The 57671-nt window shown below is 40.4% G+C and carries 51 protein-coding genes and 2 tRNA genes (1 of these 53 only partly in view); 20 read left to right on the forward strand and 33 right to left on the reverse strand.

Going from position 1 to position 57671, the window contains the following annotated elements:
- Nucleotides 1-1152, reverse strand: the 5' portion of a protein-coding gene (locus FKV42_RS10175; protein ID WP_154810093.1) for an ABC transporter permease. It extends 84 nt beyond the left edge of the window; only the first 1152 of its 1236 coding nucleotides appear in the window; it begins with the start codon at nucleotides 1150-1152; its stop codon lies off the left edge, out of view.
- Between the two features lie 250 nt (nucleotides 1153-1402).
- Here FKV42_RS10175 and FKV42_RS10180 point away from each other — a divergent pair, with 250 nt between their 5' ends.
- A complete protein-coding gene (locus tag FKV42_RS10180) occupies nucleotides 1403-1612 on the forward strand; it encodes a hypothetical protein (RefSeq protein WP_154810094.1) in 210 nt (69 codons plus the stop codon).
- A 136-nt stretch (nucleotides 1613-1748) separates the two neighbouring features.
- Here the strand turns inward: FKV42_RS10180 and FKV42_RS10185 are convergent, their stop codons facing one another.
- From FKV42_RS10185 to FKV42_RS10200, 4 genes are all read right to left on the reverse strand, one after another.
- A complete protein-coding gene (locus FKV42_RS10185) occupies nucleotides 1749-2168 on the reverse strand; it encodes a DUF2111 domain-containing protein (protein WP_154810095.1) in 420 nt (139 codons plus the stop codon).
- A gap of 30 nt (nucleotides 2169-2198) precedes the next feature.
- Nucleotides 2199-3113, reverse strand: a complete 915-nt coding sequence (trxB, locus tag FKV42_RS10190) for a thioredoxin-disulfide reductase (protein ID WP_154810096.1) — start codon at nucleotides 3111-3113, stop codon at nucleotides 2199-2201.
- A 5-nt stretch (nucleotides 3114-3118) separates the two neighbouring features.
- Nucleotides 3119-3367, reverse strand: a complete 249-nt coding sequence (locus FKV42_RS10195; protein ID WP_154810097.1) for a glutaredoxin family protein — start codon at nucleotides 3365-3367, stop codon at nucleotides 3119-3121.
- 419 nt (nucleotides 3368-3786) lie between these two features.
- Nucleotides 3787-4152 (reverse strand): DUF4405 domain-containing protein, encoded by a 366-nt coding sequence (locus tag FKV42_RS10200; RefSeq protein WP_154810098.1) that lies wholly within the window; start codon nucleotides 4150-4152, stop codon nucleotides 3787-3789.
- Between the two features lie 337 nt (nucleotides 4153-4489).
- On the opposite strand from FKV42_RS10200, the gene FKV42_RS10205 reads away from it, so the two are divergent.
- Nucleotides 4490-6553, forward strand: coding sequence for a heavy metal translocating P-type ATPase (locus FKV42_RS10205; RefSeq protein ID WP_394348062.1), 2064 nt, complete (start codon nucleotides 4490-4492; stop codon nucleotides 6551-6553).
- Between the two features lie 86 nt (nucleotides 6554-6639).
- On the opposite strand, the gene FKV42_RS10210 is transcribed toward FKV42_RS10205, so the two are convergent.
- Nucleotides 6640-7269: a c-type cytochrome gene (locus FKV42_RS10210; protein ID WP_230375593.1), complete on the reverse strand. Its 630-nt coding sequence runs from the start codon at nucleotides 7267-7269 to the stop codon at nucleotides 6640-6642.
- 369 nt (nucleotides 7270-7638) lie between these two features.
- Between FKV42_RS10210 and FKV42_RS10215 the strand changes: the two genes are divergently transcribed.
- On the forward strand, nucleotides 7639-8334 hold the full coding sequence (locus FKV42_RS10215; protein WP_154810099.1) for an AIM24 family protein: 696 nt from the start codon (nucleotides 7639-7641) through the stop codon (nucleotides 8332-8334).
- A gap of 361 nt (nucleotides 8335-8695) precedes the next feature.
- A complete protein-coding gene (locus FKV42_RS10220; RefSeq protein ID WP_154810100.1) occupies nucleotides 8696-8941 on the forward strand; it encodes a hypothetical protein in 246 nt (81 codons plus the stop codon).
- A 22-nt stretch (nucleotides 8942-8963) separates the two neighbouring features.
- Here FKV42_RS10220 and FKV42_RS10225 read toward each other — a convergent pair whose 3' ends face one another.
- On the reverse strand, nucleotides 8964-9269 hold the full coding sequence (locus FKV42_RS10225) for a PLDc N-terminal domain-containing protein (RefSeq protein WP_230375595.1): 306 nt from the start codon (nucleotides 9267-9269) through the stop codon (nucleotides 8964-8966).
- Nucleotides 9270-9532: 263 nt separating this feature from the next.
- Between FKV42_RS10225 and FKV42_RS10230 the strand changes: the two genes are divergently transcribed.
- Both FKV42_RS10230 and FKV42_RS10235 read left to right on the forward strand, forming a co-directional pair.
- On the forward strand, nucleotides 9533-10471 hold the full coding sequence (locus FKV42_RS10230; protein ID WP_154810101.1) for a cupin domain-containing protein: 939 nt from the start codon (nucleotides 9533-9535) through the stop codon (nucleotides 10469-10471).
- 103 nt (nucleotides 10472-10574) lie between these two features.
- On the forward strand, nucleotides 10575-11066 hold the full coding sequence (locus FKV42_RS10235; protein WP_154810102.1) for a rubrerythrin family protein: 492 nt from the start codon (nucleotides 10575-10577) through the stop codon (nucleotides 11064-11066).
- A 75-nt stretch (nucleotides 11067-11141) separates the two neighbouring features.
- On the opposite strand, the gene FKV42_RS10240 is transcribed toward FKV42_RS10235, so the two are convergent.
- Nucleotides 11142-11360, reverse strand: a complete 219-nt coding sequence (locus tag FKV42_RS10240; protein WP_154810103.1) for a hypothetical protein — start codon at nucleotides 11358-11360, stop codon at nucleotides 11142-11144.
- A gap of 121 nt (nucleotides 11361-11481) precedes the next feature.
- Nucleotides 11482-19701 carry a PAS domain S-box protein gene (locus FKV42_RS10245; protein WP_154810104.1) on the reverse strand — a complete coding sequence of 2740 codons (8220 nt, stop codon included), beginning with the start codon at nucleotides 19699-19701 and terminating at the stop codon, nucleotides 11482-11484.
- Nucleotides 19702-20326: 625 nt separating this feature from the next.
- Between FKV42_RS10245 and FKV42_RS10250 the strand changes: the two genes are divergently transcribed.
- Both FKV42_RS10250 and FKV42_RS10255 read left to right on the forward strand, forming a co-directional pair.
- Nucleotides 20327-22735 carry a cache domain-containing protein gene (locus FKV42_RS10250; RefSeq protein WP_154810105.1) on the forward strand — a complete coding sequence of 803 codons (2409 nt, stop codon included), beginning with the start codon at nucleotides 20327-20329 and terminating at the stop codon, nucleotides 22733-22735.
- A 120-nt stretch (nucleotides 22736-22855) separates the two neighbouring features.
- A complete protein-coding gene (locus FKV42_RS10255; RefSeq protein ID WP_154810106.1) occupies nucleotides 22856-23275 on the forward strand; it encodes a potassium channel family protein in 420 nt (139 codons plus the stop codon).
- Between the two features lie 362 nt (nucleotides 23276-23637).
- Here FKV42_RS10255 and FKV42_RS10260 read toward each other — a convergent pair whose 3' ends face one another.
- The 6 genes from FKV42_RS10260 to FKV42_RS10285 form a co-directional block, all read right to left on the reverse strand.
- Complete coding sequence (locus FKV42_RS10260) at nucleotides 23638-25443, reverse strand: tetratricopeptide repeat protein (RefSeq protein WP_154810107.1); 1806 nt, start codon at nucleotides 25441-25443, stop codon at nucleotides 23638-23640.
- Between the two features lie 360 nt (nucleotides 25444-25803).
- Nucleotides 25804-25875 (reverse strand) — tRNA-Thr (locus FKV42_RS10265).
- A 64-nt stretch (nucleotides 25876-25939) separates the two neighbouring features.
- Entirely contained in the window at nucleotides 25940-26941 is a 1002-nt protein-coding gene (locus FKV42_RS10270; protein ID WP_154810108.1) for a class I SAM-dependent methyltransferase, read from the reverse strand.
- 2 nt (nucleotides 26942-26943) lie between these two features.
- On the reverse strand, nucleotides 26944-27555 hold the full coding sequence (locus tag FKV42_RS10275; protein WP_154810109.1) for a LysE family transporter: 612 nt from the start codon (nucleotides 27553-27555) through the stop codon (nucleotides 26944-26946).
- Between the two features lie 116 nt (nucleotides 27556-27671).
- Nucleotides 27672-28685, reverse strand: coding sequence for a transcription initiation factor IIB (locus tag FKV42_RS10280; protein ID WP_023846028.1), 1014 nt, complete (start codon nucleotides 28683-28685; stop codon nucleotides 27672-27674).
- A gap of 105 nt (nucleotides 28686-28790) precedes the next feature.
- Nucleotides 28791-29051: an H/ACA ribonucleoprotein complex subunit GAR1 gene (locus tag FKV42_RS10285; RefSeq protein ID WP_154810110.1), complete on the reverse strand. Its 261-nt coding sequence runs from the start codon at nucleotides 29049-29051 to the stop codon at nucleotides 28791-28793.
- A gap of 417 nt (nucleotides 29052-29468) precedes the next feature.
- Between FKV42_RS10285 and ppdK the strand changes: the two genes are divergently transcribed.
- Nucleotides 29469-32126, forward strand: a complete 2658-nt coding sequence (ppdK, locus tag FKV42_RS10290; protein WP_196214108.1) for a pyruvate, phosphate dikinase — start codon at nucleotides 29469-29471, stop codon at nucleotides 32124-32126.
- Between the two features lie 158 nt (nucleotides 32127-32284).
- Here the strand turns inward: ppdK and FKV42_RS10295 are convergent, their stop codons facing one another.
- From FKV42_RS10295 to serA, 16 genes are all read right to left on the reverse strand, one after another.
- Complete coding sequence (locus FKV42_RS10295; protein WP_154810112.1) at nucleotides 32285-33253, reverse strand: polyprenyl synthetase family protein; 969 nt, start codon at nucleotides 33251-33253, stop codon at nucleotides 32285-32287.
- Between the two features lie 19 nt (nucleotides 33254-33272).
- On the reverse strand, nucleotides 33273-34619 hold the full coding sequence (locus FKV42_RS10300; protein WP_154810113.1) for an RNase J family beta-CASP ribonuclease: 1347 nt from the start codon (nucleotides 34617-34619) through the stop codon (nucleotides 33273-33275).
- A 60-nt stretch (nucleotides 34620-34679) separates the two neighbouring features.
- Nucleotides 34680-35783, reverse strand: a complete 1104-nt coding sequence (gene fni, locus FKV42_RS10305) for a type 2 isopentenyl-diphosphate Delta-isomerase (RefSeq protein WP_154810114.1) — start codon at nucleotides 35781-35783, stop codon at nucleotides 34680-34682.
- A 47-nt stretch (nucleotides 35784-35830) separates the two neighbouring features.
- A complete protein-coding gene (locus FKV42_RS10310; RefSeq protein ID WP_154810115.1) occupies nucleotides 35831-36610 on the reverse strand; it encodes an isopentenyl phosphate kinase in 780 nt (259 codons plus the stop codon).
- Complete coding sequence (locus FKV42_RS10315; protein ID WP_154810116.1) at nucleotides 36603-37520, reverse strand: mevalonate kinase; 918 nt, start codon at nucleotides 37518-37520, stop codon at nucleotides 36603-36605. Before FKV42_RS10315 ends, FKV42_RS10310 begins: the two co-directional genes overlap by 8 nt.
- Before the next feature lie 60 nt (nucleotides 37521-37580).
- Nucleotides 37581-38378, reverse strand: coding sequence for an MEMO1 family protein (locus tag FKV42_RS10320; RefSeq protein WP_154810117.1), 798 nt, complete (start codon nucleotides 38376-38378; stop codon nucleotides 37581-37583).
- Nucleotides 38379-38450: 72 nt separating this feature from the next.
- Nucleotides 38451-39107, reverse strand: coding sequence for a 30S ribosomal protein S2 (rpsB, locus tag FKV42_RS10325; protein ID WP_154810118.1), 657 nt, complete (start codon nucleotides 39105-39107; stop codon nucleotides 38451-38453).
- A 25-nt stretch (nucleotides 39108-39132) separates the two neighbouring features.
- On the reverse strand, nucleotides 39133-39309 hold the full coding sequence (locus FKV42_RS10330) for a DNA-directed RNA polymerase subunit K (RefSeq protein ID WP_154810119.1): 177 nt from the start codon (nucleotides 39307-39309) through the stop codon (nucleotides 39133-39135).
- A 205-nt stretch (nucleotides 39310-39514) separates the two neighbouring features.
- Nucleotides 39515-39611 (reverse strand) — tRNA-Pro (locus FKV42_RS10335).
- Between the two features lies 1 nt (nucleotide 39612).
- Entirely contained in the window at nucleotides 39613-39801 is a 189-nt protein-coding gene (locus FKV42_RS10340; RefSeq protein ID WP_154810120.1) for a DNA-directed RNA polymerase subunit N, read from the reverse strand.
- Nucleotides 39802-39809: 8 nt separating this feature from the next.
- Nucleotides 39810-40214 carry a 30S ribosomal protein S9 gene (locus FKV42_RS10345; protein WP_154810121.1) on the reverse strand — a complete coding sequence of 135 codons (405 nt, stop codon included), beginning with the start codon at nucleotides 40212-40214 and terminating at the stop codon, nucleotides 39810-39812.
- Between the two features lie 17 nt (nucleotides 40215-40231).
- A complete protein-coding gene (locus tag FKV42_RS10350) occupies nucleotides 40232-40651 on the reverse strand; it encodes a 50S ribosomal protein L13 (protein WP_154810122.1) in 420 nt (139 codons plus the stop codon).
- 9 nt (nucleotides 40652-40660) lie between these two features.
- Nucleotides 40661-41041, reverse strand: coding sequence for a 50S ribosomal protein L18e (locus tag FKV42_RS10355; protein WP_154810123.1), 381 nt, complete (start codon nucleotides 41039-41041; stop codon nucleotides 40661-40663).
- A 133-nt stretch (nucleotides 41042-41174) separates the two neighbouring features.
- A complete protein-coding gene (locus FKV42_RS10360) occupies nucleotides 41175-41651 on the reverse strand; it encodes a DUF2240 family protein (RefSeq protein ID WP_196214109.1) in 477 nt (158 codons plus the stop codon).
- Nucleotides 41651-42133 (reverse strand): hypothetical protein, encoded by a 483-nt coding sequence (locus tag FKV42_RS10365; RefSeq protein ID WP_154810125.1) that lies wholly within the window; start codon nucleotides 42131-42133, stop codon nucleotides 41651-41653. The genes FKV42_RS10360 and FKV42_RS10365 overlap by 1 nt, the downstream gene beginning before the upstream one ends.
- 52 nt (nucleotides 42134-42185) lie before the next feature.
- A complete protein-coding gene (gene serA, locus FKV42_RS10370) occupies nucleotides 42186-43757 on the reverse strand; it encodes a phosphoglycerate dehydrogenase (protein ID WP_154810126.1) in 1572 nt (523 codons plus the stop codon).
- A 448-nt stretch (nucleotides 43758-44205) separates the two neighbouring features.
- On the opposite strand from serA, the gene FKV42_RS10375 reads away from it, so the two are divergent.
- Nucleotides 44206-46596, forward strand: a complete 2391-nt coding sequence (locus FKV42_RS10375; protein ID WP_154810127.1) for an ATP-binding protein — start codon at nucleotides 44206-44208, stop codon at nucleotides 46594-46596.
- Between the two features lie 46 nt (nucleotides 46597-46642).
- Here FKV42_RS10375 and alaXM read toward each other — a convergent pair whose 3' ends face one another.
- Nucleotides 46643-47359: an alanyl-tRNA editing protein AlaXM gene (gene alaXM / locus FKV42_RS10380; protein WP_154810128.1), complete on the reverse strand. Its 717-nt coding sequence runs from the start codon at nucleotides 47357-47359 to the stop codon at nucleotides 46643-46645.
- Nucleotides 47360-47455: 96 nt separating this feature from the next.
- On the opposite strand from alaXM, the gene FKV42_RS10385 reads away from it, so the two are divergent.
- Nucleotides 47456-48766 carry an MFS transporter gene (locus FKV42_RS10385; protein WP_154810129.1) on the forward strand — a complete coding sequence of 437 codons (1311 nt, stop codon included), beginning with the start codon at nucleotides 47456-47458 and terminating at the stop codon, nucleotides 48764-48766.
- On the opposite strand, the gene FKV42_RS14355 is transcribed toward FKV42_RS10385, so the two are convergent.
- Entirely contained in the window at nucleotides 48745-48879 is a 135-nt protein-coding gene (locus FKV42_RS14355; RefSeq protein WP_394348063.1) for a DUF6897 domain-containing protein, read from the reverse strand. The two genes, FKV42_RS10385 and FKV42_RS14355, sit on opposite strands and share 22 nt — an antisense overlap.
- A 143-nt stretch (nucleotides 48880-49022) precedes the next feature.
- Between FKV42_RS14355 and FKV42_RS10390 the strand changes: the two genes are divergently transcribed.
- From FKV42_RS10390 to FKV42_RS10430, 9 genes are all read left to right on the forward strand, one after another.
- Entirely contained in the window at nucleotides 49023-49565 is a 543-nt protein-coding gene (locus tag FKV42_RS10390) for an Hsp20/alpha crystallin family protein (protein WP_154810130.1), read from the forward strand.
- A 123-nt stretch (nucleotides 49566-49688) separates the two neighbouring features.
- Nucleotides 49689-51521 (forward strand): PAS domain S-box protein, encoded by a 1833-nt coding sequence (locus tag FKV42_RS10395; protein ID WP_154810131.1) that lies wholly within the window; start codon nucleotides 49689-49691, stop codon nucleotides 51519-51521.
- Nucleotides 51522-51713, forward strand: a complete 192-nt coding sequence (locus FKV42_RS10400; protein ID WP_154810132.1) for an ATP-binding protein — start codon at nucleotides 51522-51524, stop codon at nucleotides 51711-51713.
- A 141-nt stretch (nucleotides 51714-51854) separates the two neighbouring features.
- Nucleotides 51855-53357 carry a homocysteine biosynthesis protein gene (locus FKV42_RS10405; protein ID WP_154810133.1) on the forward strand — a complete coding sequence of 501 codons (1503 nt, stop codon included), beginning with the start codon at nucleotides 51855-51857 and terminating at the stop codon, nucleotides 53355-53357.
- Between the two features lie 2 nt (nucleotides 53358-53359).
- Nucleotides 53360-53752 carry a 4Fe-4S binding protein gene (locus tag FKV42_RS10410; RefSeq protein WP_154810134.1) on the forward strand — a complete coding sequence of 131 codons (393 nt, stop codon included), beginning with the start codon at nucleotides 53360-53362 and terminating at the stop codon, nucleotides 53750-53752.
- A 38-nt stretch (nucleotides 53753-53790) separates the two neighbouring features.
- Entirely contained in the window at nucleotides 53791-54504 is a 714-nt protein-coding gene (locus FKV42_RS10415) for a UPF0280 family protein (RefSeq protein WP_154810135.1), read from the forward strand.
- Between the two features lie 162 nt (nucleotides 54505-54666).
- Nucleotides 54667-55587, forward strand: a complete 921-nt coding sequence (locus FKV42_RS10420; RefSeq protein ID WP_154810136.1) for a mechanosensitive ion channel family protein — start codon at nucleotides 54667-54669, stop codon at nucleotides 55585-55587.
- A gap of 164 nt (nucleotides 55588-55751) precedes the next feature.
- Nucleotides 55752-56897, forward strand: a complete 1146-nt coding sequence (locus FKV42_RS10425) for a pyridoxal phosphate-dependent aminotransferase (protein ID WP_154810137.1) — start codon at nucleotides 55752-55754, stop codon at nucleotides 56895-56897.
- 181 nt (nucleotides 56898-57078) lie between these two features.
- The gene (locus FKV42_RS10430; RefSeq protein WP_154810138.1) at nucleotides 57079-57567 is read left to right on the forward strand and encodes a metal-dependent transcriptional regulator; all 489 of its coding nucleotides are present in this window, start codon (nucleotides 57079-57081) and stop codon (nucleotides 57565-57567) included.
- The last annotated feature ends 104 nt before the right edge of the window (nucleotides 57568-57671 follow it).

The following is a 57671-nucleotide window of genomic DNA, read 5'->3' on the forward strand; positions in this document are numbered from 1 at the left end:
TGCGATACCGATACCCAGCAGCATCAAATCAGGAGCAACTGCCAGTCCTGAGGATGAACGTGTCATGGGAAGTCCAAGGTAGGGGAACAGGGATGTCAACATCAGACTTAGCACGATACCAAGTACCCCGCCAACAAAACCCACAAGTGCTGAGTTGAAAAGGAATATCATGAGAATATCACTATTCTTTGCTCCAATGGCTTTCATAGTACCAATCTCCTTGGTCTTTTCCAATACAGAGGTGAACATTGTATTTGCAATGCCTACAGAACCTACAACAAGTGAGACACCTGCTATTGCACCCAAAAATATTGTAAAGGAAGCCATCATCTCACTGAAAGATTCTGCCATTGATAATGAATCTGAAACACTGAAATCGCGGTCATCATCATTCATTACATGCCTGGATATCATGAGTTTCTCTTCGATGTCATCAACAACCGTTTCTACGTTGTCCACATCATCTGCTTTTACGACTATACTGTCAAATACATCTGGCTCAGCGTCATCAATGATATTTACTGCCGAATCGATCGGCATGATGATAGCACTGTCACTTTCACCTTCTGCGAGTATGCCTACAACTCTATAGGATTTTCCTTCAATGGCAAGTATACGGTTAAGACCGATTTCCTGATCGTACATCTCATGAGCTATCCTGTAACCAATGACCACAACATTATTGTCAGTAGCTTCAAGAAATCTGCCGGATTCCAGTTCATAAGTCACTGTATACTGCCATACCTGAGGATCAACTCCGGTCACCGAAAGACCTGCAGTCTCACCCATAAAGTAGACATCCAGATTACGACCTGATATCTGACCATAGATGTAATCGATGTTATCTACCAGTTTTATTGCCATTATGTCCTTATCTGTCAATTCTGCATCAGAGGATGAGGTCTCGCTACCAAAGCCCCCTCCTCCCCTAAAGCCTGACATTGCCTGTGTGTAACCAGGAGTTACTGTGATGAGGGTAAGATCCAGATCAGCTAATCTTTCTTCCATATCTGCTTCCATGCTGTCACTTAATGCCATAATGGTAACAACCGATCCCACACCTATGACAATGCCTATAATGGTGAGCCAGCTTCTGATCTTACTATGAATCAGGATATTCATAGCAAGTTTAAAATAGGTACTTTTCCTCATCGCTTTTTCTTCCCTATTACATTCCTTTCTGCTTTTTTAATCTTCTGCAAATCCGGTAATGATCATGATGTTGAAATAATGACAATACAGACAAGCTAGTGAGTGACTGCTCACTCATTTATATTTTAATTGTATTATTGATATAAAAACCTTGTTTAAGAATGCCAATTTATTGAAAAGTATATGTTCCGGATATATTAAACTTGAAATGGATAGAAAACTATAATATGGATAAAAGGTTGTTCAAACTATGGAAGGGCCACTTGGTAAGTTATATAGTATGCCAGCTGCTGTGTTGCTGGTTATTGGTATGATTTTGAGTGTGTTCCTTTTCTACAGTCTGATGAAGGCAGCAGAAAACGGGAACGTACTGATGGTTGTGTTACTCGCAATAGCGATCTCTATCGTAGCTTTTGTAATAAGCAGGGCACTAAAAAACCAGACACTCAAAAAGTTTTGAATCGTTGCAGGCAATTGTAAAACCATTCCTGTCTATTTTTGGGTAGTACACATGCTGCTCTATATTCGGATAAAAAGAGTAATCTGTTTTTTAAAAAAGGTAAAAATGATTTGAGTGCTACACGGTTATGTATTACTCACTGAATTCTTTTTCTTGATTCTTCCACTTCATCAATTATACCTGGATATTCTCTGAACATTACAAGGATATCAAGGGCTGCAACAAGATCTACAACACCTATCGCTCCAATAGCTTCTCCGCTGAGCGTTCTTATAGGAGCGACCATGACTGACTTGCCCCTGTAAACACCTTCCTTTGGTACCGTCCTGATACTCTGGTTCGTCCTCATGACCTCTTCAAGGACCGGACCAGTGTAGTCCCTATCAATGATCATACCTCTTTCCATACGGATGCCCTTGCAATTGAGACTGCGAATAGTTGTTGGGATACCTATCAGGGCGTGTACAGCAGTTGCTATGGGCTCCAGATCATCGGCCGTGGAATCCGGGCATATGTTCAGGCAAATCGAACCATTTAATTCTTCATCGCATGTCATTTTAACTCACCTTCTATTTTGTGGAAAGGATTAATTTTCATATTTAGCAGATGTAATGTATTCATGAGCTGATATGGCTGCTACGGCCCCGTCTGAAACCGCTGTGACCACCTGCCACATGGAAGTCCTGCGACAGTCACCGGCTGCAAATATGCCGGGAACAGAGCACTTCATTTTGTCATCGGTCACAATGAAACCTGCACCCTGCTTTTCAACATCCACCATTGAAGTATTGGGGTTGATACCAACATAGATGAAAATGCCATCAATGTCCATCTCAGTCAGTTCATTGGTTTTTGTGTTCTTTAGGATTACTTTTTCAACAAGGTCGCTACCTTTTATTTCCTGGACAACTGTGTCCCAGATAAATGTGATATTCTCTTTATCAAAAGCTCTTTTCTGAAGTAATGAACAGGCTCTCAGTTCATCACGTCTGTGTACTACGTAGACCTTTTCGGCAATATCGGAAAGTATGAGTGCATCGGTAACTGCAGATTCTCCTCCGCCTACCACGATGACATTAAGTCCTGAGTAGAAAGGACCGTCACATGTGGCACAATAGGATACACCTTTTGTCAGGAATTCATCCTCGCCGGGAACACCAAGTCTTCTTGGATTTGCTCCTGTAGCTACGATCACTGCAAGAGCTTCAAAATCGCCGTTGTCAGTAACAACAACTTTTTTGTTACCTTCATCTTTGATGTTTTCAACATCAGCAGTCTGGGTTTTGACGCCGGTGTGTTCTGCATGCTCTTTGAACTTGTTCATGAGTTCCATTCCTGATATGGAAGGAAAACCGGGGTAATTCTCTACCCTGTCAGCAGTTGCTATCTGGCCGGGAACCACGTTCTTTTCAAGCACAAGAGTATCTAATCCGTAACGCACAGCATAGATGCCTGCTGTCATTCCTGCAGGTCCACCGCCAATAATTATCAGGTCATACATGTTTATCATTTTGCGTCGCAGACATTGCTTGCCTGGGCTTTGTCAGGAACTCCTACAAATGCAACCTTATCGTCAATGATAGTTGTAGGAATTGAGCGAATCTTGAACTTCTTTGCAAGTTCTTTTCCCTCAGGAGTGTCCAGTTCTACTTCCTCGTACTCAAAATCGCACTGTTCTTTCAGTTCGCGCCATATTTTCTTTGCAGTAGGACAAAAATGACACCATTCAGAATGGACTAAAGTAACCTTTACCATAATTTCCACACTCCTTGTATTGGTTATTAATCTATTAGTTAGGAGAGTAAATAAAAGTATCCTGTAAGTTACGTTATACTTAACAAATAATTTACTAATTATTGTTAGTGTACCTACATACAATAATAGTATGTTTTACCATAAAAAAGCACTTGTCTGCTGAAAATAGTACTACTGTTAGTACTTAATAATTGAAGGTAAAAATATGCCAGTAATATTTTTACTAAAGTTTTGTTTGCGATGGTCCTGATACTCTCTTCTACCTATTTGATGATTACGCAGAAGGTACTACATATCAAATAGGAATTGAAGGTTTTGTAGCTGGAACCATAACAGGAATCTATTTCATTCTATGTTTGTAGTGTGGCAAAACAATAACTACAACAAATATCCCTTGTCAGATGTTGGATCATGTTAGACTAGTGACCAACTGATTTAGCAACTATAAATAAAAAGAACGCTACCAAACAAATCAGTATATAAGTGACACCAACTATCTTTCTTTTTTGAGGATTAGTAATAAATTTGCTATACATAGACTGAATAGCACTAAAGTGAAGGTAAATATGAATTACAATAAGTATTACCAGCGTCAGACCTACATATAAATGAATTGTACCCCATACGCTATCACCGAACCCAAGTACGAGTTCTTCACCAGCAGAATGGGATTCAGTGCCATGTTCGCCAAAAGAGAATCTCATCAAAAGGCCAATTCCCGCAAGTATTGAGAGAAATAAGAACATTAAAGCTTCATTCAAAAATTTAATGTCAGACTTTTTCATGAAAACTCCCTGCTACTACCCAATAAACTTAAAACGGCAATGTATAAAAAGATTTTTCACTTTTGTATTCTGGATTAGCTCCTTTTTTATATTCATTAACAACTTCGCTATTTACCAATAGTTATAAATCAAATCTTCTCTCACATTAAATAGTGGAGTGAATTGTTTTTGCTATGCCGTGTTTGAAAGATGCTGGCAAAAATATTGTTATGGACGGGTTATGTAAGATATCTCCATAACTTCGAATATATTCACTGGTGTACATTGATAATTGTACTTGCAAATGGGATTGCTTAATCAAGCAGAAATAGGATTTTGAAAAGGGGGAGATCAAGGGATGGACGCATCTGGTCACAATCATGATAGCATGGAGCATGAGCATATGCATATGCATGAGGATCATACAGGAAAAACAACTCCAAATGAGCAAAAGGCTCCTATGAAGCATGCTAACCATAGGGGACATCATGAAATGATGATGGAAGATTTCAAAAAAAGGTTCGTCGTTTCATTGATACTTACCATTCCTGTCCTTATTCTGTCTCCTGCAATTCAGGGATTCCTAAGCTTTAAGTTTCAATTTAGCGGTTCAATCATTATTTTCTTTTTGTTGTCTTCTATCGTTTACTTTTATGGTGGTTATCCTTTCCTAAAAGGCATTGTCGATGAGTTGAAAGTAAAAACGCCAGGCATGATGACCTTGATCGCTGTTGCAATAAGTGTAGCATATTTTTACAGTGCTGCTGTGATCTTCGGGCTTCCAGGCAAAGTGTTCTTCTGGGAACTTGTAACTCTTATCGATATCATGCTGCTGGGTCACTGGCTTGAAATGCGCTCTGTCCTTGGTGCCTCAAGAGCTTTGGAGGAACTAGTCAAAATAATGCCATCAGAAGCTCACTTATTAAAAAACGGGGGAACTGTGGATGTGCGTGTAGATGAACTAAAGGTTGGGGATACCGTACTCGTCAAACCAGGGGAAAAAATTCCTATAGATGGTATTGTGGTAAAAGGGGAAACCAGTGTAAACGAATCGATGCTTACAGGAGAATCAAGACCTATCGGCAAAAAAACAGCTGATGAAATAATTGGTGGTTCTATCAATGGAGAAGGTTCTGTTCAGGTAGAGGTTAATAAAACTGGCAAAGATACCTATTTGAATCAGGTCATCGAACTCGTCCAAAATGCACAGGAAAGCAGGTCAAAAACACAGGACTTGGCAAATAGGGCCGCATTGATCCTGACAATAGTTGCCTTAACTGTCGGTACAATAACACTTGTTGCCTGGATGCTTTATGTACAGGATTTTAATTTTGCTCTTGAGAGAGCTGTTACTGTCATGGTAATTACCTGCCCACATGCACTTGGCCTGGCCATTCCTCTTGTAGTAGCGGTATCAACATCATTAGCTGCAAATTCTGGTCTGCTGATCAGAGACAGACAGGCTTTTGAAAGAGCCAGAGACATTCAGGCTATTGTTTTTGATAAGACAGGAACTCTTACCCAGGGTAAATTCGGGGTCACAGATATCATACCTCTTACAAATATGGATGAAAACGATATTCTTAGATTTGCCGCCAGTCTGGAATCAAACTCTGAGCATCCAATAGCCCTTGGTATTGTCAATAGTGCAAAGGAACGTGACCTTAAACTGGAAAGCCTGGAAGAATTCAATTCTATCCCTGGTAAAGGTGTCGAGGGTTTGGTCAATGGTAAGAAATTGAAAGTTGTTAGTCCAGGATATCTTAAAGAAAAAGGAATTGAAGTGACAAATGATCTGATAGAGAAAGCAGAACAGCAAGGTAAGACAGTTGTTTTCCTGCTCGAAGAAGATAGACCCTTGGCGGCTATGGGTCTTGCAGACATTATCAGAAAGGAGTCAAAGGAAGCTATTGAAAAACTCAAATCAATGGGCATCAAATGCATGATGCTTACAGGTGATAACAGGTTCGTTGCCAAGTGGGTGGCTGAAGAACTTGAATTGGATGACTATTTTGCCGAAGTATTACCTCATGAAAAAGCGGAAATCATCAAGGAAGTGCAGAAAGAATACATCGTGGCAATGGTTGGTGATGGAGTAAACGATGCACCTGCTCTTGTTCAGGCAAATGTTGGAATTGCTATCGGTGCAGGGACGGATGTTGCAGTTGAGAGTGCCGACATAGTACTTGTAAAGAACGATCCCAGAAATGTAGTTGATATCACAGTCCTTTCGAAGAAAACATATGCAAAAATGTTCCAGAACCTTATCTGGGCTACAGGTTACAATACTTTTGCCATTCCTTTAGCGGCAGGTGTTCTTTTCAGCTACGGTATTTTGCTATCACCAGCTGCTGGGGCAATTCTAATGAGCCTGAGTACAATAATTGTTTCTATTAATGCAAAAACGTTGAAAATGGCGTAATGTTGTTAATTCAACCGCTGAAATGAATAGCTTGATTGGCCTGTAAAAGCCTGAGTGAGATATTTCTCACTCAACAAAAAAGGCTATCAAAGCATTTTCAAATATTCTACCAGATCATCTATGTCTGCATCTGACATATCCCACCTTGGCATTACATAATCTAAATCTTCACCTGATGGTTCTTTTCCTTCTCTTATTGCAATCTTGATGGTTTCGTCTGTGTAAGGTGGATGTTCTTCATGTTCATCAGCATGCTCATCCCCAGATGTTAAAGCTTCATAGGTAATATCAGCTGGAATCGTATAGGCCATCATTATCGGGACACCACCTTTGCCATCCACTCCATGGCAATTAACGCAACTTCCACCATGAACGTACAGCCAGTTAGGACCGTAGGAAAAATCAATCTTCTTCCCGCTCTCATTGTATCCTGTATAATAAATCACTTCGCCATTCGATGAGAAATTAGTTTTTATATCCACTCCATAAGGATATACATAGCCCGAGTCCATCATACCATCCTCAGAATAGTAACCAGAACCCATCATTCCGCCTTCACCATAATATCCCTGTCCCATCATACCTCCTGGCTGATTGTAACCTGGCATATATGCATAATCTGATTGCTGATTATTCATCATGCTAATTACTACTACAAGAAGGACAATAATGATTAGCCCTATTAATGCAAAGAAGTATTTTTCTGCTTTTTCCATTTCTAAACCCCGTATATTAATGGAACTAAAAACAATATAATACTTAGCTTTATAGAACTCTCATTAAAATCAATATAATTGGCTGAAATATCTGTTGTTAAACGATAGATGTAGATGCATTTCTCGGAAATCTCAATTCGATTATTTCCTCGGAAAAAAAGGATTTCCACAGAGCTGTGAACCTTATTATTTAAATCTCGACAGAAACCAAAAAAGAACATTAGTTGTTATCCCGGAGAGTATATCAGATTAATGACTGTACAAAGTTAATTATCACTGTTAACTTTCTGTCAGCATTCAAATCTATGTATTTCCTTTTGAAAAAGTATATTACAAATAAACAATATTTTTAATGGTGGAGGGATTGATATTTCAAGATATTCTTTAGATGAGTTTGTACAAAATACAGGTCAGAAAGATCTTGGGCAGGGCAAGTTTGAACTTGAACGTGACAGGATGCTTGAAGTAAACCTGAATGGTCGTGTTTGGACCAAGAGAGGTTCAATGGTGGCATACCTTGGTGATGTAAAATTCACCAGAGAAGGTGTGCTGGAACATGGTCTTGGGAAAATGATGAAAAAAGCAGTTACCGGTGAAGGAGTTACTCTTACAAAGGCCGAGGGTACAGGGAAAGTTTACCTTGCAGACGGAGGTAAGAAGATTTCCATACTCAACCTCAAGGATGAGGCAATTTATGTAAATGGAAACGACCTTCTGGCTTTTGAGGAAAGCATCAGCTGGGATATCAAAATGATGAAAAAAGTAGCTGGCATGATGGCTGGCGGACTTTTCAATGTAAAACTTGAAGGCACTGGCATGGTTGCTATTACTACTCATTATGACCCGCTTACACTAATGGTGACTCCTGACAGGCCGGTATTCACTGATCCCAATGCAACGGTTGCATGGTCTGGAAACTTAGCACCTGATATTAAAACAGATATTTCCCTGAAGACATTGGTAGGAAGATCAAGCGGAGAAAGCATACAGATGGCTTTCAAGGGACAGGGATTCGTAGTAATCCAGCCTTATGAGGAAATCCCTTACGTAGTTTCCACTGCCTGAACGTAAGAATGCAGGTTAGAATATAGTTGCATCAAGCGCTAAGTTGCTTGATGTATCCATTTTTGCCTTATGGTGTCATGATTTATCAGATGTTGACAAGGCCTGCTATTAGGACCACTGCCATCAGCATAAGAGCATACAGAAAGAACATCATTCCTACTTTCTTGGCACTGATGATTGCATCGTTATCCATTGTTGACCTCCACTTATATAATTATAGGTGCCACAAGTATATAATGATTATTAGTTATGAAAAATCTATAATGAAATGAATAAATCTCGACTAATTAATGAATTAAGCCGTTAACTTCCTGATGCACTTGTAAAGAGTTATATCTTTTAAATACCATTACGAGGGCAGATGAATTTAAAAACGCCAATGTATATGGTAACAGCCGGACTTATTATTATCTTTCTTGTGGCAAGTGTTCTGTCAATATGCAACATAGCCGGAATTGACCTTACAGAAAGTGCATGTGATGCAGCAGGAAATCCGACTGGAAATCCTCATACACTGCCATCTATGTTTTTTAACGTGGGACTAACCGGGATATTCATGGTACTAATTGGAGTTATGTGGACGATCAAGTCCTATTTCTTCGCGTAATTTCATTCCTGTTTTTGCTGGCCTAAAGGTCAGTAACTTCATTATATTTTGTGAATACAAGCACAAAATAAAGAAATGCTCCCACTATGTTAAGAAAGATCAGGACTATTGACCAGATAAGTTTTTCATTTTTTCCTTTTGCAGGAAAGTCAGTTTCATTTTTCTGCAGGCAATCTACAAGCATAGTTATCCAGAAGCTAAAGAACAGAAGTGCTATTCCCCAGAGCAATTGGCCAATGTGAAATGTAACAGGGATTATTATCAGTACAACCAGTGTCAGAATTACCCATTTCATTATTGAATTGATAGCTTTTTCATTGAATTTCATATTGTAGCTCCCATACTTTAGGTTTAAATGGCAGGCAATTGATATAACACTTTGTATATTTAATAATAAGCAGTTAAATTTAATTTATAATATGTATGTGATAATTTTAGTGTCAACGCAATACTGAAAATATTAATGCTCTTAGCATACATATATTTATATTTTTAATAAGTAATCCATGCTCGGATTTGTGATAAGACGATTGCCAATCATGGTAGTCATTTGGCTATTCTATCCACAAATTCAAAGAACGGGTGTTAAAAATGATTTCTATAAGAAAAATAATGTTTGCGATTTCTTTATCTCTCCTTTTACTCATGGTCGCTGGCTGTGTACAATCTGATAATTCATGCACAAGCGACCAGAATGAGAGTGTTGTATCAGTAGGAGAACATGGAACGAATATTACCACTTCAGAGGAGGACAGTCTTCAGTTAGCAATAGCCAGCACAGAGTCACTTGTCAATGATGCGATTGCCCTTATGGATGAACAGGGTACAGACGCCTTTGATGAGTTCAGGCAGACAGGCAGCAAATGGTTCCATAATGATTCATATCTCAGTATTTGGACCATAGATGGTATCCGAATGGTCTATGCTCCAAATGTAAGCAGTGAAGGAGCGGATGCTTCAGGTCTAACAGATTACAACGGCGAGCCTCTCGGTCAGTATTTCATAGGTACTGCTACAAGTGAGGAGGGAGAGGGTTGGGTTACTTACCATTGGCCAAGACCGGGTGCAACATCTCCTTCAATGAAATATACATTTGTAAAGAAAGCTACAATAGGTGAGCAGGAATATCTGGTTACATCAGGATTCTATGTTGATGACTATGTTTATACCAACAGTCTTGATGATATAGAATATTTCACACGCTTTGATACTATTTCTCTTGGAAATCTGCTTCATCCTTCTAAAGTTGACCGTGACCTTGGGATTGATTACAGCATTGCACATGTGATAATTAAAGCCGGAGCTTCCATTGAAGCACATTGTATGAAGAACCCGGAAAGTTATTATGTGCTTTCAGGAGAAGGAGTGCTTTACATTGATAATGTTCCATTTGATGTAAAAGCAGGTGACCTTGTTGTTATACCTGTCAATGCATTGCAAAGTATTGAAAATACAGGGGATGCAGATCTTGAGTTTTTTGCTATAGATCAGCCTGCATGGGCAGAGGAAAATGAGGTCATTGTGGAGTAATATTTCACTCCATTCTATTTTTTTAATAATTACAATTTTCACAGCGTTAATCTGATATATGCAGGAACACGTAATCAGGCAGAAAACATTAAAGGAGATAATAATGAGTTCCAAAGATAACTTAAAAGCAGCATTTACTGGCGAGTCAATGGCAAACAGAACATATCTGGCTTTTGCAAAAAAGGCAGATGCAGAAGGATATACTCAGGTAGCTAAACTTTTCAGAGCCGCAGCTGCTGCTGAAACTATCCATGCATTAAATCACCTTAAACGTATGGGTGGCATTGGTTCAACCGAGGATAACCTGAAAGAAGCTATCAATGGTGAAACTTATGAGTTTGAGAGCATGTATCCTGCTTTTATTGAAGAAGCAGAAAAAGAAGGCGATGATAAAGCTCTCTGGAGTTTCAAAGTTGCAAACGAAGTAGAAAAAACCCATGCAGCTCTCTATGAAAAAGCGCTTAAAGAACTTGGCAGCAACAAAGAAACAGATTACTATGTATGCAGTGTCTGTGGACACACTCATGAAGGCAAACCTGAAGATAAATGTCCTGTCTGCGGAGCACCTGCATCCAAATTTGATAAGATAGATTAAACTTAAAAGAAACGTTTCAAAGAAAATAACGAGAGTATAAGCACTAAGCTTATCTCTTGAACTAATTTTTAAATCCTAGTTCTCATTGTTTGTCTTTTTATTTTCGTTCAGGAAAGATGAAACAGCTTTCTGAATGAATGCCATTTCGTCAAGTGAGAAATACATGAAGACATCCTCACCAGTGTGACGATTGCATTTCCTGATACGTAACCACCTGTCAGAATAAGAGTTTATACGTGTGTAATTTTCACTATTGCAGTGCACAAACTCCTTTCCGTTATTACATATCTCCATGTTTAATTAGAGTTTCAGATATAACTTATACTTATGTTGCATATTTTCTATAGAAGTAAGTGTACTATAGGGGAATATATAGTATTATTACTGAAAACAAAGCTTGTAATAGCAATAAATGTCAGCTTTGCCATTTCTCTAATTCCTGCATCAGGAGTTCATAATTCTTATCCAGGTCGGGCAGCATTTCTATGATTTCCTCTATTTGTCCGGAACCTGCCTGCACCTCGATTCTGGCAGAGATATCACACAATGCCATTCCACCTACACTTGCAGAAGCACCTTTTAGTGAATGTGCGCTATTTACAATCGTCTCTATTTGCTTTTTCTCAATAGCGTCCTTCAACTCCTCAAGCTGATGAGGTGCATTTCTATTAAATATCTCAATGACCTCCTTGGCCAGTACAATATCATCCATGATATTTTCCATAAATAATTTGGAGTCAAATATCATTGGTTCTTTGTCTTTATTATCTTTGGTAATTGTCGCATAATCCTTTTCAGGGTCATGAGCCAGCCATTTGTCTATCTTTTTGGAGAGCAAATCCAGATTAATGGGTTTTGACATATAGTCATTCATACCTGTTTCCATACATTTTTCCTCGTCTCCTTTCATTGCGTGTGCGGTCATGGCAATAATAGGAATATCATGGTTTATGACCGAGGATTGCTTATTACGGATGTGCTTACATGCTTCCATTCCATCCATTTCAGGCATCTGTATGTCCATAAATACAAGATCATAAGGTATTGTTTCAAGAGCTTCGATGGCTTCCAGTCCGTTGTTTGCAACATCCGCAGTAATGCCGAGTTTCTGGAGCATACTCTGGGCAACATGCTGGTTAACCATATTATCCTCCACAAGCAGGATTCTTGCTTTGCTGTAATCTATACCGGATGTTTCAATTTCTTTTTCTGAACCCTCTTTTCTTTCAGCTTTTTGGGCATCGGAAAACAGAGATGATAATTTACTGAATAGTTCTGAGGTTTTAATGGGTTTTGAAAGGCAAGCAGCAAAGTTCTTTTTATTCGCATTCCAGCTTCCAGGCACATTTCCTGCAGAACCAAGCATTATCAACGAAATATCATTCAGATCCTTATCTGATTTAATTATGCGTCCAAGCAGACCCCCATCCATTCCCGGTATTTGCATATCCAGAACAGCTACCTGGAACGGTTCACCTTCTTCATGTGCTTTGAAAAGCTTCTGAATTGCTGAAGGTCCGTCATTTACTTCCTCTACTTTCATCTTCCATGAATTAAGCAGATTCACCAGTACTTCACGGTTAGTTTCGTTATCATCAACGACAAGTACGTGAATGCCTTCCATCTCTGAGCACTGTTTTTCTGTCACTTCACTTTCAGGACGCTTTTCAAAACTTAGTTTGAACCAGAACTCTGAACCTTTACCTTCCTCACTTTCAAAACCAATTTCACCGCCCATCAGTTCCACAAGTTCCTTTGAAATTGCAAGTCCAAGTCCTGTGCCTCCGTAATAACGTGTAGTTGAAGCATCAACCTGGGTGAATTTCTGGAAAAGCAAGTCCTTTTTCTCAGCAGGAATTCCTATACCAGTATCTTTTATAGAGAAACGTAGCTTTTCTTCAGAGTCACTTTCAGATTCAAGTTTTACCCTGATGACAACTTCTCCTTCTGTTGTGAATTTGATAGCATTACCACCAAGGTTAATCAATATCTGTCTCAGTCTTGCAGGGTCTGCTTTGATATTTACCGGTACTTCAGGATCAGCTATACATATAAATTCAAGTCCCTTTTCATTTGCTCTTATAGACAAAAGGGATGCTACTTCTTCCAGTATTTCCTGGAGGTTTATGTCCACTTCGTCAATGTCCAGCTTTCCAGCTTCTATCTTGGAGATATCAAGAATATCATTAATAAGTTCAAGCAGGTTTTCTCCGCTTTTCTGTACAATATCAACATAGTGCTTCTGCTTGTCATTTAGTTTTGTAGTGAGAAGCAGATGTGTCATACCTATCACACCATTCATTGGTGTGCGTATCTCATGGGACATATTGGCAAGGAACTCGCTTTTTGCCCTTGTGGCCTCTTCTGCTTTTATCAGTGCCTGGTCAAGTTCGAAATTCTTGTCTTCCAGTTCTTCGGCATATTCCAGCAGTTTTTCCTCTGCACTCTTACGTTCTGTAATGTCCTGCAGTGTGCCGGTTATTTTCACGACCTTTCCATTTACGATCTTAGGATAACCACTTGATCTGACCCACTTATGGTTTCCTTTAGCTGTTATAAATTCAAGTTCGAGTTCGTATGGCTTGCCTTTTTCGATAAGCTCATTAATTGCTTTTTCAAGTATTTTCCTTGATGCAGGAAGGTAGTATGATAGTCCAATCTCAATATTTACTGCTTCATCTATATCCAGCTCATGGATGGCGTAAACTTCAGGCGTCCAGGTAGGTTTGTTGGATATCAGGTCAAGCTCCCATCCACCGATCTTTGCCATATTTCCCATCTCATTGAGAAGTGACTGGCTCTCAAGCAGTTTTTCTTCGTATTCCTTACGTTCTGTGATATCTTCTGCAAAGATTATAATGCCGCCAATAGCACCATTAGCCGTTTTCCAGGGTCGCACTTCCCAGCGAAGCCAATGTACACTACCATCATCACTAATATAAGAATCTTCATTACTGCTTATCACTTCTCCTTTCATGGCTCTTTGATGTGCTTCTTTCCATTCTTCCTTGACCTCTGGCATTACAACATAATGGTTTTTTCCTATAATGTCCATATCAAGAGAGTAATCCTCTAGCCATCGTTTGCTTACGGCTATGTGCCGCATATCACGGTCAAGCATTGTCAAAGCTGCCGGTGCATGTTCAATGAATAGTCTAAGTTTTTCCTCGTTCTCAAACAGTTTCTCTTCTGCTTCTTTGCGCTGGGTAATGTCCCTTGCGACTCCATAGATAAGTTCTCCTATCCGGGTCGAACGCCACTCTATCCAGCGGTAGGTCCCATCTCTGGCACGATAACGATTTACAATGCTCCGTACTGTATTTGCTTCTGTAGACTGTCTGGTAAGGGTTTCAATGGTAGTCTCTTTGTCATCAGGATGTACAAAATCTATGAAGGGACGACCTTCCAGCTCGCTGACAGGGTATCCAAGGACGTTCTCCCATTCCGGGTTCAAGCGAACGAACTGTCCATTTATGTTGGCGATGCAGAGAAGGTCAAGACTGGATGTGAAATAACGCTCAAGCTCTTCGGTCTTCTCAAGTAAGGCCTTTTCAGCCAGTTTCTGCTCGGTTATATCCCTGAATTCAACAACTCTGACTTGCTTCCCTTTGTATGGGATAGTTTTTCCATGGACACGTACTGGATACTCAGTTCCATCCTTTCGGCGTCCAATGGATTCATATGGTTCACCATAACTTTTAGCAATGTTACTAATTACTTCTTCTCTGTAACTTTCAGCAGTTAGCAAAAGCCCATTCATTCCTATTAACTCTTCTAACGAGTAACCAGTTATATCTGCAAGACCCTGATTGCAGTCAATAATAATATTGTCCTGGTGTATGAAGATACCACCAAAAGATGCATCATGCAAGGCTTTGAACCTTTCTTCACTTTCTTTTAGTTCCTGCTCAGCTTTTTTGCGCTCTGTGATATCCCTTAATTCAACCACTCTTATTTTTTTACCTTTATAGGGCATATTCCTCGCTTCGACCTGAAGTGGATATTCAGTCCCATCTTTGCGAAGGCCTAGAACCTCATATTGTCCTTCATAGCCTCGCTTAACATTTTCTCTTACTGTATCGCGGGAAGATTCAGCAAATAGGAACTTTCCATCCATTCCTATCAGCTCTTTATAGGAATAGCCGGTTATTTCAGACAGGCCAAAATTGCAGTCACGTATCACATTATTTTCATGAATAAGAATACCACCAAAAGAAGCATTATGCAGGATCTTGAATCTTTCTTCGCTTTCTTTCAGCTCGTTCTCTGCGTTCTTACGCTCCGTTATATCCTGCATCACACCTGTTATTTTGCGAATCTCATTGTTTTCTATGATCGGGTTTCCAATTGTTCTTACCCACTTGTGTTTTCCTTTTTCTGATATGAATTCAAGTTCCAGATCATAGGGTTTCCCTTCTTTAATGGCAGCATAGAATGCTTTTTCAATTATTTGCCTTGATCCCGCAGGGAAATTATTTATTGCATCCTCTGGATCATCATAAGGCTCATTTCTTTCAAATATGGCCTTAACTTCAGGTGTCCAGGTAGATTCACCGGATACAGTATCAAATTCCCATCCGCCTATCTGACTTAATCTGCTTACGTCTTTGAGGAGTGCTTCACTTTTCCTTAACTTCTCTTCGGCTTCTTTACGCTCAGTTATATCCCTTATTGCTGCAACACGGGCTGCTTTTCCTTTGTAGGTCAAATTATATGCTTCGATCTCTATCGGGAATACAGTACCATCTTTTCTGATACTTCGGATTTCATAGGGTTTTCCATCATCTTCTTTCATATGCTGAAGGACGATGTCCATATCATCAGGGTGAATGGTCATTTTTAGGATATTCTTTCCTACGATTTCCTCTTTTGAATATCCAGAAGCACGGGTAACAGCTTTATTTACATCAAGAACGATACCATTCTCATGGAAGATGATTCCTTCTATGGTGGCATCGGAGAGCATCTGGTATTTTTGTTGGCTTTCCCTGAGTTCCTGCTCCATCTCTTTCCTTAGTGTGATGTCCTGCATCGAACCGATTATTTTTTCAACCTTTCCATCAACCATTTTTGGACGGGCACTTAATCTAACCCATCTATGATTATTTTTGTGTGTTATGATGTCCAGCTCAAGATCGAAACCCTCACCTTTTTCTATTGCATTGATTCTTGCTTTTTCCAGTGTAGTTCTTGATTCAGGACTAAAGTATTTCATTACCTTCTCAACAGTATCGATTTCTTTTGTCTCGAGGATACTTGCAAGTTCAGGTGTAAATTTGATCTCACTGGATTCTCTATAATATTCCCATCCCCCTATCTTGCCGATCCTTCCGACTTCATTAAGAAGTGCCTCACTCTCACGTATTTTATCCTGTGCCTCTTTTCTTTCAGTGATATCTTCTGTAAAGATCACAATACCGCCAATTGTACCATCAGATGCTTTCCAGGGTCTGGCTTCCCAGTGTAACCAGTGCAATTTTCCTTCTATCTGCATAAAAGGAACCTCTTTCATGGTGACAACTTCTCCTTCCATAGCACGCTGATGCGCCACTTTCCATGCATGTGGAATTTCTGGGAAAAGTTTATAATGTGGCATTCCAATGATATTCTTATCATCAAGGGCAAGGTCCGTTAGCCAGCGGTGACTGACAGCGATGAATCTCATATCCCTGTCGAACATTGCAAGGGATGCGGGTGCATGTTCTATAAAAAGCTTCAACTTTTCTTCACTCTCATGCAGCGAGTCGAGTAGTTCATCTCGCTCATTCAGTGCTCTTGCAAGTTTGATATTACTATAGCTCTGAGATGAGAGGACAGAAGTTAATTGTGTATAGAATCTCATTACGGTATTGACCGTATCTCTACTCCAGCGCGGCACTCTCTCAAGTGCTTCTATGTATTCCTTTTCATCAAATCCATATTTTTTTGCCTGAAGCCTGAAAGTATCGTAGGGTATATCTTCATCATCATAGAAGAACTGGCCATAATAAAGGTTACCTAAATGTGACCCTGCCACCATTATGGGTGCTGCAACATCCCACATGTTATTCTTGCATTTGTAAAGCTTGAATGTTCCCGGAGCTATATCTCTTGATAATTGTGAATCACTCTCAATGCAATGCTTACATGTCTCAGGGTGTACTCGATGGAAATTCATACAGATGTCCTGCCATCCGCTAGCAACCAGAACCTCGCCTTTGTTATCAATTACAGCACTCCCTATATTGGTCAACTGGTAAAAATCATCCATAAGGGATTGCAAAGTTTGGGTGTCAATGATATCAGCAAGTTCCAGTTCTCCGATATCTCCTTCCGGCTCCATAATAGCATTCAACTTACGTCTTACACGACTTTCACTTTCAAGTAGTTTTAACTCTGTTTCTTTTATTGTGGTTATGTCCTGGAATGATCCGATTATCTGTACTACTTTTCCATTTTCCATTGTTGGGCGACCGCTTGTCCGTACCCATTTATGATTGCCTTTTGGAGTAATCAATTCCAGTTCCAGGTCATATGGTTCACCCTTTTCGATGGCATCATTAAACGCTTTTTTAACAGTATTTCTTGAAGCGGGGAGATAGAAACCAAGAGTAGATTCAACGCTTGTAGGGGAGTAAGGTTCAAGATCATATATCCTGTAAACTTCAGGCGTCAATTTACCGGTTCCAGTTGCTACATCATACTCCCATCCTCCGATCTTAGCGATAGTTCCTACTTCATTCAGGAGGGCTTCACTATCTTTTAGTGCAGCTTCAGCTTCTTTTCTTGCAGTAATATTCCTTCCAACACTCAATATTCCTATAAGATCCCCATTAGAATCATACATTGGAGTTTTGATTGTTTCTATGTGTTCAGGATAACCATCAACAACACGGGCAATGATCTCTTCATTGGTCAAAGGCTTACCAGCTTCTAATGCTTCTAGATCTTTTTGTGTAAAGAAATCTGCAAGTTCCCTGTCATGGAAATCATAGTCTGTCTTTCCAATAATTTCTTCTTCACTAACATTATAAAAAGATTCATATTCAAAATTGCATGCTATGAATTTCCCATTAATATCTTTAAGCCATACAAGATCAGGAATAGTATTTATCAATGTGCGCAGTTGTTTTTCACTGTTCTTTAATGCTGTTTCTGTATTTTTGCGCTCAGTGATGTCCTGGAATGATCCGGTTATCTTAACCACTTTTTCATTTTCTATTGTTGGGTTTCCAATAGTTCTGACCCATTTATGATTGCCTTTTGGAGTAGTTAATTCAATCTCAAGGTCATATGTTTCAGCTTTTTCTATCGCATCGTTGAAGGCTTTTTCCACACTTTTCCTTGAATCAGAAGAATAGTATTTCAGTGTATTTCCATAAGCAAGTTCGAAATCGGGCTCGATGTCAAATATTTTATAAACTTCAGGTGTCCATTTAACAGCTGCACTTGCCACATCATACTCCCATCCTCCGATCTTAGCAATAGTTCCTACTTCATTCAGGAGAGCTTCACTTTCCCTCAGTTTATCTTCATTATGTTTACGTTCTGTGATATCTCTACTAACACCCACAGTTCCAATAGGTTTTCCATCTGGATCATACATGGGGCATTTTCTTACTTCCAGCAATTCCTGGTGTCCATCACTTGCATAGGTAACGACTTCCTCATTAATTAAAAACCTGCCAGCTTCGAATGCCTCCATATCTTTTTGTCTAAAGAAATCTGCAAGTTCCTTATCAACAAAATCATAGTCTGTCTTTCCAATTATCTCCTCTTCCTTTGCACCAAAGAAACTCTCGAATTTGGTATTACATGAAAGATATACTCCGTTGACATCTTTTTGCCATACAAGGTCAGGAATAGTATTTATCAATGTACGCAGTTGGTTTTCGCTATTCTTTAGTGCAATTTCAGCTTCTTTACGTTCTGTGATATGCTCCATGAAAATTATGATGCCGCCAATGGAATTATCAGCCGCTTTCCATGGTCTGACTTCCCCACGTAACCAATGCACTTTGCCATCTTCATCCTCAAAACGATTTTCTTCGATTGTAATAACTTCTCCTTGCAGAGCGCGTCGGTGCATTTCTTTATATTTTTCATCAAGTGGAATTATGTCATAATGATTCAGTCCTATTATATCTCTGTCACCAAGGGAAAAGTCATTAAGAAACTGACGGCTTACGGCTACGTGTCGCATGTTACGATCTAACATCACCAACGATACTGGTGCGTGTTCTATAAACAGTCTCAGTTTTTCCTCATCTTCAACCAGTTTCTTTTCAGATCTTTTGTATTCTGTGATTAGGGTTGTGTCATAAATGCTGAAGCAAAGGATGTTTTCATTTTCGATCTGGATTGGTATTGTGGAAATTTCAATATCATGTTCCTCTTTGTCTGGAAAACGGGATGTGCAGATGAAGTGATCTTGTTCTTCATTGAGTGCCTTTTTTACACATCGCCTCAATTCTTCTTCTGGATGTGTGATTATTTCAAATATTTTCATCCGGGTTAATTCTTCATGGGATGATTCGTAATATTGGCAGGCAGCACAATTTGCATCAACGATTTCAAGACTATCAGAATTAACCAGCAACATAGGGGTGTGGTTTTTTTCAAACAGTATTCTATATTCCCCTGAATCTTTTTTCATGATATTACCTGCAGTTTACCCTTACCAGCGTTCAAAACTATTCAATTCTTATGTGTCTGAAAATCAGTTTCAGGTTCTTAAGGAATGGCATATACTCTTTCTGATTTCGATCTGTTTATACAGATTCCAAACCCCAAATCAATAAACTGATTTAATGTTACACAATTATATGTGTATTTACACTTTCACCTTGAATGGTATATGTCCATAAGAATATAGTATGTATTCATTATATTAATTTACTGATTTAATTTTCATGGTATTGATTTTCTTAATTTTATCCTGTATTTTTTTTATTAAACCAGTATTCTCTGGTACCATATTGTAAAAATGGTGTTGTGTATTTATTCAATTTATCAATTGTACGTATAAAGTGCAATTTATTTCATTCCCTACTATTTATATATATGTGAGCACCATCACTTTCTCCTAAAGTTCATGTCTTCTAAAAAATTTAATGCGATGTGTGTATACAAATAAGTGCAATTGTTGCTATTATAGTTAAACTTATATATTATACATGGGAATATTATTTCCTAGTATAAATTACAGCAGGGGAATTCAGATTTCCCGCGTGATGTCAAATAAAACCAAAATAGCAAAATAAGACATTAGGGGAATTGAGATGGGCGAGGAAAAAAGTTTTAGTGTATTTGATCCCTCAATACGCTTCGAACATAGGGAATTCTATGAAGAGATTGTCAGTGAATTAAATGTTATTATTCCGGTATGTGTTCAGGGAAAAACCATAGCTGTTGCAATCAGTGAAAATACAATGGAAAGGGAGCAGATCACTGAATTGATGAAACGTGTGGAAGATTTCTCACGGCAGTTATTGCAGATCACAAAGAAGCTATTTGACCAATATTACATTGCCAAAGAAGAACAACACGAATCGATTCTTCTCACTACCGCTTATAACAAGATCAACACTATTGACAGGAATCTTCTTGAGAGGACATGCGACGTAAGATGGTGGGCACTGGAAACCGCATTTAGCGATTGTATTTCTTTTTATGAAAAAACTAAACAAAAATCAGTATCAATCTTGCGAGTTTTGGATGAAATTGAGATCAGATCTCAGTCGATGGAGCAGGCAATTACCGATGGATCTGATGCTTCTGGCACTTCTATTTCTACAGCAGAATCATATCTCGATTTTCAAATTGCTGACGACCTTAAAAAATTCCCCAAATTATTGAAAGATGGGGCATTAAAGGAATTTATTGGAAGATTCAAGCATCTTTGTTACAAGTATCAGGGTGAGGAAAAAGATAGAAAGGTTCTGGAGGGCTTTTTGCAGGACCTGATGGATCTGAGTACAAAGATATCTTTTGCTTGCGACAGGCTGGAAGATATCAAGACTTCCTATACGCTTTATCGTGATTTGGTCATTACCGATTCAGAAGGATACATCCTCGCAAGTTCGAACAGTCTTAGAAGATCGGAAGTTTTGGGTATAAGGGTAAACGATGAAGATTGGTTTACTAAAGCTTTGAAAACTCAGAACGGAACAGAATATGTTGCCCAGGATATTTGTCCGTCAAAAGTAGAAGAGCAGCTCTCTCTTGTATATTCGACTGCTGTTCGTGAAAATAGTGATGAGCGTGGCAACGTGCTTGGAGCTATGGGAATCTTTTTTGATTTCCAGGGAGAATCCGGAATAATTCTGGATGAATATATGCCTTTAACTGAGAATGGTCTCATACAGGATGGCTGTTATTCTATGTTTACCAGCAGCGATGGAAACATTATAGCATCCACAGATGAGGATATACTTGAAGTCGGGAAAAAAGCACATATTCCAAGGAATAACCGTGCTCTTTCTGATGGTGAGCAGGTCAATACCTATATGGCTTTTGAAGGAGTCGATTCCGCAATTTTCTCATCCCGAACGGATGGTTATCTGGAATATCGCGGGCTTGGCTGGAGTGCTCATGTAATTCTCCCGAAATCACATATTTTTGCGGACACAATTCAGGCTGATGGGTATGATATTGAGTCAAAGGAGTTAATGAATTCCAATATCAATCCGGATATCAACAAACAGACCTACGCAAAAATACAAAATGACAAAAATGATATTCAATTAATATCACTTAACGGGACCATATACGCCTCAAAAATGGGAAGCAGGGGCGATCAGCTGGGGCCTATTTTCAGCCAAGTCACTCTATCCAGCAATTTCATTACTTCTAAAATGGAAGAACTGCTTGAGGAGATGGCAGCCGTTGAACTGCAGTTGAATTTAAAGACATTGGAAAACTTTGCTAAACAGGCAATTGATCTGGTTGACAGGAATCTCTTTGAAAGGTCTGCTGATATTCGCTGGTGGTCAACTGATGAATATTTCTGGAAAGCACTTTCGAACCCTTCTGAAGAGGAATTCATGAAGGCCAGCGACCGACTTAAAGTTATTAATGGCAGTTACACCATGTACAGGAACCTGGTTTTAGCAGATGCAAGTGGAACTATCAGGGCATGTTCAAATACAGAGTTAATGGGTGCACTTGGTGTACTTGATGTGTCTGATCATATCTGGTTCCAGGAGGGAGGCAATACTTCACGTTCAAGTCAGTATGCTGTTCAGGACGTTATGGATTCCCCTCTGGAAAGTGATAAACCGCGGTCTCTGGTATATGCCGGTGGTGTTCGTGAAAACGGAGCACGTGAAGGAAAGGCTATTGGAGTTCTTGGGGTGCTGTTCGATTGGGATACTGAAGCTAAAACAATATTGGAAACATGTCTTCCTAAAGACAGAAAAGGAGATGTTATCCCCGGCAGTGTTGCTGTGTACGTTAACCAGGACTTTGAAGTTATTGAGACTACAGGTGAGGATGATTTTTCCGTAGGTTCTGCCCTTACTCTTCCTAAAGAGGTCTCTGCTTTGCAGTCAGGAGGGAAAGTTTCCGGTCTTTTTGAGTTCAATGGCCAGAAATACATCTATGGTGCATGCAAAACCAAAGGATACCGTGAATATCCGGGTTTGAACTGGATTGCCTGTGTCCTAAGGCCGATTTCTACAAGTGCCTGAAAATATGAATAAACTCTGATGAATCTTCACATGATTCTTCAGATAGCGTCTTTTATCATCTTTTAAAAAGAATAGCGAATAGTATTTGGATATGAAGAATGATTTAGTAATAGGAGAATCATGCTATCATTCGTTCTGACATTCTTTGTATTCATCCGCTCGCTCTTTAATATGTTCAAGGAGCCAGAATTTCGAAGCATTTTTACGCTTGTTATATTTACTCTCGCTCTTGGTACTGTAACCTACCATTCAATAGAAGGATGGACCTGGATTGATTCTTTATATTTCTCTGTGATAACCCTGACAACAATAGGATACGGTGATCTAGCCCCGGTTACTGATGCGGGGAAGATCTTTACCATCATCTACGTTTTCATAGGTATCGGAATATTGTTGGGCTTTGTTAATGCAAGCGGTGAACATTTCAGAAAACAGCATGTAGAGAGAATGTCTCAGGGTGCTCCGAATTTCCTGTGGGATTCAGGCAATACGCTTGAAGAGATGGAAAAGGATATTCTGGAGAATATTAAGGATGAGTAAGAGGATAATGGTAGGTAGGGTTTAGTTTATGGAGTAATTCACGACACCCGCGAGAGCTGCACTTAAGTATTCTTCAGAACCAAAAAAGTATGGGAATATGCGAAAAATCCTCTCGTCAATTTCTGCACCATCTTTAACATAGGCTTCATAAATATATTCATTCACGTTTTTCTAGATTGTGGAGTGATCCAGCATATAAAAAAGCCCGAAACCGGTAAAAGTAAGAATTCACAAGACATAGAACTTATTGTAGTTGAAACTTATAAACAATCATAATAATTTAAAAAAGGGTTCAGTATTGCGAAAGGTCAACTCATTATACAATGAGATATAGTCATGTTATTTAAAGAGTCTAGGAGTTTTTAGTTAAATTTTTTCCTAATAGGATGTTTCTGTACTTGTTTGAGTATGTTTTCAATTTTACCAGCAGATAATTCCAAACTTGGTGGAGTCTGCATTTCGATTTCAACATCACTACCTTTAATTTTGATAATAGAAGGAGAAATCATTATCATTATTAAAAACAAATCCAATAATAGATAAAGATTCCAATTGATACTGAAAAAAGTAAAGGCAGGATGAATAATAATTGATAACAAAAAAAAGCCAAATAATGTCACAAAAGTAATCTCTCTAATTTCGCAGTATACAGGTGAATCCATCCACCAATTCCACCAATGAGGTTTGACATGATAGTCCCAGATATTAGATAACAATTCATCTGCAGATTTACATAGTTTTTCAAAGTCTTCATTTAAAACATAATCTTTTCTTTTTTTCATCTTCTTCATGAGATCTCTACAACTCTTTAATTTGTCTAATGCAGTAAGAGAATCATTGATTTTATAATAAAAATACCCAATAAAATAGAGTGTATATGGTTCAATTATATCGTCATCAGTATCCATCATTTTCTCCAAATCCCGAATAATTGAAAGAATCCGGTCTTGATATTTTGCTTTATTTGAAGAAAGAGATAGTTCTGCATCCAAATATCTAGCATAAACATCCCACAAAAATGACATTTTATCATCTAAGTTAAAAGACATTGCTGTTTTAAAACAAGAACTTGATTCATGGTAATCTTGTAGCTCCATTGCAATTTTACCTTTTAAGAACCATAAATTCGAATTATAAGGCTCAATCTTAAGTGCTTTCTCTAGTTCATTCGAAGCATTGTCTATAACGCTTCTATCCAAAAAAAGACGTACTATCTTAATATATGGAAAAATGAATTTTTCATTGCATTCTATTGATTTTTCAAAGGCTTGTCGTGCTTTTTCATATTTACCAAGCTTATCTAGAGAAATACCTTTCATGAACCAGGCAAATTCCCCATCCGATTTAAGTTCTATAGATTTATCATAAGCTTCTAAGGCTTCTTCATAGTTATCAAGCTTAGCTAGAGTAAAACCTTTCATGTACCAAGTAGATGCATCATCCGGTTCAAGCTCTATAGATTTATTAAAAGCTTCTAAGGCATCTTCATAGTTACCAAGGGAATTTAGAGTAGAACCTTTCATGTACCAAGCAAATGCAGCAGCATCCGATTCAAGTTCTATAGATTTATCATAAATTTCTAAGGCTTCTTCATAGTTACCAAGGCTAGCCAGAGTAGAACCTTTCATGCACCAAGTAAATGCATTATCTGGTTCAAGTTCTATAGATTTATCATAAGCTTCTAAGGCTTCTTCATAGTTACCAAGGGAATCCAGAGTAGAACCTTTCACGCCCCAAGTAAATGCATCATCTGGTTCAAGTTCTATAGATTTATCATAAGCTTCTAAGGCTTCTTCATAGTTACCAATGGAATCTAGAGTGGAACCTTTCATGTACCAAGTAGATGCATTATCTGGTTCGAGCTCTATAGATTTATTAAAAGCTTCTAAGGCTTCTTCATATTTACCAAGCTTAGCTAGAGTAGGACCTTTCATGTACCAAATAGATGCATTATCTGGTTCAAGCTCTAAAGATTTATTAAAAGCTTCTAAGGCTTCTTCATAGTTACCAATGGAATCTAGAGTAGAACCTTTCATGAACCAAGTAAATGCATTATCTGGCTCAAGTTCTATAGATTTATCATAAGCTTCTAAGGCTTCTTCATTGTTATTAAGTCCTGAAAGTTCAAGTCCCTTTTTAAACCACTTATTACTACTATCAGAATTCATGTTCACTCAAATTAGATATTTTTAATTGAATATTTCATAACTTCAAAGAATTTAATGTTTTGCAAATGATTTTTCAAGAAAAGATACCTGACTTTTTTCCATTGGAACTTTTTTCTTTATAGGACTGTTATTTCCTTTTAGCTAAATACCGTTACTAAGCGCACAAGATAGCGTTTTCGCAAAACGGATACATATAACAAATACATCTCTCTACCCAGCATTTGCGCCGCTTCACGAAGCATTTAGCTTTTCAGAAGTATCTAATGATCATACATAATTTATTTATTCCTTTTTTAGAGCCACTAAGCTAACAAAGTAAAAGTAATAATTCATCTTTAGGCTTAAGATTTAGAAAAAAAGAGCCCCTGGAGAGATTCGAACCCTCGGCCTGCTGATTACGAATCAGCCGCTATACCGCTAAGCCACAGAGGCAAAACTGAACGACAGTATAATCCTATATAACGATTTAATAATTGCGCTCAGCTATTAATATCGGCTAGAGCACTCTCACTTCAATGCAGACATTGAACTGGTGCGGTGCATAGGAACGAACAACTCGTGACTCTACAAGTTCTGTAGTTCTTCCTGCTCTTTTTGCAGCCTCATCGATAAGTTTCAGGGAACTCTCAAAAAGGTCGTCCTCAGGAGTAATATCGTAATAGTGAATTATGCCATTTGGTGCACAAATTTTCACAGCAGCGTCAAGGAAATCATTTGCATTGTGGGGCAGGTTCATAATCACATGATCTGCGATACCGGCATATTTTTCAGCTTCAAGGTTAGCATCGCCTTCTATAGCTTCCACGTTTGGAACTGAATTGAGCTCAACATTGCGGCGCAGGAACTCAACAGCATCCGGGTTCTTGTCGATGGCGATTACACGGATGTCAGGACTCTTCCTGGCAAACATTATGCTGTACGGGCCGACACCTGCAAACATATCCACAACCGTTTCGCCCTTTTTAATCTGCTCAAGGATGCGTGAACGCTCGGTTGCAAGGCGTGGTGTGAAATAAGCTCTTTCAAGGTCGATGTAGAATCTTGAACCATATTCCCGATGGATTGTAGATGTCCGGTCCTCTCCTGCAACAGTCCTGAACCTGCGGGTTCTGAACTCTCCCTCAACAGGACTCTGGGCTGCAAGTACAGTCTTAACGTTCTTCTTCACTTTCATGATGGCATCTGCCACCTTCTCAGGTTTAGCAACGTCATCCTCGATGAGTGCGATATCTCCGACTATCTCAAAATGAGGTACAACATCCAGCAGGTCTTCAAGTTTAAGCTGACCTTTCTGCTCCTCAAACTCATACTCGGTAAGTTCAAACTCTCCGGGAAGTTCCTTAAGTTCTACTTCCTCTGGTTTACGTGTGAGTGGAAGTAAAAGGAAATCTCCATCTGAGCTAATGCGTGCAGAATTATCCAGCAGGTCCATTTCCAGCAGTAACCTGCGTATTGGCTCACCTTTTTTCTTCAGGACTTTGATGCAACTTTTATTCATTTCTACATACCTATAATGAACCATGATCCAAAAAGGACAAGGAACAGTCCGCAAGAAAGCAACACTCTTTCATAAACCTTTGGGGACATGAGTTTCTTTCCCTTGCTGAAAGATGTGGAAACAACTGTAAAATATCCAAGGTCAGCAAGCCAGTGTCCAACCATAAACATCACGGCTGCAATTATGCCTATCTCAAGTCCTTGAAGTATAAGAGCACTTCCGGCTGCAAGCCACCAAAGCCAGAAATAAGGGTTTGATGCCGAGGTTACTATTCCTGCTAACACAGGTTTTGATGTGGCTTTATCGTGTTCGTGCATCGAACTTGCAGCACCTTTTGCATTCTTCATTGTCAGGAGTCCAAACACAACAAGTGTGGCTCCTCCAAGAATTGATATTGCCATAACCGTGTTGTCACTGACTGCTGTAATACCATAGATTATCAATACGCAAACAAGGAATTCCAGGATTGCATGACCTACAAAGACCTCAGGTCCTGCTTTCCATCCTCTTTTCAGGGATGTGTCTATTGTCACAAAAAGCATTGGTCCTGGCACAAGTGCTCCGGTCATTCCCATGGCAAATCCAATTGCCAGCATCTCCAGTAGTTCGAACATAGTCTACACTGCTAAATCAGGCTGAATATTAAAAAAGATTTGTAAAAAAAGTATATGTAACAAAGGAAGTGGTGGTACAGTCTTCCTTTGTCAGATTAAATTTTCTTGTTTATTACTTAGAGAATAATCTCAATGTCAAGCTCTTCTGCAAGCTCTTTGTACCTGTTACGGATGGTAACTTCAGTTACACCTGCAACATCAGCGACCTCACGCTGTGTACGGCGCTCGCCACAAAGGATTGAAGCAATGTAAATTGCTGCTGCTGCTACACCAGTTGGACCACGGCCACTGGTAAGCTCCTTCTCGGAAGCCTGCCTGAGAATCTCCACACCTCTGGACTGTACTTCACCTTTAAGGTTAAGTCCCGAACAGAACCTTGGTACGTAGTCTATTGGTGAGGTTGGCATGAGTTTCAGTGAAAGCTCTCTTGAGATGAAACGGTATGTTCTTCCAATCTCTTTCCTGCTTACCCTTGATACTTCTCCGATCTCGTCAAGTGTTCTTGGAACACTGCACTGACGGCATGCTGCATAAAGTGCTGCTGCTGCAACACCTTCAATACTTCTTCCACGGATGAGGTTCTTGTCAACTGCCTTCCTGTAAACTACAGCGGCAGTTTCACGTACAGTTCTTGGCAGACCAAGAGCTGATGCCATACGGTCAAGTTCAGACAGAGCGAACGCAAGGTTCCTTTCCGTAGCGTTACTTACTCTTATCCTACGTTGCCATTTTCTCAACCTGTAAAGCTGTGCCCTGTTCTTTGATGAAATGGATTTACCGTATGAGTCACGGTTTCTCCAGTCGATCATTGTGGACAGACCTTTGTCGTGGATGGTGTAGGTCATTGGTGCACCTACACGGGAACGCTTCATCCTCTGGTCATGATCGAAAGCACGCCATTCTGGTCCTTCGTCAACAAATTCTGCGTCAACTACAAGTCCACAGTCAGAACATACGAGTTCAGCTCTCTCGTAGTCCTGTACAAGGTTGCGGCTGCCACACTCAGGACACTGAACTTTTGCTTTTTCTACTTCAGCGCTCTTATCTTTTTCTTTACGTGCTTTGATCATTGCACGTATCTTCTCCCTTTCGGAAGTATCGGAATATCGTACCCTTTCTACTTCGACCATTCATATCACCTTTAAAGAATCTCTCATGAAAATATATTTGATATGTTCATCCTCAATCATTCACAGCTCACAACATAAGTAATATATCATATAACCTGCAATCTCTTATTGAACGTAAACCCGTTCGTTCACAAGTCGTTCCAGTCCGGGAGCTACAACTCTCCTGTCAGGCTTCAGAGTAAAATAAGGCTGATCAACAGGACCAAATATGCCGGAAACCTTTCCGATGGGTTTTATGGATTTGTCAAGAACAAAAGAGTTTATTCGGGGCAAGTCCCTCATAGACCCGGAAAACTGTTTTTCATCGCCTCTTACGACGATTTCGTTTTGCTTAGAAATGTGCAGGATTTGACCTAATCGTTTCATGTGTCTTCGTTTATTTTATTTAGGTTTTTGTACTATATGTTCCGCTTATGTTATATAAATGTATCGTAAGCATTTTAATATTAGTTTTTTTCAGTACAAAAACATATCTATGATCTTCAAGACTATGGCTTAATTGAATCATAATGCTATTTCATTATGTATAGCCACAGATTTATGCTTTATTACTAATAATTGTGACAAATTTTCATAAGACCACATTTGTTTACAATATATTTTTATAATTTTGGTGGAATTTAATGAATTTTATCATCATGTGTATTTTTTAAATCCATGTAAATATATGCATACCATGTTATATTTTCACAGACCACAACCTTAAAGTTATAAAAGAACAATTGTGGCACGACTTAATACTAATTGAATGTCCATCATATTTTTATGCATGGAGGAAATTCGGTGGCAGATAACAAATTCGTATATTTTTTCGGAAACGAAGAAACTGAAGGTAAAAATAGTATGAAAGATCTGCTGGGTGGCAAAGGAGCCAACCTGGCAGAGATGGCCAATCTGGGAATCCCTGTTCCACCAGGATTTACTATAACAACGGAAGTTTGTTTACTTTATCTTGAAAAAGGGGTTTATCCTGAAGAGGTTATAGACCAGATAAATAACGCAGTAATAAAGCTCGAAAAGGTAACTGGCAAGAAGTTTGGAGATACTGAAAATCCTTTACTTATTTCTGTCAGGTCCGGTGCAAGAGTATCCATGCCAGGAATGATGGACACTGTTCTGAATCTTGGTCTTAATGATGATACGGTCATAGGTCTGTCTAAGAAGACAGGCAATGACAGATTTGCCTATGACAGTTACCGCAGGTTCCTCACCATGTTTGGTGATGTCGTACTTGACATTGAACATGAGAAGTTCGAATCTGCTCTTAGTGCTAAGAAAAAGACTCTTGGTGTTATACAGGATACAGAGCTTGATGCATCTGCCCTAAAGGAACTTGCAGAGCAGTTCAAGGAAATCATAAGGAAAGAAACCGGCACTGATTTCCCTCAGGAGCCACGCAAGCAGCTCCAGATGGCAATAGATGCAGTTTTCAACTCATGGAACAACCAGCGTGCTATCACTTACAGGCGTCTTAACAATATTCCTGGTAAGTGGGGTACAGCCGTTAATGTGCAGTCCATGGTTTATGGTAACATGGGTGAGACATCAGGAACTGGTGTGGCATTTACAAGAGACCCTGCAACAGGAGATAAACGCTTCTTCGGTGAATATCTCATGAATGCACAGGGTGAGGATGTCGTAGCAGGTATAAGGACACCTGAGCCAATATCCACTCTCAAGGATAACCTGCCTGAAGCATATGCAAGGCTTGAAGCTATCTATCATAAACTGGAGGATCACTTCAGGGATATGCAGGATATTGAGTTCACCATTGAGGAAGGTAAACTGTTCATGCTGCAGACTCGTACTGGTAAACGAACTGCGGCGGCGGCGTTAAAAATTGCTGTTGATATGGTCAATGAAGGTCTCATTGACAAACGAACAGCAGTCACAAGAGTTTCCCCTGAACAGATCGATCGTCTTTTACATCCTACCCTTGATTCACAGGCCGAATTTGAAGTTCTTGCTACCGGCCTTCCAGCATCCCCCGGCGCGGCCGTGGGTAAAGTTGTTTTCACTGCAGAGCATGCTGAAGAGATGGCAAAAGCCAATGAAAAGGTAATTCTGGTACGTACTGAAACTTCACCGGAAGATATTGGCGGCATGGATGCAGCACAGGGAATCCTTACCGTAAGAGGTGGAATGACCTCACACGCAGCAGTAGTTGCAAGAGGTATGGGTAAGCCATGTGTTGCAGGATGTGGTTCAGTAACTATTGATATGGCAAGTTGCGCATTCTCTGTTTCTGATGTTACCATCAACGAAGGAGATTATGTGACCATTGACGGAAGCACAGGTAGTCTCATTCTTGGCGAAGTTGAACTTGTAACACCAGGTGTAAGCGGAGAACTTGATACTCTTCTTTCCTGGGCGGACGAGATAAGGGAAATGGGTGTCAGGACAAATGCAGACACACCTCACGATGCTCAGGTTGCAAGGGACTTCGGTGCTGAAGGTATCGGACTTTGCAGAACAGAACACATGTTCTTTGGAGAAGATCGTATTCCTGCAGTAAGGGAAATGATTCTGGCAGAAGATACGGAAGTCAGGAAAGCAGCTCTTGACAAGCTCCTTCCAATGCAGAAGGAAGATTTCATCGGTCTTTTCAAAGTCATGGATGGTCTCCCTGTAACAATTCGTCTCCTTGACCCACCACTGCATGAATTCCTTCCTAAACATGAAGAACTTGCAGACAAACTCAGATCACTGGAAGCTGAAAAAGGAAGTGACAGTGAGATTGAGCGCATTAAGAAGATCATGGAACGTGTTGATTCAATGGTAGAGGTAAACCCGATGCTTGGACATCGCGGATGCCGTCTTGGAATCACCTATCCTGAGATCTATGAGATGCAGGTTCGTGCTATAATCGAAGCAGCATGTGAGCTTAAAGCAGGTGGAATGGATATTGTTCCTGAAATCATGATTCCTCTTGTATCACACGTAAACGAACTCCGGTCCACAAAGGAAGATCTTGTAGAAGTTGCTGAATCTGTCATGGCTGAGAAAAACTGTAAATTTGATTATCTTGTAGGTACAATGATCGAACTTCCAAGAGCAGCTCTTACAGCAGATAAGATCGCTGAAGAGGCTGAGTTCTTCTCATTCGGAACCAATGACCTTACACAGACAACATTTGGTTTCAGCAGGGATGATGCAGGTAAGTTCCTTCCAGTTTACATTGAGAATTCCATTCTGCCAAGCGACCCATTCGCAGTCCTTGATCAGGAAGGCGTAGGTGAACTTGTCAAGATAGGTATTGAGAAGGGACGTTCCACAAGACCTGATATTAAGATAGGAATTTGTGGTGAACATGGTGGAGAACCAAGCTCTGTTAAGTTCGGATACAACATCGGACTTAATTATGTAAGTTGTTCTCCTTTCCGTGTGCCAATTGCAAGACTTGCAGCAGCACAGGCAGTAATTGAAAAGCAGGATAACTAAGTCCTGATTTCAATTTATTTTCTTTTTTTGTTTTGTCCTTAAATTTGATTCATTTTCAACTTAAGCAGTAGCTTTGAATTTTTTCAAAAGCACAGCTCAGTGGCAAAAATAGTCTAAACTAAATATGTGATTAAATTAAAAGAAAAAAGAAGGACAGATCAGTATGATCTTGTGATCATATAATCTGCAATTGCTTTGAGTATTGTTTTAGCTTCAGAATCTTCAACAACGTCAAGAAGCTCCTTGCCCTTTGCAATGTAGTCAAGTGCAAGATCCCTTACGTAATCAATGGAACCCGCATCTTCAAGCTGTTTCACAGCTTCATTGATCTCTTCGGTTGTTGCTTCTCCTTTTCCAAAAATCTTGATATTAACACCTTTGTTAAGTGCATGTATGGCAATGAGGGTTTTCTTACCTTCCATGAGGTCACTTCCTCTTACCTTACCAAGAATCTCTTCAGGAGTTGTCATGTCGATGACATCATCATAGATCTGGAATGCAATGCCAATGAGTCTTCCACATTCATAGAACGCATCTGATACTTCCTCGGATGCTCCTCCAAGAATTGCACCGATCTGCATTGAAGCTGCATAGAGTACACCGGTTTTCTTCTCGATCATCTCAAGGTATTCTTCCTTTGTGACATCGTCGCGGTCTTCAAATTCAACATCCATCCACTGGCCTTCACAGATATCCCTGCAGGCCTTGGAAAGAATATCGATACATTTAAGATTGCGTTCAGGTGCTCCTACTTTTGTACGTGTAAGTATTTCGAAAGCCTTTGAATAAAGGGTATCTCCTGCAAGGATAGCTCCTGCTTCTCCCCATTTTACATGGACTGCAGGCATTCCTCGGCGAATATCGTCCCTGTCCATTATATCATCATGGACAAGTGTGAAATTGTGGACAAGTTCAACTGCTACTGCTGCAGGAAGAACGGTTTCAAGATCAGAGCCAACAGCTTCTGCTGCGAGTATCACTGTTGCCGGTCGAAGTCTTTTTCCACCAGCATCAGGAAGATATCTTGCTGCCTTGTAAAGTTCATACGGCTTGTCAATTGGTAAGTATTCCTCTATTCCTTTATCGACGTGTGATGAACGTTTTTTAATCTCTTCAATAAGATCCATAAACATCCCTTTTTTAATTTTACTCTTCATCTATGTAGAGCTCTTCTCCATTCCTCAGAAGGTGAAGAGTGTCACCAAGTACGTATCCGGCATCTTCTGCCATCTGGATGTATTCACTGTGCATCTGTATGGTTCCGTGTGCAGGAATTACGTGTTCCGGTTTGAGCATTCTGAGAAGTTCCCAGTGATCCTCACGGTATGCGTGTCCTGAAACATGGACGTTATCATAAATCCTGGCTCCGCGCATCTTCAACTTAGTCTCAAGAGCATAGCGGTTTGCTTGTGTCATTGGGTTTGGAATGATATTTGCAGAGAATATTATGCGGTCTCCTCTGTCAATCTTGAAAGGTGTTTCACCGTTTGCAATCCTTCCAAGTACAGCACCGGGCTCACCCTGATGTCCTGTGACCACTGGCAGGTATTTGTTTTTACCCTTTTCCATGATCTTTGCAAGAGCTTTGTCGATCTCTCTGCGGTTTCCGTATATCTCAACCTCTTCCGGAAGCTCGATGTATTCCATCTGGTGAGCAGTTGCAATGTATCTCTCCATGGAACTTCCCATAAGGACTGGAATTCTTCCCATTTCCTGAGCAAACTTGACAATGGAGTTTACACGGGCAACGTGTGATGCAAAAGTGGTAACGATCATACCAACATCAGATTCTTCAGTTTCAAGAAGGACATCCCTTAGCATTGAATGTGCGATCATTTCTGAAGGTGCTTTTCCATTTCGTCCTGCATTGGTACTTTCTGTAATGAGGGCGATGACGCCTTCTTCTCCAAGTTCCTTAAGCCTGGCAAAGTCAGGAGCTTCACCAAGTGTTGGTGTCCTGTCAAGCTTAAAGTCACATGCGTAGACAATAGAACCGCTGGTTGTGTGGATTACAAGGAAAATAGTATCGATAATGCTGTGCTGGGTGTTAACAAATTCAATGGAAATTTCCTTTGTAATCTCCAGTGAATCACCAGCGTTTAAGGATACAATGTTGTTCTTTACCCCGAATTTTCTCTCAGAATCTATCTGATGTTTGATAAGGGTTGTTGTATATGGGGTTCCGATAATTGGTGCGGTATATCTGTGTGCCAGTTTTGAGATCGCTCCGATGTGATCAAGGTGGCCGTGTGTACAAACAATTGCACGTACATTTCCGTTCACTTCCTTCATGATGGTGTCATCGGGGATGGCTCCCATCTCGATAAGCTCAAGTGAATGCATCTTATCAATTTCTACATCTTCATGGATCTGAACCCTGTCCAGGCGAAGACCCATATCGACGATGATGATATCCTCATCGATCCGGATGGCAGTCATATTGCGGCCCATTTCGTTATATCCGCCGACTGCAATAATTCCTATTTCTGTCATGTATATTAACCTCTATTTATTAAAAATGTTTTATTCAAATATCCCTTTCATAGATGAATGTTATACTCTCTGGAAGTCCTTGTTCTTAGAACGCAGAGCAAAGTCCTTTACGTTAAAACCGCGTAGTTCCAGATACTCGCGTGTCCAGCCACTGATGACTGCCGGTGCAAGATGCAGGTCCTTAAGATCCTCGCATCCGCAAAGGAACATTGCAACTTCCATTTCTTTCAGCATGTGTTCTATGCTTTTGACTACTGCATCCTTTCCCTGAAGAGCTGGTCCAACAAAAGGAAGGGCTGCGCTCGCAACAGAAGCTCCAAGGGCAATTGATTTTGCAATATCAAGTCCGGTCCTTAGACCGCCGGTAGCAATTACCGGGAGTGATACGCTGCATTCTACTATGCTTGGCACAGTTGGTATTCCGAAGTCCCAGAATAATTCTCCAAGCATTTCAGATTCTGTGTCATTTCTTTCTCTGGCACGGTAAACTTCTACTCCTGACCAGCTAGTGCCTCCGACACCACCTACATCAATGGCAGAAGCTCCTGCTTCTTTAAGTATGAAAGCGTCTTCGTGTGATATGCCTGCACCGGTTTCTTTAATGATGACCGGCACTGGCAGTGAACAAATATCTTTTATAGCTTCAAGAGCACCTGATGCTTCCCTGTCTCCCTCTGGCTGGATTGCTTCCTGAAGGAAGTTCAGGTGAACTGCAATGGCATCTGCATCGATCATCTCAATAATCTTTTCAACGCCTTCAACACCGTATTCTCTTATCTGGGCTGCACCGATATTCCCATAAACAAATGCACTGGGTGCTTTATCCCTTACAACACGAAATGAATCTTCCTGGGATGGATCCTCAATGGCAGCACGCTGACTGCCAACGCCGATTCCCAGTCCCAGTTCCTCAACTGCTTCAGCAAGGGCTGCATTAACTGCAGTTGTTTCCGGGTGTCCTCCTGTGATGGATGCTATCATGAAAGGTGCATTCATTTCATTTTCCAGAAAACGGACCGATGTATCGATCTCATCCATGTTCATCTCAGGTAATGCCCTGTGAACGAGCATCACATCATCAAACCCTGCTCCTGTTTTCCTTGATTCCACCGGACTTGCAGCGCATAGTTCTAGATGTTCTATCTTTCTTCTGGAAGTGCTCATGATTAATACCTTTATTAATATCTTTGTAATATCGTTAGAAAACGCATTTATTGTATTGTCCCGGTACCAATTGCGGTACCAATATTCTTACCCTTCAGGAAATCAGATATATTATCGGTATTGCCTGCATTAAATATATATGAAGTGCTGTTTGACTGCTCACTTAGTTCTAAAAGCTCAAGTACTTTTCCCAGCATGCCACCTGTAACATCAGTGTTAGCAGAACCGCCAAGGTATGCTCTTATTTCATCGAAATTTCCATTGTTGATGATGGGTATAACATTTCCTTTATCATCAAGCACGCCTTCTTCCGCACTTCCAATACCTATTCTTGAAGTTTTCATCTGTATTGCAAGATACGGGACTATCTGGTCGCCTGAAAGGACCGAGGTTCCAATCTCAGTATCCATTACCATATCGCCATGAAGGACAGGTACGAATCCGTTTGCAAGCATTTCTTTAATTTGCTCAAGGAACATGCTTTTTATGCGACTGTTGCTTGATACTGTGCATGCCATTGGATGTACTGGCAATGCGTAAACTCCTGCGGAGTTTAAGGCTTCAACAACCATGGTGTTGAGTTTCCTTACTGACATGTGTGTGATTACGGATCCTTCATGGTCGAATTTCCCGGTAAGTCCGAAACGCTTTACCTGTGGGTGTCCGAATGATCCTGCACCATGTACGATAATAAGTTTTCCTTCAAACCCTGCGATCTCAGATGCTATTCTTTCAATCTCGCTTATTCTTGCAGCACCGTCATCAGCACTTTTGTCTGTGATGACACTACCGCCAATCTTCAGGATAGTAATATTAGTGTTATCCATGCAATGACTCCAGTCGCACGCCTTCTGCTGTATTTTTTGTAATTATTGCTTCTCCGCCAGCATTCTCAATTGCTTTTGCGATAGCTTCTGCATTGTCTTCCCTGGTAAGTGCGACCATGCACCCTCCACCACCTGCACCAGTGATTTTGGCGCTAATGGCACCATTGTCACGAGCGGCATACACCAGTGAAGATAGTTCTGCACAGCCAACTCCAATGGCATCCAGAAGCCCCTGATTTATATTCATGAGTTTTCCAATGGTTTCGTAGTCGCCTTCTGCAACCAGTTTTTCTGCCAGTATGGATATTTGCCCTATGTTGGAAAGTATAGGCTCTACTACAGAAGGAAAATCGCTTCGTAGTTTTGAGACATTGCCTACAAGTTGCTTTGTTGAAGAGAATTTATGTGTGTTGCCGACTACAATTGGACAATTGATAAGTTCAAGTTTCTTTCTCTGCGGAATCATAACAACACCACCCATGGTGCTGACATATGTATCCGTTGGGCTTGCATTGCCCTGAACCATTTTTTCGATCTCATGTCCGGTCTTTGCTATATCTTCCAGGGAAAGTCCACATTCATAAAGATGATTTAATGCCTGGATGCTTGCAACTGTGACTGCTGCCGATGATCCAAGTCCTGAACCAACCGGAAGTTCGGATTCTATGACTATCCGCACCCCCGGAATATCTACAAACTGTCGCATCTTTTCGATTACATAAGATACATAAGGATGAGTATCATGGTCCAGTCTGGTACGTCCCAGAATAGATTCAATGATTATTTCATCGGATTTTTCCACACTTACTTTTGTTCGAAGTTCAACAGCACAGCAGATTGCATTTTCTCCATATACTACTGCGTGTTCACCAAAAAGATAAACTTTACCGGGTGCGGAGCATGTGATCATAGTTTTCCTTATCCTTATCTGATATTATGATCTGGTTTGTGAATATGGTTCTTCCAATCTTTATTCAATTGTGATTGCTGCGTATCCGACAACTCCTGAAGTATCTTCGCTCACATCACCGCTGGTTGCATATTTTATCAATGAGGCTTTGCTTGCTCCCAATTCTTTAGAAGCTGCAAGCATGGCTGCTATGGGTCCAAATCCGCATGCAGAAATATTCCTTTCCTCCTTGCGTCTGTAAAACTCAGGAATGTCCATATCCAATATGGCTTCTATAAGGTAACTGTCCTGATCTCTTGCAACAGAATCCGGCTGATAATGTGTAAAGTCACTGGATGCGATAAAAACCACTTTCTTTCCTGTAGCTTTTACTGCTCTGGCGACTTCTGTTCCTACTTCCATGGAGGTTTCTTCATCCTGAAGTCCCATGCATATTGGAAGTATTGAAAAATCACTGCCAAATCTATGCTGCAAAAATGGTATCTGCACTTCTATGGAATGCTCAAAATGATGTGCAAGCTCATCAAAGTCTATAATGGTTCCGGCAAGATGCTTTCCAATTTCCCTGTCAGCTTCAACAACTCCTAGTGGAGTTACCCAACTATCCTGGGAAAGAGCTACGGGAGAACCGTATCCTGTGTGGTTTGGGCCAAACAGGATATAAGTGTCTGCTTTCGGGAGCTTAGCATATGCATGTGCTGCCACTTCTCCGGAATAAACATATCCTGCGTGAGGTACGACAGCACCAAGGATAGGCTCCTCTGAGATAGCCACATCCTTAAAGCACCTGTTAAGTTCCTTTTTCAGACTTTTCGGATTTTGCGGGTAGAATTGACCGGCAACGGTTGTTTGTCTCATACTACTGATCACCCTATATTATTCTATAAGGGTTTTTGATTATATGTAGTATGCTTTTAACAGGTTGTCAGCTCAGACTCCGGCTTCAAAGTCTTCAAGTTCGTAAGTGAACATTGAGTCATTGGCCTTTGCAATCTCTTTTGCCAGCAGCCAGTAAACAAGGGAAAGTGCCTTTCTACCTTTGTTGTTGGTTGGGATTACGAGGTCAACGTTTGAGGTCATGTTGTTGGTATCACAAAGTGCAACAACAGGAACACCTACGTTTACAGATTCCTTAATAACCTGTGCGTCACCTGTAGGGTCAGTTACAATTACTACATCAGGTTCGTAGAAGTACTCAACCTTTGGGTTTGTGAGGGTTCCAGGAATGAATCTTCCTACCATTGATTTTGCACCGATTGCCTTTGCGAACATTTTTGCAGGGAACTGGCCGTACTGCCTTGCGGAAACAACAAGAATTCTCTGTGGATCATAGTTTGCAAGGAATGCAGCTGCGAGCTTGATTCTCTCATCGGTTGCCTGGATATCAAGAACGTAAAGGCCGTCTGTCCTGACACGGTACACGAATTTCATCATGTTTTCGGTCTTCTGCTGTGTACCGATGTGTACTCCTGCTGCAAGGTATTCGTCTATAGGTACAAGTGAAGTTGTTTTTACTTCTTCTCCTGCCTCGGTTGTTGTTGCTTCAGTAGTAACTTCATTAGTTGTAGTTTCTTCAATTGAATCCATTAAATCACCTTAAAAATTTGAATAATTAATTCTCTCTTTTAACAGTAATTGGGGTAACCCCAAGTTCATATTCTCTCTTGGCAAGGAATAATGAGTTCATGCTTGGATCATCAATGAGCACTGGAGCTCCCATTGAAATCTGAAGTGCTCTCGCACCAATGATTCTTGCCTTTTCATACCTGGTGTAGTTTTCAGTAGTCAATAAATCACCTGATTAAAATATACATATGGAAATATCAACAGCCCATTTATAGATAGCTACTCCTATTGCTTCCAAAAAGTGTTCCTGTATGAATAGCCATTAATGCGGTCAATGATAACCCTGATAAATATTAATTTATTCGGAATCCCTCCGAATGTGGTCATGTAACATTTAACTCCAAACCAGCATGGTTTTTTGAAGGGTATGGGACCGCTGAGATTTGAACTCAGGTTCCGGCGTGTTTCGCATATAATACATATGTCCCGAACGCCGAAGGATGGTCCAGGCTACCCTACGGTCCCCTTACTGGTATGGGGCAAGTGTGTCTACTAGCTCGACGTGTGAAAGGATCATCCTTCTGCAGCAGTAGCGGACAACTCCAAGGTCATCCAGTACAGCAGCCGGGTCTTCACCTTCAGCAACACGCTGTTTGTATTCTTCCCAAACGTTTGAGACAACTTTTCCACAGCTGAAACATCGAACTGGTAACATCCTTTCGCCTACCTGTATGATTTCTGATATTTGGCACGTGCACCTGGTCCACCAAATTTCTTGGTTTCTTTCTGCCTGGAGTCGTTAACCAGGAGATTACGGTCGTATGCCATGTAAGTATCTCTGAGGGCTGTATCGTTGGTCCAGTCTACAATGCCTCTTGCAATTGCAGTCCTTGCAGCATTTGCCTGACCAATGATTCCGCCGCCACTAACTGTGACATCTATGTCTACGCTTTCAGCAGTCTCTCCAGCGAGCATAACTGCCTCTGTGATCTTGAGCTTTGCAAATTCCGGGTCAAAGATCTCCAGTGGCTTCTTGTTGATGCGCACCTTTCCGGTTCCCTTCTTTACTGTTGCGCGTGCAATAGCTGTCTTCTTTTTACCTGATGAGGTTATAACTTTAGTAGTCATTATGATCTTCCTCCTTCTTAGAACTTAGCACCGAGTTTTATACTGAGGTCGCCGAGTTTGAGGTATTTGTTTGAACTGAGGCGGTCCATGTTTGCCTCTTCGATCTTTATACATTCCTTGTTTTCAAGTTCCGCAGGGATGCCTACGTATACTTTAAGGTTATTCATTGCTACTTTTCCCCTTGCGCGTTTGTAAGGGAGCATACCTCTAACTGTTCTCTTAAGAATGCGGTCTGGTCTCTTTGGGAAATAAGGACCGAATTCAGGCTTTCCTCTTTTCAGGGTCTCATCGTACTCTCTCATTGTGGTGTACTTTGAACCGGAGATTACTGCCTTCTCAGCATTGACGATCTCTACCTTCTCGCCTGCAAGCAGCTTTTTTGCAACAGTACTTGCAAGTCTGCCCAGAATAAGTCCTTCTGCATCGATAATTGTCATCTTCTTCACCTACTGCAAGATCTTGATACCTGATCCTTTTGGATTCTCTTCCATTATCTGTTCAATGGTCAGGCATTTGCCGCCAACCTCTTCGATCTTTTCCATAGCAGTTACACTGAAGTTGTATGCTGCAACGGTGACTGCCTTCTCGAGGAGTCCTGCACCAAGTACTTTTCCTGCAATGAGGACAGTTTCTCCGTCATTTGCGTACCTGTTGATCTTACTGAGGTTTACCTGTGCATAGTTCTTGCCAGGTTTTTCCAGCTTCTTAGCCACATCTCTCCAGATAGCGACTTCGTTCTGGCGTGCCCCGTCCTTCAATGCTGCAATGAGCACAGGGGTGCGAGGGTTTGTCTTTCTTTGGATTTTTACGTTTGTATTCTTGCTCATAATGTTCCTCCGCAAGAGTTAGTCTCACTCACGCACAATGTGCGTTCGAACATCCGTTAGGTGTCAGTTAAGTAAGAACATAGAGTCTGTAAACTCAGACTGGTGTTTGAATAACATTAATAGTACATAAAGATTATGTGGATTTTTCTCCGGTTCCAAAGACCTTACTGCAAACACGGTCATAGATCGAATCAATGTTGCATCCCATTTCCCTTGCAACCAAAAGTCCCGCGATCTCGATATCAATAAGATCTCCAAGCTCTTCCTGCTTATTATTTATCATCACTATGGTTTCTTTAGTGTTCTTTCCACATCCGGCAACGATCATGGCAATGATATCTTCTATAATTGATCTTTCCTGAAACAATGACCCCGAAGGTTTGAAACCATGCGGTATCTCTATTTTAGAAATATCAAATGCAGGAGTAAGGTCAGCTCCTTCAAACCTGAGCAACTGCGCCCCTATGGCCTTGTCCCTTATCCTGGATGCAGCATCTGGTGCCATCCATTTAAGATCAAAGGACAAGACAAATTCAAAATCCTTAATTGACAGGGATTTTTTGTTATTTCTTTTGAAAGGGGTCGCTGCAACAAGCATCAGCTCGTCCATCAGGAACCTCTGCGAAGTTCATCTATAATAGTATCGGCAAGTCTGCCGCATTCGGTTCTCTTCGGGCCGTCGATGTGATTGATCTGGAGAACCAGCAACTCGTGCTCAAGGATGGCCCTGACAAGATATATATCTCCCCTGAATGGTACACGGTTATATTTTCCGTCAAGGTAGCTGTATCTCAGGTGTATCCTGAAATCCACGATCCCTTCAGGTTCAAGTGTGTCAAGCACACCTTCAACACTATCATAATTCAGAGGTGAGAAATCAATACCGTTGGCAACGATCTCAACACCTATCTCTCTTTTAGCCTGAATGCGGTGTCCTCTCTTGGTTACAGATTCGGTAACAAACATGCCGAACTTGCCATCCATGTTCGCCATTACTTTCACAAAAAAAGGTAGGTCCGAATGGTAGCGGTATTTCTGTTCAAACTCCACAGTCCTGTGCGGAAATCGATGATAAATTCGCTTTCGCATCATTTTTAGCTGCTACCACCCTTTTAATTTATAATTTCAGATTCTAAGTCTATATTTATAATTTGATGAGCTTGGCGTCAATTATTCCTTCGACTGCTCTCATCTCTTTCAATATGCCCTCAGGCACTTCAGAATCAACATTAAGTACCATTATGGTAGTTCCACCTATTTCAGCTCTTCCTACCTGCATACCGGAAATATTGATGTCATTCTTTCCAAGCACAAGACAGCATGGTCCGATGACATTTGGTTTGTTGATGTGTTTTGCAACGATCATGTATCCTGCTGGCACAATATCAACATGTTCTTCATTGACACTGATGATCTTTCCTTTTCCTGCGATAACAGTACCACCAACAGATACCTTCTCATCACCCATGGTAACTTCTATCTTTATGGTGGAGCTGAATTCTTCTGTTGTCTCGGACTTGCTTTCGATAACTTCAACTTTCCTTGACTTTGCAAGTGCACCTGCGTTCACATAGTTTACTGCAGAACCAAGAGCAACCTGAAGCATACCCTTTATTGCAGCCACAGTTACAGGTCTTGTGTCCTTCTCAGCAATATCGCCGTTGTATGATATTGAGATTTTCTCATAGTTTTTACCAAGGAGTTGCGCACATGCATTGCTCATAGTTTCAGCAAGCTGGATGTAAGGAGCAAGCATTGTCATAAGTTCTGGTTTAACGGAAGGAATGTTAATTGCATTCTTTGCAGTTCCACCGTTAAGAACAGCAACAACTTCTTCTGCAACTGAAACAGCCACATTGATCTGTGCTTCCTTAGTTGAAGCACCCAGGTGCGGAGTAACTATAATATTCTTACAGTCAATAAGTGGTCCGTCAAACGGTGGTTCACTGGTGAAAACATCTATTGCTGCACCTGCAATTTTCTCACTGTTCAGGGCTTCTGCAAGAGCTTCTTCATTAATGATGCCACCACGTGCACAATTGATGATTCTTGCGTTGGTCTTCATCATGCCAAACTCTTCAGCATCGATGATATTTCTGGTATCCTTTGTGAGTGGTGTGTGAACTGTAATGAAATCAGCTTCCTTTGCGATCTCCTGAACGGACATCATCTTCACACCCATCTCCTTTGCTCTTTCTTCTGAGACAAATGGATCGTAAGCAAGAATGTTCATGTTCATGCCCTGTGCCCTCTTGGCAACCTCAGCACCGATACGTCCAAGTCCGATTACACCAAGGGTCTTTCCGTTAACTTCTACACCCATAAACTTGCCACGTTCCCATTTTTTAGCTTTAAGGGATGCATCAGCCTGTGGTACGTTCCTTGCAAGTGCCATCATCATAGCAATGGTGTGTTCTGCGGCAGAAAGCATGTTACCTTCAGGTGCATTGACAACAATAATTCCTTTTTCGGTTGCTGCTTCTACATCTACGTTGTCTACACCGACACCGGCTCTGCCTACGATCTTCATCTTATCGGCAGCTTCGATGACCTTTCTTGTAACCTGTGTTCCGCTTCTTATGACAAGCGCGTCATATTCCGGTATTTTCTCAACAAGTTCCTCTTCGGAAAGTTTTGTAATGACATCAACTGTGAAATGCTGCTGAAGTATTGTTAATCCCTGTTCTGATAATGGATCACTGACTAGTACTTTCATTTTGTCTATCTCCGCAGATAAGTGCAATAATTATTGCGCATTTTGCTTTTAAGGTTTAAAGGACAAATGCTATTATATCTTTTTCTACATAATGTCCGTAAGGTTTTGATTTCATTCAAGTAACCTCAACCTATTTTAACCTACTTTGTAAATGCGGCATTTTACATATACTTGTCTCTTTAAGAATTTAAGTGCTTAATAATATAAAGAAGAATTGTAAAGAAATGGATATCTTCGGAATAAAATTTATCAGGCTTACCAGACACATCTTTCAAATTTACCTTTGCTTGCTTGATAAGTTTAGTCCATAATTTTTAATCACGATAAAATAGGAAGTTATATATAAAATCCTTAATATTTGCTTAATGTAAGCCTGAATGCCATTGAAAATGAATTAAAGCATTAATAACTGCTGAAATGAAATTTTCGTTTTGTAGTGGGAACGTATATGGGAAAAGATGTAAGAATAATATTGATTTCAGTATGTTTAGGTCTGGCATTTCTAATTGCAGATTCTTATATAGCTCACCTGCTCTTTTCTGTGAATATACTGCCTTTTTTAATTGAAGACAAAGAGGCATTCTATGACATTTACATCAGGTCTTTTGTATTCATTGGCTTCCTTCTTTTCGGTCTGACTGTTTCAAAAACGTCTCAGAAATGCCATAATGCTGAAAATGAATTACTATCCCAGTTAAGGTTGGAGAACCTTGTTGCAGAGATTTCTTCCAATTTCATTGGTCAGAAATCAGAACATATTGACAATGCAATTGAACACTCACTTAAAAAAATGGCTGATTTTGCAGATGCTGACCGCAGCTACCTAATATTACTGTCCTCTGAACCGGATGAGAATGATATAGTATACCAGTGGTACACCAAGGATGAGGGTCTCGGGAAAATTTACAATTACCCTGGCCGTGATTTTCCGTGGTGGATGGAAAAGATGGCCAGTCCCGAGATTGTCCACATTCCTGACACATCAAAACTACCACCTTCTGCAAGCAGGGAAAAAAGCGTATTACAAGAGGAAGACATTGAATCAGTGCTTTCTATACCTTTGCAGTCCGGCGGAAAAATGATAGGTTTTCTTGGATTCGATACCATCGGGCGTAAAAAACAATGGTCTCAGAACTATGTCAAACTCATGAGAGTTGTCGGGGATATTTTTATTGATAGTATCGAGCGAAAAAATGCAGAAGAATCTATCCTGAAGCATCGTGAAAGACTAGCCAGGGCCCAGGAAATATCACATGTAGGAAGCTGGGAAGTGGATCTGCGTACAAAGAAACATTTCTGGTCAGATGAAATGTACCAGTTAATGGGTTATTCTCCTGATGAATTAAACATTAGCAAGAATTACTATTATGAAAGAATGCATCCGGAGGACAGGGAAGCTTTTGCTTCATGCATAGAACTGGCACTTTCCATACCAGGGTACAAATTTGACGTTAAAACCAGATTTATCAAAAAGAATGGAAACATCTGTATCCTGCATTCCCTTGGTGAAGTCACATGGGACAGCCAGGGACAGCAGATGCTGTTTAGGGGGACTACTCAGGACATTACTGAAATATCACTTGCACAGGAAGACCTGCAAAGAAAGAACCGCAATCTTCTGATACTCCAGTCCACAGCCATGATAGCTGCAAGTTCAATGGAAATGGAAGATTTCCTCAGGGATATTCTGAAAGAAATAAATTCATACGTTGGTTGTTCTGCAGGTTCAGTTTACCTTTTCAATTCTGCAGAACACAGGTTTAATCTATGTTCTTCCACAGGTTTCAGTGATAAGATCATTGAAAGACTGGACTGCTTAAAGGAAAATGATCCGCTGTTCACTTTGATTCCTGATACAAAAAGGACATGGATCACGGGAAAAATTGATAAGATCGAGGGATGCCTGAGGTGGATCATCGATTCCGAATGCATCGGCAAATTAGTTTACATCCCTATTATGGCCCGCGAGGACCTTGTGGGTGTTATTTTACTCCTGCCAGATCAGGATAGTATTATCTCGAAATCTGATCTTAACATACTGGGCAATGTAGGTCGGCAGATAGGTATTACTGTGGAGAATATACATCTTCTGAATGAGACTCGTAAAGCCTATGAGGAACTGAAATCCCTGGACAAGATGAAAGACGAATTTGTTGCCAACATAACTCATGAACTTAAGACTCCTCTTATATCCATAAAAGGATACAGTGAAGTAATATATGAAGGTCTTCTGGGTGAGCTGGAGGACAAACAAAAACAGTGCATGAAAATTATTGTTTCTAATTCGGAGCGTCTGGAAAGGCTGATAGAATCTTTACTTAACATGAATTCTCTTTATTTTGAAAAATATCATGTGTTATCTCCCATATACCTGAAAGATGTCCTGGATAATGCAATTACCAGCCTTTCAATGAAAAGTGAAGAAAAGAAAATCAGTATAATCAAAGATTGTCCTGCTGACATGCATCTTGTTTACGGGAACTGCGAATTCCTGAAATACCTTTTCGTTTACATTCTGGATAATGCTATTAAATTCTCGCCAAAAGGTTCTAAAGTGACTATCGCAGTCACAGAATCAGATAACTATACTCATATAATGATAACTGATAATGGAATTGGAATTCCCGGGACATGTATGGACAGGATATTTGACAGGTTCTATCAGGTAGATGGCTCAGCCACACGTATTTATGGTGGAAATGGTCTTGGATTGTATCTGGCGAAAAATATTGTGGAATTGCATTCCGGATTAATAGAAGTGGAAAGTGAGGAAGGAGTGGGAACAACAGTGCATATATCCCTTCCTCTGTTCAATCCTGATATGCATGAAACTAATTGATATTAAGACCTATTACAAAATCTATGAGTATATTGTTGATGAGTTCTCACTCATCATCTGCAAATTTGAAATATACTCTTCTATTATTCTTTCCTTTGTTCTCGGCTTTTATTATTGATATGTGTGGGATGTCTCCTGTATTTGCTATGTGTGTGCCTCCACATGCCTGAATATCAACATCTGGGATGGTAATGATCCTTATCTCTTCAATCTCAGGAGGGAATGCATCCTTGAGTTTGACAACAGAAGGAATACTGAAAGCTTCTTCACGTGGCATTATGTCAATACTTACAGGGATATTGCGGTCGATTATATCGTTGACCTTGCTTTCATAGGAAGCTATCTGCTCACGGTCAAAGTCCTCCAGATTGAAATCCACACGTGTCTTCTCTTCTCCAAGCTGGTTTCCGGTAATCATGGCACCGGTCTCATTGTGGATAATAGCACTCAGGATATGACAGGCGGTGTGATACTGCATGAAACGATATCTTCTATCCCAGTCAATTATTCCCTTTACCTTATCTCCGGTTTTAAGTCCGGGGTTTGAAACCTCATGACTTATGTCTGCGCCAAATTTTCCGGCAAAGATCACAGGAAACTCAGTTCCATCTTCTCTAACAAGCTTTCCTGTATCATTTGGCTGCCCACCGGATTTAGGATAGAACGCAGTCTGGTCAAGAACCACGAATTTATCATCCTTCACACTTTCAACGGTTGCATCAAACTCTTTCAGGTAACAATCAGTAAGGTATAGTTCTTTCATGGATACAGTAAAGGTAACTTATCTGAATTAATTTTTTGCATTTTCATTAGGCTTACAAAAAAGTCATATATAGCTGCACCCTCAAATTATTGATAAATGTCGAACGAGAAAGGAAAAAATACATCCATATATCCTCTTCTCATGGTGAACTTTATCGGGACCATGGGAATAAGTCTAGTTCTTCCTTTCCTGATTTTTCTTGTAGAGGGATTTGGCGGCAATGCTCTGGTATATGGGCTTCTATCCTCAATGTATCCTTTTTTCCAGCTAATAGGTTCACCTCTCCTTGGAAAATGGTCTGATATCTACGGCAGGAAAAAAGTACTGTTTGTCAGCCAGGCAGGAACTCTGCTCTCATGGATATTGTTCTTTATAGCTCTCTTTGTGCCTGTAACAATACTTGCCAGTATTGACTCGGATCTTCTTGGCAAATTTATGATCACAATCCCCCTGTTAATTCTCTTCTTTGCAAGAGGTCTGGACGGTCTGACAGGCGGTAATGTTTCAGTATCGAATGCCTATATTGCCGATATAAGTACAGATAGTGACCGTAGCAGCAACTTCGGCAAACTTTCAGTTTCCACAAATCTTGGATTTATCCTGGGACCGGCACTTGCAGGTATTTTGAGCGTGACTGTTTATGGTGAAGCCCTTCCGGTAATGGCTGCTATTTTAATTGCTCTTGCAGGGTTGGTAATGATCGCATTGTACATTCCAGAGACACGTAGTAGTAAACTAAATATGAACAACGACTCGCTAACAGGTAATCCTGAATCAATTTACACAAGCAATCTCAGTGCAAATCACAAAAAAGGTATCAGGGATGTCTGGAAAATGCCCGCTCTCCGCTTGATGTTCATAATTTATTTCCTGCTTTTCCTGGGTTTCAATACATTTTATACTGCATTCCCGGCTCATGCGGCAAATTATCTCCAGTGGAGCATAGCAGAGCTTGGCTTCTTTTTTTCATTCCTGAGCATCGTGCTTGTAATCGTTGAAGGTCCCGTACTTTCTTATGTCTCTAAAAGATTGAGGGATTCCACAATGATAATCGCCGGAAGCTTCATTCTTGGCCTGAATTTTGTGGTGCTGTTATTTGGTAACACTTTGTTCACCTATGTAGCAGCAGTATTGCTTGCCCTTGGTAACGGTATTATGTGGCCTTCCATACAATCAATGCTTGCAAGACTTGCAGGAGATGAAAATCAGGGACTGGTTCAGGGCGTTTCAGGCAGTGTCATGAGTTTTGCAGGTATATTTGGCTTGATAGGCGGAGGTTTTATTTACGAACTTGTTGGAATATGGTCTTTCCTTCTAACTGCAGCTATAATAGGCTGCGTAGTTATTCTTTCCATGCGTCTGCACTCATTTGATGCCTCTGCCACTCAGGAATCTTCATCGTACTGAATTGTTATTGTTCTGTAAACTGAGATGTGGGAATAGCGGTCTTTAGTAATCTCGAGGATGAGCACACCATCACTGCATTCTTGGCATTTCACGGAATGTAAGAATACTTTCACAATATACTATCAGTATATTATCTGTATTGATTGCTGTTTTTTTATATAATCTATGTAAGAATTATCCCATTCCAAAAGAATGAAATAGTTCCCAAAGAATAAATAGTGCGACTTCTATCTACCTAGCAAAGCGGAGTATATCTATGGCTGATAAAAGAAAAAAGCGAGGTTTTTTTGACGATATCTTCAATGAAGGCAGTTTTACAGATTTCGAAGATATCATCGATCAGATGATGGAGAGATTCGGTCTTAACTTCGAAGATTTTGAAAAGCAGCCATTTTTCTATGGTTTTTCAGTTTCCCGGCATCCAGGGGAGGAGCCTGAGATAAGGGAGTTTGGAAACGTCTTCTTAGATGATGAAGATGAGGATGATGACGAAGAATCCATTATACAGCAGTTAAATGTAAATGAAAGAAAGCCACTCATGGATGTATTTGAGATAGATGATAAAGTGCATGTCATGATCGAGCTTCAGGATATTAAGAAAGAAGATATTAATCTTAATGTCACCGAAAAATCACTTGAGATCAGCGCAGAAAATGAAGATGCGGTATATGAGGAAGACATTGAACTACCATCCAGCGTTGATCCTGATTCTGCAAAAGCAAGGTATCATAATGGTGTCCTTGAAGTTATAATGGACATGAAAGAGCTGGGTGTTGCCCGGTCAGTGCATATCGATTAGAATATTTTACTTTTACTTTTACTTTTACTTTTACTTTTTTTCTTATAATTGCAAACCACAACGTATATATGAACTACGCGAGTACATTACTTGCTCTGCTGAAATATAATATGTGGGATTTAAATGTCTGCGAGTTCAGAAAACATAAAAGACTCGGTCCTGTCATTGCTGTTACAGAACACCGATCAGGATCTGTTCACCAGATTGAATATAGGGGTAATCTATCTTGATGAACATAACAGGGTGCTTTGTTCCAACAAAGTGGTGAGTGACCTTACAGGTTTCACGGCTGAGGAGATTTTAGGGCAAAGCTATACGGAGCCTTGCTTTGATACTTTAAATGATCCTGCTTCTCTGTCAGAGTTCATTTTATCATGGAAGCCTTTGGACGAAAGTAAGAAGTCCTCCCGGTTCAAGTTGTCAGATAAACAGGGAAATCTTAGCCATCTGATTTGTGATGTTTTTCCCTTTCCGAATAGGTGTAAAAATAAAGATGGAAAAATATGTGCCATAAGAGCTGATGTCACATCCGATATTATTGAAGATGATCATTCTTTTGATGAATGCAAAATTGAAAATATGTATCTGCGGGAAAAAATGCTTTCAAATCTCGGTAAAAAAGCTCTCTCATGTACTAATATTAATGTATTAATGGATTATGCATTAAAAAAATCAGCCGAAACCCTGGATGTAAAATATTCCCGTATAATGGAATTACTCCCGGACGGTAAATTCCTGCTGAGGTACGGATACGGTTTTAGCGAGTGGTGCGTGGGTTCCGCACTTGTGGACAAGGAACTGGGCTCTCCTGCCGGATACGCGGCTTTTTGCGGAAAACCTCTGGTAGTAGATGATATGCGTACAGAGGAGAGGTTCCGGATTCCTCATTTTCTTCATGAACATAATATTGTGAGTAGTGTCAATGTTATCATTGGAGATGGGAATGATATGTATGGTGTGCTGTGCCTCCACACGGACAAACAACGAAAATTCACCGAACAGGATGTCAATTTCCTGCAGTCTGTTGCTAACATCCTTGCTGAAACGATCAAGTTAAGGGATTCTTTCAAGTCACTGGAACTTTACGGGAATCTCATTAACAAGTCCAATGATTTTATTATGGTTCTCAATGCGGTGACAAAGAAGTTCATATATGTTAATGACAAGGTGTTTCAGGATCTGGGATACACGGAAGATGAGGTACTAAAGCAGGATGTGTTTGATCCGGGATGTTTTATAACCGGGCATGATATGCAGAAATTAATCGGTCAGGTAGCTGAAAAAGGCAGTCTTGTAGTTGAATCCGAACTATTGGGGAAGGATGGTTCATTAATCCCGGTCGAGATAAGTCTGGCTTTTGTCGAGAACGAAGGTACTATCTATATAGTGTTGATCGGCCGTGATATAAATGAACGTCGCATACTGGAACATGCGATAAGGGAACGTGCAAAGCAGCTTGAATACTCTAACGATCTCAAGGATATGTTTACAGATGTGACAAGTCATGACCTGATCAGTTCTATCTCCTTAATAGAAGGATTTACAGGTTATCTTGAGGAGATGGAAACAGATGAAGAAAAAAAGAATCTTCTGGGGCATGTTGTAAGCACCACGGCCAGATTGAAGAAGACGATAGATTCTGCTGCTGTTTTTGCCAGGCTAAATTCTGCTTCAGATATGAGTCTTGAAGAACTTGACCTTCGTTTGATCTATTATAATGCTCTGGAAAGGATGCTTTCTAAAATCTCTGATAGGGCTCTCAATGTAGAGCTTGAATCTCCCGGGCAGTGTAATGCACTTGTTAACCCTATAATTGAAGAAGTACTCTACAACCTGCTTTCTAACGCAATAAAATATTCTCCGCAAGGCAGCACAATTATGGTAAATATTGAACCGTTAGATATTGAATCTGAAGATGGGAAATGGAAAGTTAGCATCTCAGATGAAGGCCCCTGAATCTCTGATGAGGACAAGGACAAGATATTTGACAGGTTCAGAAGAGCTGACACTTCACAGGTGAGCGGTCATGGCCTGGGACTTGCAATAGCTCGCATGGCGTTGAAATGTCATGGTGAGGACATTCATGTTGAAGATAATTATGGCGGGGTTGGCACTACTTTCTGGTTCACTGTTCCGTCAGCTGGCTGATTCGAATCATAACTTTAATTAGCAATTGCGAAGATAAAACAAATCTCATTATTTGTTTCTGAATGGTATCTGTAATAGTTAATTACCATAAGTAATATATAGGTACCAAAAAATTACTGTTGTGCTTTAGAGGTATATGGCATGGTTAAGAAAACAATTCATGAGATCAATAGCAAAATCAGAGATGGAAGTGTCAATGTAGTCACTGCCGAGGAAATGGTTCACATTGTGGGTGAACTCGGTGCAGAAGGGGCTGCAAAGGAAGTTGATGTTGTAACTACCGGAACTTTTGGTGCAATGTGCTCATCAGGTGTCTGGCTGAACTTCGGACACTCGGAACCACCTATTAAGATGCAAAAGGTCTTCCTCAATGATGTGGAAGCATATACCGGTGTTGCGGCAGTTGATGCTTTCATAGGTGCAACACAGGTTTCTGAGACCCTTGGCATGGATTACGGCGGTGCTCATGTAATTGAAGACCTGATAAGAGGAAAATCCGTACATCTTCATGCAACGTCCCACGGAACGGACTGTTATCCGAGGAAGGTTCTTGATACGACACTTTCTCTTAATGACATGAACCAGGCCATCATGATTAACCCTCGCAATGCATATCAAAAATATAATGCTGCTACAAACAGTACCCGGAGCACGGTTCATACTTATATGGGATCATTACTTCCGTCCTTTGGAAACGTCACATACTCTGGAGCTGGCGTTCTTTCACCATTATCAAATGATCCTGATTACATGACCATCGGTACTGGCACAAGAATATTCCTCGGAGGCGCTCAGGGTTATATAGTCGGGGAAGGAACACAACATTCTTCCGGCGGAGGTTTTGGTACTCTGATGGTTCAGGGCGACCTCAAGAATATGAGCACGGATTATATCAGGGCTGCAAATTTTACAGGTTATGGCACTTCACTTTATGTTGGAATGGGTGTTCCAATTCCTATACTGAATGAGCAGATAGCCCAGGCAACTGCGGTAAGTGATGCAGGCGTGACTACCCAGATACTGGATTATGGTATTCCAAGCAGGGACCGACCGGCAATACGTGATGTAACGTATGAGGAACTTCGCAGTGGCTTTGTGGATATTAATGGCAAGGAAGTCCCGACTTCTTCACTTTCAAGTTTCAAGAAATCCAGAACTATTGCAAATGAACTGAAGGACTGGATAACCAGAGGTGAGTTCTTTGTATCTATGCCTGTTGAGAGACTGCCAAAGGATGTCTCGGCAAAACCAATGAAGCAAACTGAAGGTATCGCTGTCGTTTCCGATATTATGGCTGTTAGTGTGGTGACCATAAACAAGGATGCCAGTGTGTATGACGCAGCAAAGATTATACAGGATACTTCATTTAACCATCTGCCTGTGCTGAATGACGACAAGACTCTGGCAGGAATAATTACTGCGTGGGACATCGCAAAGGCAGTTTCTCTCAATAAGTTCGATCTTGTGGAAGATATAATGACACGTAAGGTAATAACTGCAAATGCGGATGAACAGGTGGCAGTAGTGGCAAGAAGGCTTGACCTGAATGAGGTATCTGCAATGCCGGTACTTAATAAAGACAGGCATATCATAGGTATGATTACCAGTGATGATATCAGCAAACTGTATGCCAGGAGGTCATAAATTTGAAGATCAAGATCAGTATTTCAAGTGATATTCTCACAAAACCAATCATGGCAGAAGCAATACTGGAGACTGGTGTATTGCTGAATATTTCTCAGGCGCACTTTGACCGTTCCCATGGGGAAGTTATTGCAGACGTTGAATCCGGCAAATTCGATGTAATGTGCAAGGCATTGACTAACAAGGGTGCAGTGGTCACAAAACTGAATATACCTATCAAATGGGATGAAAATGAATGTGTTGAGTGCGGTGCCTGTGTTTCAGTTTGTCCAACCAAGGTGTTCTCAATAGCTGAGGATTTCAGCCTGGATGTGGATGACACAAAATGTATACAATGTGGAACATGTGTGGACATGTGCCCCCACAACGCGTTATCACTTGGAAACAACAAGTGATACTTTCTTCTTTTTAATTCTTTATCCGGGCGAATAATATGAAAGAGTATTTCAGGCTGAAGGAAACCATTGTAACGATCCTGGCAGACTCTGAAGTCTATATTGAAATTGCCCGGGAGTCAATCAGGACAAACCGCAGGGAACTTGAGTCATATATTGCTTATGATCCTTTTTTTCAGAGTACCCTTGAACCTTATGATTGCAATGGTGATTTTCCGGAGGTTGTCAGGAGAATGATAAATGCCGGAAATGCCATGGGAATCGGGCCAATGAGTGCTGTGGCAGGTACGATCTCTGCTCTTGCAGTGGAAGCAATGGCAGATGCAGGTGCGGAATTTGCGATTGTTGATAACGGCGGTGATATTGCTATTATTAATGACAGGCCGGTGCTTATGGGGATTTATGCGGGCAATTCACCACTCAAGAATCTTGGTTTTGTAATGGAACCTCGAGCTTCTATCACAGGCGTTTGTACGTCATCAGGTAGTGTAGGTCCTTCTATCAGTTTTGGAATGGCGGATGCTGCGGTTGTATTTTCGGATAATGTCTCTCTAGCAGATGCTGCGGCAACAGCTCTTGGAAATGCAACTGACGTAGGAAGGAATGCAGTTGAATGTTCCTTTGATGCTGTAAAAAATGTTGAAGGAATAAAAGGGGCCATTGTAATTCAGGGCGAGTTCATGGGTTTCTGGGGAGATGTGCCTGATATCCGGAGAGCCGATGTAAAATATGAATGCATCACCAAAGGCTAAGATTCGTTTATCTTTATTCAGAGCTCCCGGTCATAAAATCTACTTCTATTTTTTCTTTTTTAAACTCAGGTATCCTTAAATAGAATAAGCAAAGAAATTTTTAATGGAAAACGGGGTAGAACCGATTATTCTGGTTCTAATTTATTTCTAAGGGGGAAAAATATGGCAGCATCGCCAATAATGAATAGTGTCTACACTATGTTAGACAAAATGATAGCTTTCCTTCCTACTTTAATAGCCGTAGTAGTGCTTTTAATAGTTGGAATGGTAGCAGGAAAGGCATTAGGTAAAATAGGCTCTAAGCTACTCGATAAGATTGGACTCGATGACCTGATAGACAAAACATCCATAGGGAAGATGATTGAGAGAACAAATATTACTACAGTAGAATTTTTCGATGGCGTAATTAGATGGTTCGTTTATTTTGTTTTTGCTGTAATAATTATTGATCTTCTCAATGTGCAGATAGTTGCGGACTTTATCACGCAGATAATTTTGTACATACCGATTATACTCTCTGCGGTAGTAGTACTGATTATTGGACTTCTGGTAGTTGATTTCCTTGCAAATCTTGTGGAGAACATCCTCATAGCGGCGGGACTTGACGAACAGATAGCCAAAACAAGCCTTGGAAGTGCCATGGGCGCCAGTGGTTTAAAAGGTTCAAAGCTCATTTCCCTGATTATCCAGGTTTTTGGTTATCTGTTATTTATAATGGCAGCCCTGAACATACTCAAACTTGATATAATAGCAGAAGTGGTAGCCGCTATTTTGGCATATATTCCAAATCTCTTCGCAGGTCTTCTTATCCTGTTAATAGGATTACTGTGCATTGATCTGTTTGCGGATTACATAAACAGTCTTCTTGAGAATATGGACGTGCAGGGTACGAATATATGGATTCCTGCTCTAAGGGGTTTCCTTGCTTTCGTTGTAATTCTCCTGGCACTGGATGCAATGCTAATTGATACAAGTATATTCTATATACTCATTGGACCACTTTCATGGGGTATTGCAGTTGTGGTTGCTTTCAAATGGGGAATAAAGGATGCACTTGTTGAGTATGCAAAAGCAAAGAAATGATCTTCTAAGTCTTATGCCAGAAATGTAGATACTGGTGCTGGCATTTTGTGCCAGCGTTTATTTAATTATATTTTTCGGAACAAAAATCTTTTATTGTTCCGCTCCAATCCTGAATCTGTTTATTTTCCTTAATGCGTACACAGTTTGCGCGGACGATGAGTAACATGTTATCCGAAAAAGTTGCAAACATTCCTCCATTTTATGTTATGGAGGTACTGGAAAGGGCACAACAGCTTGAAGAAGAAGGCAGAGACATAATCCACCTTGAGATAGGTGAACCTGATTTTCCAACCGCTTCGCATATTTGCGATGCTGCAAAGGTTGCAATGTGTGCAGGTAATACAAAATACACTCACAGCCAGGGACTTATAGAACTGCGGCAGGCCATTGCAAAGAGCTATAAGGACAAGTTTAATGTGGATATTGATGCCACCCAGATTATTGTAACTTCAGGTACAAGTCCAGCAATGCTATTGCTTTTCCTGGCGCTCATCGACCAGGGTGATGAGATCATCATGTCAAATCCTCATTATGCATGTTACCCGAATTTTGTGACAATTGCCGGTGGGGTGCCGGATTTCATCTATACGAATGAGGATAACGGTTTCATGTTACAGCCGGATGAACTTGCCGCACATATCAATCCTAAAACAAAGGCAATTCTTATCAATTCACCATCCAACCCGACAGGGCAGGTCTTGCCCGCAGAAACTCTGAAGGGAATTGCACAGGTTGCAGGTGATGTGCCAATCATATCCGATGAGATATATCAGGGACTTGTCTATGAGGGTGAAGACCATACTATATTAGAGTACACGGAAAATGCATTTATTCTCAACGGTTTCTCAAAACTCTATGCTATGACTGGCTGGCGGCTTGGCTATCTGATTTCTCCGAAACAGTATGTCAGGACTCTGCAAAAGGTGCAGCAGAATCTTTTCATTTCTACAAATGCTTTTGTCCAGTATGCAGGGGTTGCTGCTCTTGAAGGACCACAGGAGCAGACACAGGAAATGCTGAAGATATATAATGAGAGACGGCTCTACCTAATTAAGAGGCTCAGGGATATTGGCTTTGATATAAAGGTCGAACCCAAGGGTGCTTACTATATTCTTGCAGATGCCCGTAAGTTTGGTGAGGATTCACTTGCACTTAGCAGGCAGATCCTAGAAGATATAGGGGTTGCAGTCACTCCCGGAATTGATTTTGGTCAAGGTGGCGAAGGTCATTTGCGCTTTTCCTATGCTAACAGTCTTGAGAATATAAAAGAAGGCATGGACAGGCTGGAGAGGTACCTGAATAGGGAATGAGGTAAATCGATCTTTATTCTGCATTTCATCCAATACTCATTTACTTATTTTTATATTACCTATTTTTTGTAGGTAAAATTGGTAAACTTAAAATAGTACTAGTAGTATACAAAAGTATAGCCTACAATTATTAGATTGATAGGCAACCTGTTTACCAAATCCATTAAAGGTAGTTTTTGAAATGACAACTGAGAGAACCGAAGATTATCTGAAGGTCATCGAAAAGATAATCGAAAGAAAAGGCTATGCACAGGTCAAGGATGTTTCAAGGGAGCTTGAGATAAGTTCTCCAAGTGTCACAGGAATGTTCAAGAAGCTTACCAAGATGGGTTACATTAATTATGAGAAATATGGTGGTGTCACGCTCACTCCTGAAGGAGAAAAAATAGCAAAGTGTACCATGGAAAAGCACGGTGTAATTAAGGATTTCTTACTAATACTTGGTCTTGATAAGGATATTGCAGATCAGGATGCCTGTAAAATAGAACATGTGTTGGCACCGGAGACTTTTGAAACACTCACAAAGTTCGTTGAGTTTATGAATATGAAGGATGAGTGGCCATACTGGCTGGATCATTTCAATTACTATTGTGAAACAGGTGAATATATAGATTGCAAACCGTCTGCAAAGGACACATGTCCGATTCATGGTAAAAATCATAACAAGTAGAAGCTTTTGTAGATTATTATTGAAATTACCTTAGTTTCACTCTCTTTGACTTTCTTTTTTATTATAGTTCTCAACTTGTTCCTAATAGGCATAATTGTAAATGC

This window comes from Methanolobus vulcani (genome assembly GCF_006546655.1).
Lineage (GTDB): Archaea > Halobacteriota > Methanosarcinia > Methanosarcinales > Methanosarcinaceae > Methanolobus > Methanolobus vulcani_A.

What these genes read in the sequence shown, in the direction of transcription:
- FKV42_RS10180 (WP_154810094.1), top strand. Translation starts at nt 1,403, where the DNA reads ATGGAAGGGCCACTTGGTAAGTTATATAGTATGCCAGCTGCTGTGTTG.
- FKV42_RS10185 (WP_154810095.1), bottom strand. Translation starts at nt 2,168, where the DNA reads ATGACATGCGATGAAGAATTAAATGGTTCGATTTGCCTGAACATATGC.
- trxB (WP_154810096.1), bottom strand. Translation starts at nt 3,113, where the DNA reads ATGTATGACCTGATAATTATTGGCGGTGGACCTGCAGGAATGACAGCA.
- FKV42_RS10195 (WP_154810097.1), bottom strand. Translation starts at nt 3,367, where the DNA reads ATGGTAAAGGTTACTTTAGTCCATTCTGAATGGTGTCATTTTTGTCCT.
- FKV42_RS10200 (WP_154810098.1), bottom strand. Translation starts at nt 4,152, where the DNA reads ATGAAAAAGTCTGACATTAAATTTTTGAATGAAGCTTTAATGTTCTTA.
- FKV42_RS10205 (WP_394348062.1), top strand. Translation starts at nt 4,490, where the DNA reads ATGGACGCATCTGGTCACAATCATGATAGCATGGAGCATGAGCATATG.
- FKV42_RS10210 (WP_230375593.1), bottom strand. Translation starts at nt 7,269, where the DNA reads ATGGAAAAAGCAGAAAAATACTTCTTTGCATTAATAGGGCTAATCATT.
- FKV42_RS10220 (WP_154810100.1), top strand. Translation starts at nt 8,696, where the DNA reads ATGAATTTAAAAACGCCAATGTATATGGTAACAGCCGGACTTATTATT.
- FKV42_RS10225 (WP_230375595.1), bottom strand. Translation starts at nt 9,269, where the DNA reads ATGAAATTCAATGAAAAAGCTATCAATTCAATAATGAAATGGGTAATT.
- FKV42_RS10230 (WP_154810101.1), top strand. Translation starts at nt 9,533, where the DNA reads ATGATTTCTATAAGAAAAATAATGTTTGCGATTTCTTTATCTCTCCTT.
- FKV42_RS10235 (WP_154810102.1), top strand. Translation starts at nt 10,575, where the DNA reads ATGAGTTCCAAAGATAACTTAAAAGCAGCATTTACTGGCGAGTCAATG.
- FKV42_RS10240 (WP_154810103.1), bottom strand. Translation starts at nt 11,360, where the DNA reads ATGGAGATATGTAATAACGGAAAGGAGTTTGTGCACTGCAATAGTGAA.
- FKV42_RS10245 (WP_154810104.1), bottom strand. Translation starts at nt 19,701, where the DNA reads ATGAAAAAAGATTCAGGGGAATATAGAATACTGTTTGAAAAAAACCAC.
- FKV42_RS10250 (WP_154810105.1), top strand. Translation starts at nt 20,327, where the DNA reads ATGGGCGAGGAAAAAAGTTTTAGTGTATTTGATCCCTCAATACGCTTC.
- FKV42_RS10255 (WP_154810106.1), top strand. Translation starts at nt 22,856, where the DNA reads ATGCTATCATTCGTTCTGACATTCTTTGTATTCATCCGCTCGCTCTTT.
- FKV42_RS10260 (WP_154810107.1), bottom strand. Translation starts at nt 25,443, where the DNA reads ATGAATTCTGATAGTAGTAATAAGTGGTTTAAAAAGGGACTTGAACTT.
- FKV42_RS10270 (WP_154810108.1), bottom strand. Translation starts at nt 26,941, where the DNA reads ATGAATAAAAGTTGCATCAAAGTCCTGAAGAAAAAAGGTGAGCCAATA.
- FKV42_RS10275 (WP_154810109.1), bottom strand. Translation starts at nt 27,555, where the DNA reads ATGTTCGAACTACTGGAGATGCTGGCAATTGGATTTGCCATGGGAATG.
- FKV42_RS10280 (WP_023846028.1), bottom strand. Translation starts at nt 28,685, where the DNA reads ATGGTCGAAGTAGAAAGGGTACGATATTCCGATACTTCCGAAAGGGAG.
- FKV42_RS10285 (WP_154810110.1), bottom strand. Translation starts at nt 29,051, where the DNA reads ATGAAACGATTAGGTCAAATCCTGCACATTTCTAAGCAAAACGAAATC.
- FKV42_RS10295 (WP_154810112.1), bottom strand. Translation starts at nt 33,253, where the DNA reads ATGGATCTTATTGAAGAGATTAAAAAACGTTCATCACACGTCGATAAA.
- FKV42_RS10300 (WP_154810113.1), bottom strand. Translation starts at nt 34,619, where the DNA reads ATGACAGAAATAGGAATTATTGCAGTCGGCGGATATAACGAAATGGGC.
- fni (WP_154810114.1), bottom strand. Translation starts at nt 35,783, where the DNA reads ATGAGCACTTCCAGAAGAAAGATAGAACATCTAGAACTATGCGCTGCA.
- FKV42_RS10310 (WP_154810115.1), bottom strand. Translation starts at nt 36,610, where the DNA reads ATGGATAACACTAATATTACTATCCTGAAGATTGGCGGTAGTGTCATC.
- FKV42_RS10315 (WP_154810116.1), bottom strand. Translation starts at nt 37,520, where the DNA reads ATGATCACATGCTCCGCACCCGGTAAAGTTTATCTTTTTGGTGAACAC.
- FKV42_RS10320 (WP_154810117.1), bottom strand. Translation starts at nt 38,378, where the DNA reads ATGAGACAAACAACCGTTGCCGGTCAATTCTACCCGCAAAATCCGAAA.
- rpsB (WP_154810118.1), bottom strand. Translation starts at nt 39,107, where the DNA reads ATGGATTCAATTGAAGAAACTACAACTAATGAAGTTACTACTGAAGCA.
- FKV42_RS10340 (WP_154810120.1), bottom strand. Translation starts at nt 39,801, where the DNA reads ATGTTACCAGTTCGATGTTTCAGCTGTGGAAAAGTTGTCTCAAACGTT.
- FKV42_RS10345 (WP_154810121.1), bottom strand. Translation starts at nt 40,214, where the DNA reads ATGACTACTAAAGTTATAACCTCATCAGGTAAAAAGAAGACAGCTATT.
- FKV42_RS10350 (WP_154810122.1), bottom strand. Translation starts at nt 40,651, where the DNA reads ATGACAATTATCGATGCAGAAGGACTTATTCTGGGCAGACTTGCAAGT.
- FKV42_RS10355 (WP_154810123.1), bottom strand. Translation starts at nt 41,041, where the DNA reads ATGAGCAAGAATACAAACGTAAAAATCCAAAGAAAGACAAACCCTCGC.
- FKV42_RS10360 (WP_196214109.1), bottom strand. Translation starts at nt 41,651, where the DNA reads ATGGACGAGCTGATGCTTGTTGCAGCGACCCCTTTCAAAAGAAATAAC.
- FKV42_RS10365 (WP_154810125.1), bottom strand. Translation starts at nt 42,133, where the DNA reads ATGATGCGAAAGCGAATTTATCATCGATTTCCGCACAGGACTGTGGAG.
- serA (WP_154810126.1), bottom strand. Translation starts at nt 43,757, where the DNA reads ATGAAAGTACTAGTCAGTGATCCATTATCAGAACAGGGATTAACAATA.
- FKV42_RS10375 (WP_154810127.1), top strand. Translation starts at nt 44,206, where the DNA reads ATGGGAAAAGATGTAAGAATAATATTGATTTCAGTATGTTTAGGTCTG.
- alaXM (WP_154810128.1), bottom strand. Translation starts at nt 47,359, where the DNA reads ATGAAAGAACTATACCTTACTGATTGTTACCTGAAAGAGTTTGATGCA.
- FKV42_RS10385 (WP_154810129.1), top strand. Translation starts at nt 47,456, where the DNA reads ATGTCGAACGAGAAAGGAAAAAATACATCCATATATCCTCTTCTCATG.
- FKV42_RS10390 (WP_154810130.1), top strand. Translation starts at nt 49,023, where the DNA reads ATGGCTGATAAAAGAAAAAAGCGAGGTTTTTTTGACGATATCTTCAAT.
- FKV42_RS10395 (WP_154810131.1), top strand. Translation starts at nt 49,689, where the DNA reads ATGTCTGCGAGTTCAGAAAACATAAAAGACTCGGTCCTGTCATTGCTG.
- FKV42_RS10405 (WP_154810133.1), top strand. Translation starts at nt 51,855, where the DNA reads ATGGTTAAGAAAACAATTCATGAGATCAATAGCAAAATCAGAGATGGA.
- FKV42_RS10415 (WP_154810135.1), top strand. Translation starts at nt 53,791, where the DNA reads ATGAAAGAGTATTTCAGGCTGAAGGAAACCATTGTAACGATCCTGGCA.
- FKV42_RS10420 (WP_154810136.1), top strand. Translation starts at nt 54,667, where the DNA reads ATGGCAGCATCGCCAATAATGAATAGTGTCTACACTATGTTAGACAAA.
- FKV42_RS10425 (WP_154810137.1), top strand. Translation starts at nt 55,752, where the DNA reads ATGTTATCCGAAAAAGTTGCAAACATTCCTCCATTTTATGTTATGGAG.
- FKV42_RS10430 (WP_154810138.1), top strand. Translation starts at nt 57,079, where the DNA reads ATGACAACTGAGAGAACCGAAGATTATCTGAAGGTCATCGAAAAGATA.